57 protein-coding genes and 2 tRNA genes (1 of these 59 cut by a window edge) are annotated in these 55,246 nt (G+C 62.9%); 36 read left to right on the forward strand and 23 right to left on the reverse strand.

Annotation, left to right across the window (positions count from 1 at the left end):
• Window positions 1–41 precede the first annotated feature (41 nt).
• Both CQ050_RS13555 and CQ050_RS13560 read right to left on the reverse strand, forming a co-directional pair.
• Complete coding sequence (locus tag CQ050_RS13555; protein ID WP_105557362.1) at window positions 42–1,334, reverse strand: phospholipase A; 1,293 nt, start codon at window positions 1,332–1,334, stop codon at window positions 42–44.
• 203 nt (window positions 1,335–1,537) lie between these two features.
• On the reverse strand, window positions 1,538–3,040 hold the full coding sequence (locus CQ050_RS13560; RefSeq protein ID WP_105557363.1) for an aldehyde dehydrogenase family protein: 1,503 nt from the start codon (window positions 3,038–3,040) through the stop codon (window positions 1,538–1,540).
• 195 nt (window positions 3,041–3,235) lie between these two features.
• On the opposite strand from CQ050_RS13560, the gene CQ050_RS13565 reads away from it, so the two are divergent.
• From CQ050_RS13565 to CQ050_RS13595, 7 genes are all read left to right on the forward strand, one after another.
• Window positions 3,236–3,985, forward strand: coding sequence for an amino acid ABC transporter ATP-binding protein (locus tag CQ050_RS13565; protein WP_105557364.1), 750 nt, complete (start codon window positions 3,236–3,238; stop codon window positions 3,983–3,985).
• Window positions 3,986–4,091: 106 nt separating this feature from the next.
• Window positions 4,092–4,883, forward strand: a complete 792-nt coding sequence (locus CQ050_RS13570) for an ABC transporter substrate-binding protein (RefSeq protein ID WP_105557365.1) — start codon at window positions 4,092–4,094, stop codon at window positions 4,881–4,883.
• A gap of 34 nt (window positions 4,884–4,917) precedes the next feature.
• Window positions 4,918–5,610 carry an amino acid ABC transporter permease gene (locus CQ050_RS13575; RefSeq protein WP_105557366.1) on the forward strand — a complete coding sequence of 231 codons (693 nt, stop codon included), beginning with the start codon at window positions 4,918–4,920 and terminating at the stop codon, window positions 5,608–5,610.
• A 2-nt stretch (window positions 5,611–5,612) separates the two neighbouring features.
• On the forward strand, window positions 5,613–6,302 hold the full coding sequence (locus CQ050_RS13580; protein WP_105557367.1) for an amino acid ABC transporter permease: 690 nt from the start codon (window positions 5,613–5,615) through the stop codon (window positions 6,300–6,302).
• Window positions 6,303–6,319: 17 nt separating this feature from the next.
• A complete protein-coding gene (locus CQ050_RS13585) occupies window positions 6,320–7,612 on the forward strand; it encodes an FAD-binding oxidoreductase (RefSeq protein ID WP_105557368.1) in 1,293 nt (430 codons plus the stop codon).
• A 13-nt stretch (window positions 7,613–7,625) separates the two neighbouring features.
• Complete coding sequence (locus tag CQ050_RS13590; RefSeq protein ID WP_105557369.1) at window positions 7,626–8,210, forward strand: helix-turn-helix domain-containing protein; 585 nt, start codon at window positions 7,626–7,628, stop codon at window positions 8,208–8,210.
• A gap of 82 nt (window positions 8,211–8,292) precedes the next feature.
• A tRNA-Arg gene (locus tag CQ050_RS13595) sits at window positions 8,293–8,369 on the forward strand.
• A 289-nt stretch (window positions 8,370–8,658) separates the two neighbouring features.
• Here CQ050_RS13595 and CQ050_RS13600 read toward each other — a convergent pair.
• Complete coding sequence (locus CQ050_RS13600) at window positions 8,659–9,441, reverse strand: phosphoadenosine phosphosulfate reductase family protein (protein ID WP_105557370.1); 783 nt, start codon at window positions 9,439–9,441, stop codon at window positions 8,659–8,661.
• A 44-nt stretch (window positions 9,442–9,485) separates the two neighbouring features.
• On the opposite strand from CQ050_RS13600, the gene CQ050_RS13605 reads away from it, so the two are divergent.
• Both CQ050_RS13605 and CQ050_RS13610 read left to right on the forward strand, forming a co-directional pair.
• Window positions 9,486–9,869 (forward strand): hypothetical protein, encoded by a 384-nt coding sequence (locus CQ050_RS13605; protein WP_146121026.1) that lies wholly within the window; start codon window positions 9,486–9,488, stop codon window positions 9,867–9,869.
• Between the two features lie 190 nt (window positions 9,870–10,059).
• A complete protein-coding gene (locus CQ050_RS13610) occupies window positions 10,060–11,283 on the forward strand; it encodes a Hint domain-containing protein (protein WP_105557372.1) in 1,224 nt (407 codons plus the stop codon).
• 145 nt (window positions 11,284–11,428) lie between these two features.
• Here the strand turns inward: CQ050_RS13610 and CQ050_RS13615 are convergent, their stop codons facing one another.
• Window positions 11,429–11,869 (reverse strand): hypothetical protein, encoded by a 441-nt coding sequence (locus tag CQ050_RS13615; protein WP_105557373.1) that lies wholly within the window; start codon window positions 11,867–11,869, stop codon window positions 11,429–11,431.
• Between the two features lie 329 nt (window positions 11,870–12,198).
• Between CQ050_RS13615 and CQ050_RS13620 the strand changes: the two genes are divergently transcribed.
• From CQ050_RS13620 to CQ050_RS13640, 5 genes are all read left to right on the forward strand, one after another.
• The gene (locus tag CQ050_RS13620) at window positions 12,199–12,432 is read left to right on the forward strand and encodes a hypothetical protein (protein WP_105557374.1); all 234 of its coding nucleotides are present in this window, start codon (window positions 12,199–12,201) and stop codon (window positions 12,430–12,432) included.
• Between the two features lie 2 nt (window positions 12,433–12,434).
• Window positions 12,435–12,770, forward strand: coding sequence for an HNH endonuclease signature motif containing protein (locus tag CQ050_RS13625; protein WP_233214033.1), 336 nt, complete (start codon window positions 12,435–12,437; stop codon window positions 12,768–12,770).
• Between the two features lie 109 nt (window positions 12,771–12,879).
• Window positions 12,880–13,293, forward strand: a complete 414-nt coding sequence (locus CQ050_RS13630) for a hypothetical protein (RefSeq protein ID WP_233214055.1) — start codon at window positions 12,880–12,882, stop codon at window positions 13,291–13,293.
• A complete protein-coding gene (locus tag CQ050_RS30970) occupies window positions 13,290–13,808 on the forward strand; it encodes a lysis system i-spanin subunit Rz (protein ID WP_105557375.1) in 519 nt (172 codons plus the stop codon). The genes CQ050_RS13630 and CQ050_RS30970 overlap by 4 nt, the downstream gene beginning before the upstream one ends.
• A gap of 78 nt (window positions 13,809–13,886) precedes the next feature.
• Window positions 13,887–14,627, forward strand: coding sequence for a prolyl oligopeptidase family serine peptidase (locus CQ050_RS13640; protein WP_146121028.1), 741 nt, complete (start codon window positions 13,887–13,889; stop codon window positions 14,625–14,627).
• 5 nt (window positions 14,628–14,632) lie between these two features.
• On the opposite strand, the gene CQ050_RS30830 is transcribed toward CQ050_RS13640, so the two are convergent.
• From CQ050_RS30830 to CQ050_RS31095, 4 genes are all read right to left on the reverse strand, one after another.
• Complete coding sequence (locus CQ050_RS30830) at window positions 14,633–14,779, reverse strand: hypothetical protein (protein WP_158266049.1); 147 nt, start codon at window positions 14,777–14,779, stop codon at window positions 14,633–14,635.
• Between the two features lie 23 nt (window positions 14,780–14,802).
• Window positions 14,803–16,548, reverse strand: coding sequence for a hypothetical protein (locus tag CQ050_RS13645; protein WP_105557377.1), 1,746 nt, complete (start codon window positions 16,546–16,548; stop codon window positions 14,803–14,805).
• Window positions 16,549–16,814: 266 nt separating this feature from the next.
• Complete coding sequence (locus tag CQ050_RS13650) at window positions 16,815–17,108, reverse strand: hypothetical protein (RefSeq protein ID WP_105557378.1); 294 nt, start codon at window positions 17,106–17,108, stop codon at window positions 16,815–16,817.
• A gap of 49 nt (window positions 17,109–17,157) precedes the next feature.
• Window positions 17,158–17,919 (reverse strand): SOS response-associated peptidase family protein, encoded by a 762-nt coding sequence (locus CQ050_RS31095; protein ID WP_233214035.1) that lies wholly within the window; start codon window positions 17,917–17,919, stop codon window positions 17,158–17,160.
• Window positions 17,920–18,119: 200 nt separating this feature from the next.
• Here CQ050_RS31095 and CQ050_RS13660 point away from each other — a divergent pair.
• Window positions 18,120–18,188: transfer RNA gene (locus tag CQ050_RS13660), tRNA-Arg, on the forward strand.
• 148 nt (window positions 18,189–18,336) lie between these two features.
• On the opposite strand, the gene CQ050_RS13665 is transcribed toward CQ050_RS13660, so the two are convergent.
• From CQ050_RS13665 to CQ050_RS13675, 3 genes are all read right to left on the reverse strand, one after another.
• A complete protein-coding gene (locus CQ050_RS13665; protein WP_105557379.1) occupies window positions 18,337–19,083 on the reverse strand; it encodes a sulfite exporter TauE/SafE family protein in 747 nt (248 codons plus the stop codon).
• A gap of 154 nt (window positions 19,084–19,237) precedes the next feature.
• On the reverse strand, window positions 19,238–20,437 hold the full coding sequence (locus CQ050_RS13670; protein ID WP_199196812.1) for an MFS transporter: 1,200 nt from the start codon (window positions 20,435–20,437) through the stop codon (window positions 19,238–19,240).
• 191 nt (window positions 20,438–20,628) lie between these two features.
• On the reverse strand, window positions 20,629–21,663 hold the full coding sequence (locus tag CQ050_RS13675; RefSeq protein WP_369868329.1) for a LysR family transcriptional regulator: 1,035 nt from the start codon (window positions 21,661–21,663) through the stop codon (window positions 20,629–20,631).
• Window positions 21,664–21,878: 215 nt separating this feature from the next.
• Here CQ050_RS13675 and CQ050_RS13680 point away from each other — a divergent pair, with 215 nt between their 5' ends.
• From CQ050_RS13680 to CQ050_RS13710, 7 genes are all read left to right on the forward strand, one after another.
• A complete protein-coding gene (locus CQ050_RS13680; RefSeq protein ID WP_105557381.1) occupies window positions 21,879–22,829 on the forward strand; it encodes an N-carbamoyl-D-amino-acid hydrolase in 951 nt (316 codons plus the stop codon).
• Between the two features lie 13 nt (window positions 22,830–22,842).
• Window positions 22,843–24,177 (forward strand): amino acid deaminase, encoded by a 1,335-nt coding sequence (locus CQ050_RS13685; RefSeq protein WP_105557382.1) that lies wholly within the window; start codon window positions 22,843–22,845, stop codon window positions 24,175–24,177.
• A 36-nt stretch (window positions 24,178–24,213) separates the two neighbouring features.
• Complete coding sequence (locus tag CQ050_RS13690; RefSeq protein ID WP_105557383.1) at window positions 24,214–25,812, forward strand: ABC transporter substrate-binding protein; 1,599 nt, start codon at window positions 24,214–24,216, stop codon at window positions 25,810–25,812.
• A 7-nt stretch (window positions 25,813–25,819) separates the two neighbouring features.
• Window positions 25,820–26,761 (forward strand): ABC transporter permease, encoded by a 942-nt coding sequence (locus CQ050_RS13695; RefSeq protein WP_105557384.1) that lies wholly within the window; start codon window positions 25,820–25,822, stop codon window positions 26,759–26,761.
• 13 nt (window positions 26,762–26,774) lie between these two features.
• Window positions 26,775–27,677, forward strand: coding sequence for an ABC transporter permease (locus tag CQ050_RS13700; protein WP_369868295.1), 903 nt, complete (start codon window positions 26,775–26,777; stop codon window positions 27,675–27,677).
• 25 nt (window positions 27,678–27,702) lie between these two features.
• Window positions 27,703–29,364 (forward strand): ABC transporter ATP-binding protein, encoded by a 1,662-nt coding sequence (locus tag CQ050_RS13705; protein ID WP_105557386.1) that lies wholly within the window; start codon window positions 27,703–27,705, stop codon window positions 29,362–29,364.
• Window positions 29,365–29,471: 107 nt separating this feature from the next.
• Window positions 29,472–31,004 carry a M81 family metallopeptidase gene (locus tag CQ050_RS13710; RefSeq protein ID WP_105557387.1) on the forward strand — a complete coding sequence of 511 codons (1,533 nt, stop codon included), beginning with the start codon at window positions 29,472–29,474 and terminating at the stop codon, window positions 31,002–31,004.
• Here the strand turns inward: CQ050_RS13710 and CQ050_RS13715 are convergent.
• Entirely contained in the window at window positions 30,970–31,281 is a 312-nt protein-coding gene (locus tag CQ050_RS13715; protein ID WP_199196820.1) for a hypothetical protein, read from the reverse strand. The two genes, CQ050_RS13710 and CQ050_RS13715, sit on opposite strands and share 35 nt — an antisense overlap.
• Window positions 31,282–31,443: 162 nt before the next feature.
• Between CQ050_RS13715 and CQ050_RS13720 the strand changes: the two genes are divergently transcribed.
• Complete coding sequence (locus CQ050_RS13720; protein ID WP_105557388.1) at window positions 31,444–31,947, forward strand: CinA family protein; 504 nt, start codon at window positions 31,444–31,446, stop codon at window positions 31,945–31,947.
• 41 nt (window positions 31,948–31,988) lie between these two features.
• Here CQ050_RS13720 and CQ050_RS13725 read toward each other — a convergent pair whose 3' ends face one another.
• Entirely contained in the window at window positions 31,989–32,267 is a 279-nt protein-coding gene (locus CQ050_RS13725) for a hypothetical protein (protein WP_105557389.1), read from the reverse strand.
• 98 nt (window positions 32,268–32,365) lie between these two features.
• The gene (locus CQ050_RS13730) at window positions 32,366–32,602 is read right to left on the reverse strand and encodes a CrpP-related protein (RefSeq protein WP_105557390.1); all 237 of its coding nucleotides are present in this window, start codon (window positions 32,600–32,602) and stop codon (window positions 32,366–32,368) included.
• A gap of 164 nt (window positions 32,603–32,766) precedes the next feature.
• Between CQ050_RS13730 and CQ050_RS13735 the strand changes: the two genes are divergently transcribed.
• Together CQ050_RS13735 and CQ050_RS13740 are read left to right on the forward strand one after the other, a co-directional pair.
• Entirely contained in the window at window positions 32,767–33,264 is a 498-nt protein-coding gene (locus CQ050_RS13735) for a low affinity iron permease family protein (RefSeq protein ID WP_105557391.1), read from the forward strand.
• Window positions 33,265–33,377: 113 nt separating this feature from the next.
• On the forward strand, window positions 33,378–33,656 hold the full coding sequence (locus CQ050_RS13740; RefSeq protein WP_105557392.1) for a hypothetical protein: 279 nt from the start codon (window positions 33,378–33,380) through the stop codon (window positions 33,654–33,656).
• Between the two features lie 413 nt (window positions 33,657–34,069).
• Here the strand turns inward: CQ050_RS13740 and CQ050_RS13745 are convergent, their stop codons facing one another.
• Both CQ050_RS13745 and CQ050_RS13750 read right to left on the reverse strand, forming a co-directional pair.
• Entirely contained in the window at window positions 34,070–35,185 is a 1,116-nt protein-coding gene (locus CQ050_RS13745) for a glycosyltransferase family 4 protein (RefSeq protein WP_105557393.1), read from the reverse strand.
• On the reverse strand, window positions 35,160–36,116 hold the full coding sequence (locus tag CQ050_RS13750; RefSeq protein ID WP_105557394.1) for a glycosyltransferase family 9 protein: 957 nt from the start codon (window positions 36,114–36,116) through the stop codon (window positions 35,160–35,162). Before CQ050_RS13750 ends, CQ050_RS13745 begins: the two co-directional genes overlap by 26 nt.
• 277 nt (window positions 36,117–36,393) lie before the next feature.
• Here CQ050_RS13750 and paoA point away from each other — a divergent pair, with 277 nt between their 5' ends.
• The 3 genes from paoA to paoC are packed head-to-tail and all read left to right on the forward strand — an operon-like array spanning window position 36,394 to window position 40,224.
• Window positions 36,394–37,047, forward strand: a complete 654-nt coding sequence (gene paoA, locus CQ050_RS13755; RefSeq protein ID WP_105557590.1) for an aldehyde dehydrogenase iron-sulfur subunit PaoA — start codon at window positions 36,394–36,396, stop codon at window positions 37,045–37,047.
• Window positions 37,044–37,994, forward strand: a complete 951-nt coding sequence (locus CQ050_RS13760) for a xanthine dehydrogenase family protein subunit M (protein WP_105557395.1) — start codon at window positions 37,044–37,046, stop codon at window positions 37,992–37,994. The genes paoA and CQ050_RS13760 overlap by 4 nt, the downstream gene beginning before the upstream one ends.
• A 4-nt stretch (window positions 37,995–37,998) precedes the next feature.
• Entirely contained in the window at window positions 37,999–40,224 is a 2,226-nt protein-coding gene (gene paoC, locus CQ050_RS13765) for an aldehyde oxidoreductase molybdenum-binding subunit PaoC (protein WP_105557396.1), read from the forward strand.
• Between the two features lie 3 nt (window positions 40,225–40,227).
• Here the strand turns inward: paoC and CQ050_RS13770 are convergent, their stop codons facing one another.
• Window positions 40,228–41,124, reverse strand: coding sequence for a LysR substrate-binding domain-containing protein (locus tag CQ050_RS13770; protein ID WP_233214037.1), 897 nt, complete (start codon window positions 41,122–41,124; stop codon window positions 40,228–40,230).
• Window positions 41,125–41,376: 252 nt separating this feature from the next.
• On the opposite strand from CQ050_RS13770, the gene CQ050_RS13775 reads away from it, so the two are divergent.
• Both CQ050_RS13775 and CQ050_RS13780 read left to right on the forward strand, forming a co-directional pair.
• Window positions 41,377–42,162 (forward strand): SDR family oxidoreductase, encoded by a 786-nt coding sequence (locus CQ050_RS13775; protein ID WP_105557398.1) that lies wholly within the window; start codon window positions 41,377–41,379, stop codon window positions 42,160–42,162.
• 40 nt (window positions 42,163–42,202) lie between these two features.
• Window positions 42,203–43,138 (forward strand): dihydrodipicolinate synthase family protein, encoded by a 936-nt coding sequence (locus CQ050_RS13780; RefSeq protein WP_105557399.1) that lies wholly within the window; start codon window positions 42,203–42,205, stop codon window positions 43,136–43,138.
• On the opposite strand, the gene CQ050_RS13785 is transcribed toward CQ050_RS13780, so the two are convergent.
• From CQ050_RS13785 to CQ050_RS13800, 4 genes are all read right to left on the reverse strand, one after another.
• On the reverse strand, window positions 43,135–44,175 hold the full coding sequence (locus CQ050_RS13785; protein WP_105557591.1) for an Ldh family oxidoreductase: 1,041 nt from the start codon (window positions 44,173–44,175) through the stop codon (window positions 43,135–43,137). The two genes, CQ050_RS13780 and CQ050_RS13785, sit on opposite strands and share 4 nt — an antisense overlap.
• Before the next feature lie 137 nt (window positions 44,176–44,312).
• Window positions 44,313–44,711 carry an Hpt domain-containing protein gene (locus tag CQ050_RS13790; protein ID WP_105557400.1) on the reverse strand — a complete coding sequence of 133 codons (399 nt, stop codon included), beginning with the start codon at window positions 44,709–44,711 and terminating at the stop codon, window positions 44,313–44,315.
• A 273-nt stretch (window positions 44,712–44,984) separates the two neighbouring features.
• Entirely contained in the window at window positions 44,985–46,580 is a 1,596-nt protein-coding gene (gene ggt / locus CQ050_RS13795; protein ID WP_105557401.1) for a gamma-glutamyltransferase, read from the reverse strand.
• A gap of 24 nt (window positions 46,581–46,604) precedes the next feature.
• The gene (locus CQ050_RS13800; protein ID WP_105557402.1) at window positions 46,605–47,591 is read right to left on the reverse strand and encodes a tripartite tricarboxylate transporter substrate binding protein; all 987 of its coding nucleotides are present in this window, start codon (window positions 47,589–47,591) and stop codon (window positions 46,605–46,607) included.
• 215 nt (window positions 47,592–47,806) lie between these two features.
• On the opposite strand from CQ050_RS13800, the gene CQ050_RS13805 reads away from it, so the two are divergent.
• On the forward strand, window positions 47,807–48,463 hold the full coding sequence (locus CQ050_RS13805; RefSeq protein WP_105557403.1) for a GntR family transcriptional regulator: 657 nt from the start codon (window positions 47,807–47,809) through the stop codon (window positions 48,461–48,463).
• A 26-nt stretch (window positions 48,464–48,489) separates the two neighbouring features.
• On the opposite strand, the gene CQ050_RS13810 is transcribed toward CQ050_RS13805, so the two are convergent.
• Window positions 48,490–49,377 (reverse strand): DMT family transporter, encoded by an 888-nt coding sequence (locus tag CQ050_RS13810; RefSeq protein ID WP_105557404.1) that lies wholly within the window; start codon window positions 49,375–49,377, stop codon window positions 48,490–48,492.
• Window positions 49,378–49,420: 43 nt separating this feature from the next.
• Between CQ050_RS13810 and CQ050_RS13815 the strand changes: the two genes are divergently transcribed.
• Window positions 49,421–49,990 carry a helix-turn-helix domain-containing protein gene (locus CQ050_RS13815; protein ID WP_105557592.1) on the forward strand — a complete coding sequence of 190 codons (570 nt, stop codon included), beginning with the start codon at window positions 49,421–49,423 and terminating at the stop codon, window positions 49,988–49,990.
• A 232-nt stretch (window positions 49,991–50,222) separates the two neighbouring features.
• Entirely contained in the window at window positions 50,223–51,485 is a 1,263-nt protein-coding gene (locus tag CQ050_RS13820; protein WP_105557405.1) for an MFS transporter, read from the forward strand.
• A 1-nt stretch (window position 51,486) separates the two neighbouring features.
• On the opposite strand, the gene CQ050_RS13825 is transcribed toward CQ050_RS13820, so the two are convergent.
• Entirely contained in the window at window positions 51,487–52,359 is an 873-nt protein-coding gene (locus CQ050_RS13825; protein WP_105557406.1) for an NAD(P)-dependent oxidoreductase, read from the reverse strand.
• Window positions 52,360–52,541: 182 nt separating this feature from the next.
• Here CQ050_RS13825 and CQ050_RS13830 point away from each other — a divergent pair, with 182 nt between their 5' ends.
• The 3 genes from CQ050_RS13830 to CQ050_RS13840 form a co-directional block, all read left to right on the forward strand.
• Entirely contained in the window at window positions 52,542–52,970 is a 429-nt protein-coding gene (locus CQ050_RS13830) for a PaaI family thioesterase (protein WP_105557407.1), read from the forward strand.
• 202 nt (window positions 52,971–53,172) lie between these two features.
• A complete protein-coding gene (locus CQ050_RS13835) occupies window positions 53,173–54,354 on the forward strand; it encodes a CaiB/BaiF CoA-transferase family protein (RefSeq protein ID WP_105557408.1) in 1,182 nt (393 codons plus the stop codon).
• Window positions 54,355–54,374: 20 nt separating this feature from the next.
• Window positions 54,375–55,246, forward strand: the 5' portion of a protein-coding gene (locus CQ050_RS13840; protein ID WP_105557409.1) for a tripartite tricarboxylate transporter substrate binding protein. It continues 100 nt past the right edge of the window; 872 of the gene's 972 nt are visible here — the first part of the coding sequence; the start codon lies at window positions 54,375–54,377; the stop codon falls past the right edge of the window.

Here is a 55,246-nt window from a genome sequence, read left to right on the forward strand (position 1 = left end):
GCGGTGGGCATTCGGTGGGCGTAATTCTTCGGTTCGTTGTCTTAGGGGACGAGCGACAGGCCTATGCGGAATTGCGATTCGTTGCGCTGGTTGTAGCCCAGCAGCGTTTCGCCGTAGCCGTTGAAGTATTGCAGGTGCAGATAACCGTTCATGTTCAGCCACGTGCGCTGCAACGGCCAGGCGAAGTCCAGCTGGGTGGTGCGGCGCTTCTGGTCGCCCTGGCGGTACATCGCCGAGACGACGGCGCCGTTGTCTTGGGCCCAGCGCAGTTGCCAGTCGACGTGTCCTGCGTAGTCGGCGTAGTCGCGGTTTTCGTCCGCGACGCCAAAGTAGGCTTTGACCTTGGGGGCAAAGGTCAGCGTGCTGCCACCGTCGAAGCGGTAGTGGAAGCGCGGCTCGATGTAGCCGTCGTTGACCGAGCGGGAATCTTCGCCGTCCTTACCGTTGGAGCTGTGTTCAACGCCGGTGTTCATGCCGAAGCGCCAGTTCTGGTTGGCGGACTGCCACATGTTGTCCGACAGCCAGAAGGCGCTGGGGTTGAAGGTGGTGTCGATGAAGGGCATGGAGTCGCCCTGCAAGTCCCACAGCGAGGTCTGGGTGTAGGCCAGGTAGAAGTTTTCGCCCCAGGTCGCAGGACGGTCGCCGTGGGGGCTGAAGAGGCGATACTTGGCGCTGATCTGGAAGCGCGCGGTGGTTTGGCCGCGGGTGCCGATGTCGAAGTAGACCGGCTTGTATTCCGAGATCGAGCTGCGGAAACGGTCGAACGCCGTTTGCGGCTGCACGCTGGGCACGACGGCGGCGTCAGGAGCGGGGCCGCCTTCGGGCGATGCGCCCACGGCGGTGACGGCGGCGACCGGCACGGGCTGGCCGCTGCGGGCGTCCACCACCGGGCCTTGGGCGGGCGTGCTGGCAACGGTGCCGCTTTCACGGCCGGTGGTGTCCAGCGCCATCATCGACGGCTGTCCCTCGATGGAGACGGCTTGCAGGCCGCGTGCCGTGCTGGGCACGACGGCGGTCCACGCCATGCGCGCGAAGTTATTGACGGGCACGCTGTAGCTGGCGCGGTCGCCGGCAAGCTTGGCCAGGCTGCGCACGATCTGGCCGTCCTGGCCGCGCCACTGCAGCACAAGTTCGGGCGGTGCTTGCCAGTTGGCGCGCGCGCTGTCTTCGTTGAAGAACACGGCCTCGATGGTGACGGTTTCGCCGGGGGCGGCGGACGGCCGGTCCAGGCGGTACGACACGCCTGCGGCGGCGGAACCTGCCGCGCCCAAGGCGAGAGCGCCGGCAAGGGTGCGCAGGGCAAGGGAGAAGCGTGTGTGACGGCGTCGGGACATGGCGTGCGATGGTTTTTTTTTGTGACGAGGCAATGTAGCATCGCACGCCGAAACTGTTTGTAAGGCAGGCTTATCGGATGTAGGGCGTGTAATAAACAGGTGTTACTCAGGATGTCTGCGGGCAGACGGACACGTCCCACGAGACAAGGCCCCGCGCATTGTCGACAGTGCGCGGGGCCTTGCGTTTCAAGCTTTTTGCGGGCTTATTCGCCGAACTTGATGCCCTGAGCCAGCGGCAGGTTGCGCGAATAGTTGATGGTGTTGGTCGCGCGGCGCATGTAGTTGCGCCAGGCGTCCGAACCCGATTCGCGGCCGCCGCCGGTTTCCTTTTCGCCGCCGAAGGCGCCGCCGATTTCGGCGCCGGACGTGCCGATGTTGACGTTGGCGATGCCGCAGTCCGAACCCGCGGCGGACAGGAAGGTTTCGGCTTCGCGCAGGTCATTGGTGAAGATTGCGGACGACAGGCCTTGCGGCACCCCGTTCTGCAGCGCCAGCGCATCGCCGAATTCCTGGTAGCGCATCACGTACAGGATGGGCGCGAAGGTCTCGTGGCAAACCACGTCGGTCTGCCCGGGCATTTCGGCGATCGCCGGGCGCACGTACCAGGCGTTCGGGTATTCGTCGGCCAGCACGCGTTCGCCGCCGGTGACCTTGCCGCCTTGCTCGCGCGCGGCCTTCAGGGCGTCTTGCATGGCGTCGAACGACACACGGTCGATCAGCGGCCCGACCAGGTTGCCGCTGTCCAGCGGGTTGCCGATCGGCGCGCTGGCGTAAGCCTTGTGCAGGCGCTGCACCAGCGCGTCGGCCACGCTTTCGTGGACGATCAGCCGGCGCGTGGTGGTGCAGCGCTGGCCGGCGGTGCCGATGGCGCCGAATACGATGCCGCGCGCGGCCATGTCCAGGTCGGCCGTGGGACCGACGATGATGGCGTTGTTGCCGCCCAATTCCAGCAGCACGCGGCCGAAGCGTTGCGCCACGCGCGGGCCCACCTGGCGGCCCATGCGGGTCGAACCCGTGGCCGACACCAGCGCCACGGTGTGCGAATCCACCAGCGCTTCACCGACTTCGCGGCCACCGATCAGCACTTCGGACAGGCCGGCGGGCGCGTCACCGAAACGCTGCATGGCCTGCGCGAAAAGGGCTTGGCAGGCCAGGGCGGTCAACGGCGTTTTTTCGGACGGCTTCCAGACCACGGCGTTGCCGCACACGATTGCCAGCGCCGCGTTCCACGACCACACGGCCACCGGGAAGTTGAAGGCGCTGATGACGCCGATGACGCCCAGCGGGTGCCACGTTTCCATCATGCGGTGGCCGGGGCGCTCGGAGGCGATGGTCAGGCCGTACAACTGGCGCGACAGACCCACGGCGAAATCGCAGATGTCGATCATTTCCTGCACTTCGCCTTCGCCTTCGGCCACGATCTTGCCCGCTTCCAGGCTGACCAGACGGCCCAGCGCCGTCTTGTTTTCGCGCAGCGTTTCGCCCAGCAGACGGATGAGTTCCCCCCGGCGCGGCGCCGGCACGTCGCGCCAGGCCAGGCTGGCCTGGCGGGCGCGGGTGATGGCCGAATGGGCCTGTGCCACCGTATGTTCATGCACCTGGGCCAGTTCGGCGCCGTCGATCGGGCTGCGGGCGGTCAGCGTGCCGCCGGTAAGCGCGGCCGGATTCAGGCCGAGCGCGCGCAGGATGTCTTGGGGGGTGTCCATGCCGGTTCCTTGGATTGCCAGCGAAGCCCATGTCTTCGCTTAAGGGTTATGCCTAAGTGGCGATTCTGGAAAAAAATTTACTATACGAAACTCCAGCGTGAATTGCGAAACTTTTTTTCTTAACCGGCTTAAGCGCCGCTTCCCCCGGGGAGGCCGCTCCGGGGCCGGTTGGGAAACCTCTTTCGGGGTGCATCAGTGGCAGACGCTTTACTTGATGTCCAAGCCGTCACCAAGACCTTCCAGCGGGAGGGCCAGCCGCCGCATCTGGCATTGGACGGGGTCGATTGCCAACTGAACCGCGGCGAGGTCATGGTGGTGGTCGGGCCGTCTGGCTCGGGAAAGAGCACCTTGCTGCGCACCCTGAATGGTCTGGAAAGCATCGACAGCGGCACGATCCGCGTGGACGGCGTGTCATTGACGGACCCCGACACCGACGTCAACCGCTGGCGCACTGAAGTCGGCATGGTGTTCCAGCACTTCAACCTGTTCCAACACCGTACTGCGCTGGACAACGTCGCGCTACCCCAACGGGTCGTCCGCGGCCGCAGCCGCGCCGACGCCGAACGCTATGCCCGCGACCTGCTGGGCCGCGTGGGGATGGGCGATTTCGGCCAACGCTACCCCAGCCAGTTGTCCGGCGGCCAGCAGCAGCGCGTGGCGATCGCCCGCGCGCTGGCCATGGACCCCAAGTTGATGCTGTTCGACGAAGCCACGTCCGCGCTGGACCCGGAAACCGTCGGCGGCATCCTGGAATTGATGCGCGGTCTGGCTCGCGACGGCATGACCATGGCGGTCGTCACTCATGAAATGGGGTTTGCGCGCGACGTCGGCGACCGGGCCTTGTTCATGGATGCGGGCCGCATTGTGGAAACGGGCACGCCCGACGAGGTGTTCTGCCACCCGAAGGAGGCGCGTACCCGCGCCTTCCTGGAAAAGATTTTGTAGTCCAAGCGAGGCCGCTCCGGCTGATCCGGGCGCTGCCGGCCTTGCGGCAACACAACGTGCTTTGCCCGGAATGACAAGGTTTCATCCACCTCTAGGGGACATTCAAATGCTGAAAATCAAACAATGGCTGGGCGTGGCCGGTGTCGCGCTGGCGGCCGCCACCGTGGCGTTGCCCGCGCAGGCCGACGAACTGGGCGACATCATCAAGCGCGGCGAATTGCGCGTGGCGGTCCAGACATCCGGGCCCCTGATGAGCTTCATGGACAAGACGGGCAAGCGCACGGGCCTGGCGGTGGAAGTCGCCAAGCGCATGGCCGACGACCTGGGCGTGAAATTGGTGCTGCAAGACTATGAATGGAAGGGCCTGTTGCCGGCGTTGCTGTCGGGCAAAGCCGATATGGTCGCCGCCGACATGACGCCCACGCCGCAGCGCGCAGCCCAGGTGCTGTTCTCGGCCCCGATGTTCTACGCCGAAACCGTGGCCGTGGTGCCCAAGGATTCCCCGTACAAGTCGTACGAGGAACTGGACAAGGCCGGTGTCAACGTCGGCGTGCTGGGTGCCAGCACCTACGCCGAAGTGGGCAAGAAGATGCTGCCCAAGGCCACCATGAAAGAGTTCTCGGGGGGCAGCGCGCCGGTTGGGCAGGCCTTGTCCAGCGGCCGCCTGGACGCCGGCATCATGTCCATGTCCACCGCCAACCAGTTTCTGGTCGACTTCGGCAACCTGCGCGTGCTGGACGGCGTGATGGTGCGTGAGCCCCTGGCCTTTGCCGTCGGTCCCAACGCCTTCCGCCTGAAGTTCTGGCTGGACAACTGGCAAACCCTGAAGACCGCCGACAACACGCTGCCCGAGCAGGTGAAGTACTGGTACTCCACCGACTGGAAGAAAGACCATTAATCGCTAGAACCGCTACGGGGAGACCGGACCGCCCATGGACTGGCTGATCGATTACTACAACTGGCGCATCGTCAGCCAGTACGCGGACCAATTCGCGACAGGCCTGGCCAACACTCTGATCGCCGCGGGCGCAAGCCTTGTGCTGTCGGTGTTGGCGGGCGTGCCCCTGGCGCTTTTGCACATGTCGTCCAGAGCCGCCGTTTGGCGCCCCGTGGCCGCGTACGTGCAGTTCATCCGCTCCACGCCCCTGCTGGTGCAGATCTACCTGGTCTATTACGCCGTGCCCATGCTGGTGCCGGGCGCCAAGGGCTGGAGCGAGATGGTGCTGGGCATCCTGGCGATGACCTTGCACCACGCCGCCTACATGAGCGAGATCATCCGCGTGGGCATCGAGTCCGTGCCGCGCGGCCAGGTGGAAGGCGCCAAGGCGTGCGGCATGAATTATCAGCAGCGGCTGCGCTACGTGGTGCTGCCGCAGGCGTTCGTCAACACGCTGCCGCCCCTGTTGGGCCAGACCGCCGTGTTGATCAAGGACACCTCGCTGCTGTCGTTGATCACGGTGTTTGAACTGGTCGCGGCCGGCGTGCAGATGAATAGCGACCGCATCGTGCCCAATGAAAGCTTCCTGACCATCGCCGCTGGCTATCTGCTGATCTACGGCGTCATGCTGTTGTTGTCCCGGGGCGTCAGCCTCTGGCTGGCGGGTCCGGCCTGGAACGCGAGGTAAGCATGCTGGATTCCTATCTTTCCACCGCTGGCGTCGTGCTGCCCTTCCTGCTGAAGGGCTTTTGGGAAACGCTGAAGATCTCGTTCGTGGCCATCATCGCGGGCTCGTTGCTGGGGTTTGTGATCGGCGTGATCCGCAGCTACCGCATCCGCGGCATCCACCAACTGTTGGGCCTGTATATCCATGTCCTGCGCGGCACGCCGTTCCTGGTGCAGCTCTACATCTTCTATTTCGTGTTGCCCAGCTCGGGGATCGAACTGCTGCATTGGGACTCGGCCACCGCGGCGTTTGTGTCGCTGTCCGTCTATACGTCCTGCTATGTCGCCGAAATCGTCATGGGCGCCATCCAGTCGGTGCCGCGCGGCCAGACCGAAGGCGCGATGACTCTCGGCCTGCGTCCCCTGCAAATCCTGCGGCTGGTCGTCCTGCCGCAAGCCATGCGGCTGATCGTGCAGCCAATGAGCGGCGTCTACGTCATGCTGATTAAAAGCACCGCCATCCTGTCGGTGGTCGGCATTACCGAACTGACCCGGCAAGGCGAGGTGTTCATCATCACCTTTCCCGCCAAGTCGCTGTTTATCTACGGCATGATCGCCGCCATCTATTTCATCTACTGCTACCCGTTGCTGCGCCTGGCCAACTGGCTGGAAAAGCGCCTGACGGGCGGATTGCAGGGCGCAAGCCTGCACTGACACGGACTCCCACCGGCATGGCCTCCGAGTACATCGACACCTATTACAAGCGCACGCTCTCCGACAGCGCCACCTACTACCCGCCGCTGGCGGGCGCATGCAGCACCGACGTCTGCGTGGTGGGCGGCGGTCTCGCCGGCCTGTCCACCGCACTGGAACTTGCCCGCCGCGGCCGTAGCGTCACCCTGCTGGAAGGCCGGCGCATCGCCTGGGGCGCGTCGGGACGCAACGGCGGATCGGTGTCGCCCGCCTTCTCGGCCGGCGCCGACGCCATCAAACGGCACGTCGACGAAGACCACTACCGGCAGCTCTATCGCTTGTCGATGGAGGGCGTGGAAATCATCCGCGACAATATCCGCAACCTGGCCATCGCCGACGCGCACAAGGTTGACGGACGCTTGCGCGTGGTGCGCTACGAAGCGACCGATGTACTGAACCAGTGGTGCGACGCCCAGCGCCGCGACTTCGGCCGCGACGTGCGCTTCCTGACACGCAGCCAGGTGCGCGAACGCCTGGTGTCGGATGTCTATCACCAGGGCGTCGAAGACCCCGCTTCGTTTCACTTCCACCCGTTGAACTATGCCCGGGCGCTGGCTCGCGAATGCGCCCGGCTGGGCGTGCGCGTCCATGAAGATTCCGCCGTGACCGCCGCCACGCTGAACGGCGCGGTCAAGCACTTGCAGACCGCCCTGGGGCAGGTCGACGCCCGCGCCGTGGTGCTGGCCACCGGCGGCTACACGGGCGACGTCGTGCCGGCGCTGCGCCGGGCCATGCTGCCCATCGCCACCTACATCATGCTGACCGAACCCTTGGGCGACCGGGTGCACGAAGCCATCCGCAGCACGGCGGCCATCGGCGACGACCGGCGCGCCGGCAACTATTACCGGGTACTGGATGGCGGCCGCATCGGCTGGGGCAGTAGAATCACCACCCGTGTCGACGACCCGCCGGATCTGGCCGAGTCCCTGCGCCGAGAATTGCTGTCCGTCTACCCTCAATTGCAGGGGGTGCGCGTCGAGACCGCATGGTCGGGGCGCATGGCCTACGCCCGCCACCTGATGCCGCAGATCGGCCTGCTGGCGCAGGACGTGTGGTATTGCACGGCGTTCGGCGGCCACGGCATGAATACCACCTCGATCGGCGGGCGCGTCGTCGCCGAAGGGATCACGGGCGACACCCAGCGCTACAAGCTGTTCCAACCTTTCGGGCTGGCATGGAACGGCGGCGGGCTGGGCACGGCGGCGGTTCAACTGACCTATTGGTCTTACCAGGCGCGCGACTGGTGGCGGGAGCGCACAACGCGGGCATGAGAAGGTACACAGGATGCAAGGCAACAAACAGAGCGCACTGGCACAACGGCTGCGAGCCCTGCGCCAGGCGCGCGATTGGACTCTGAAGCAGGCGGCGGCCGCCACCGGCGTCGCCGCGTCCACGCTGTCCAAGATCGAAAACAGCCTGCTGTCGCCCACCTATGACAACCTGATCAAGATCGCCGCCGGCCTGGACCTGGACGTGGCCGAACTCTTCACCGCCTCCGACGCCCACATGGGTACCGGCCGCCGCAGCCTCAGCCGCCAGGGCGAAGGGCGCCAGTACGAAACACCGTATTACGACCACCGGCTGCTGTGCACCGCCCTGTCGCACAAGCGCATGATGCCGTTCCACACCCGCGTCAAGGCACGCGCTTTCGACGATTTCCAGGACTGGAGCCGCCATGGCGGCGAAGAATTCGTCTACGTGCTGGAAGGCGAGGTGCAGCTGTACACCGAGTTCTATGAACCGGCCCGGCTGAAGGCCGGCGAAAGCTTCTATATCGACAGCCGCATGGGGCACCGGGTGATCAGCCTGAGCGAAAACGACGCCATCGTGCTGTGGGTGTCCACCCACGCGGATATCGAAGAAGAATAGGGCGGTACTGCGCCCGCCCACCTTTTTCCGCAACAAGGTAAAATGCGGCGCCCGGACATCTTCCGGGACGTCAACAAACTGCGCGGCAGTAGCTCAGCTGGATAGAGCACGGGCCTTCTAAGCCCGGGGTCGGGGGTTCGAGCCCCTCCTGCCGCGCCAGAACATCTAGTAAATACAAGGCTTTACGTGGGTTTTGAATTCGCTAGCAGGTTAATCATTAGAATAAAAATGCCTGCGTTAGAATTTTACTCAGTTGCCGTAGCCCGTTTCACCAGCCGCCTATCGTAGTGTTTGTGGGTTGTGGACGGGTCAGCATGAGCAGCGAAATCGTAGGCGTCATGGTCCCGATTCGCGATCTTCTTGGTAATGGCTGCCGGACGAATATCTTGTAGGTTGAAGTACTGGGGATGGGCTGTAAGGGTCTTCTCTTTCACTTCCTCATCAAGCGTCAGTATCCAGGCCAATTGGGCATCCTTCCAACTGGAGGCCCATCCGTGCCGTGTGTATGCCTCTGACCTTTTTGTGGGCGCGAATAGATACGGACTGGCGTTTTCTCGGTCCAGAGCGCGAGCGACGACAACACGAAGCCGCGTCGACCATTCGGTTGGATGGCCTTAGCGCGGTGGGCCTCAAAAACGGCTTGCCACGGCCACCGAAGGATTGGGCGGTAGTGGTGTATACCGCCGCCCATCTCTTCGTAGCTGCGGACGCAAGCGCCACATCCTTGGAGCTTGTTTCGGCGCGCTGCGCTTTCCTCGACGCGAACGCCTTGCCATGACCAGATTTGGCGGCCGGTCGTGTCGCGAAGCTCCAGCAGGTGTTCGGTGATCGGAAGGATCTTCAGTTCATGGGTGCAGAACTGCGCCATACGGCTGGGAAAGCGGGCCTTGATGATGCACAGGTCAAGGAATGGAATTCCGGTAGGACCTCGGTTGAATACGCGCAATGCGCGTTGCACGACCTCTAGGGCGACGCCTTTTGTGGGCCACACATCACGAACATAGTCGCGGCGAGGCCACCAGAGGTCCGTGAAATCTCTGCGCACCCACTTGATCGGTAGATCTACGGCTGCTTCCAGATACCGCACATATTCGTAGGTTAGCTCATGCTCGTTGCCGGTGTCGGCAAAGACGGCCCGCACGTTGTCGTGTCCGTGTAGTTCCAGCGCAAGCAACAGGGTGGCAGTGCTGTCCTTGCCGCCCGAGATCGAAACGACGTGCAACGGTTCCATCACGCCTCCTTCCGCTGGGACTGCTCGGCGGTTTCGATCAGCGCGTGGACTTCAGCGACAGAATCGCGCACCGAATGGGTGGTGCCGTCCTCGGTGCGGATGTTGGCCTTGTTGCCGCCGTAGCTGGATCGAGCCGTTGCGACGGAGACGATGAACTCGGGGTTGAGGACAAGCGGATATCTAACGGGCGGCTGCGCTCCGCGCTGATCCAGCGGCTGCTGGGCGCGAAGGCTACGCTGGCTGAGCTAGCGGAAAGATACGACGTCGACGAAAAAACGGCGGGCGCACACAGTGCCAAACTGAAGCGCTGGTTGTTCGGAGGGCCGGCTATGCAAATGGGATTGCATCCTGAGGCAATCCGGGAAATTGCCGACCGCTTCAAGACCTGCGGGTGGATAGCCCGGGAGCCAGGTGCGCATCTAGGCTAGCCCTTACCCCGAATAAAAATGTAACGTGTGGAAGAACTTTGTCAATAATAAGTGTTCGATCTTCCTGTCATTTGCATTAATCTTAATTACTGTTTCAATTGGTTATGAGGTAGCAGGTGCTCCTTGTGCCTGTGCCCGCGCGTGGGCGCCTCCTTCACCGCCCTGATAAGACACGGCCTAAGGAACATCAATGGCGAATATTTCTGTCGATTTGAGAGATACAAACGTAACAATCGATGCGACCAGTGCGGATGGTGTGGAAAACAGCGCGCTTGTGATCCTGGGGCCTAATACGTTGACTGTGGATGGCGTCAACCTCTCCGCTTCAGTTCCGCTCTTTACGTTTCCGTCAACAGGTGCGACTGTGATCGTCACTAATGGCGCCAATCTTCAAGCGTCAGATCTACTGTTCGCGGTCGCCGATGCTTCCTCAATACCAGGCAAGCTCCTGATTGACGGCAACTCTTCGGCTACCGTCAATCAGTTTGGCACTGTGCCTTCGGGCGGTGTCGTAAATCTGAACGTGGAGTTCAGCGGCGACGGAGATGGCAGCTTCACATATGTCAACTCCGTCGTTTCGGGCCCTGTGACGATAAGCGGGATGAGTGCAGGAGATTCCGTCCATGTGCCTGGTGGGATTTTGACGGCGTTTAACTACGATGCGGCATCCGGAACTGGCTCCGCCCTCTTCGCGAGCGGTGCCATGCCGGTAGTGATGTCGATTACGAACATGGCTCCGGAGATAGGAGCAATCATTGCTGCGGATCCGCAAAGTTATTTCAGCAACGGTACCTTTGTGATGCCAGTCTGTTTCCTAAAAGGTACGCTTGTGCGCACCCCAGATGGTGAGGTCCCCATTGAGTCCTTACAGCCTGGCGATCAGGTCCTCGGGCTTTCGGGAACGCGCCACGTGAAATGGGTAGGCTGGCGCAAGTATCGTGTCGCGCTGTTGCGTTCTGACAGCGAGCGTGCGGCGACGTGGCCAATTAGGATTCGGCAGCACGCCTTTGGTCACAATCTGCCAGAATCCGATTTGTGGGTTTCACCCTGGCATCATCTCTTGTTGGATGGCGTGTTGGTGCGCGCGAAGTGTCTTGTCAATGGGAGCACTATCGTTCAAGAAGCGCGTGTGGGGTGGATCGAGTACTACCACGTAGAATTGGATCAGTTCGACGTTGTCTTGACCCACGGGGTGTATTCCGAATCGTGGGCCGACGGAGGCAATCGCGATTTTTTCCAGAATGCGCCTGTCGCCGAACTTCGCCCGCAGGACCGTAAACGTCGCTTGGCCGAACGGCCCGGTTTTACAGTACTGCGCGACCCCGGCAGAGAAGCGGCATTGCGGGAGAAATACGCCGCTCGGGCCGTGAATATTTCATCCCTTGAACCGCACAAAGCCGCGGTCAACGGCTAGATGGGCTGGTAGTTGGATAACAAATTTCTGTTGACCATGGGAATTTTTTCCCCCAGAATACGTTCCTAACAGATAAGGTGAATTACTGCGCCCAAACAAAACCCGCCAGCGAAAGCAGCGGGTTTTTCGTTTATGGTCGAGATGCTTATTTTTCTCGACGTTTCCAGGACTTGGCGGCTTCAGCAAGAAAATCGCGAGCTGAGAGAAGCACGGGGTCTCCAGGTTTAAAAGTAATGTCGATCATATAGTCGTTGTAGTCGTTGTCATGTTCCCGGTGACGAGCGTCGTCATACCCTAGCAGCACATGGTTTTCGGACGATTCCCAGATTTTTTCCGCCGAAGTGCCCCAGGCGCTTCTTGTGTATAGGTACTGCGCCGAAATGCTGACCATTGAGTCTTGGTCATACGTATGTGTTGGCAACACAAACGACGACTGATTCCAAAAGTTCTCGCTCCTATGATGCAAAAGCAGACGTGGGGGATTCTCCGCGCTCCAGATTTCGAAAACGGCGGCTTGCGTGTAGTTTGCTTGCGCATTGGTGGAGATCTGCATGTGCATCTTTTTCGGCAGAATAAAATTCGCCATTTTGATTCTCCTTGATAAAGAACGCGGGCCTTCTCGGGATGTGTCGCAATGTCCGAGGCTGTTCTGGGCTTAGTGAGCGTAGTCGACGGGACTCTCCTGTTATATGCGTAAATACCCACCGAAGCGGATCTACTAGTAGGCTTGGCCCGCTCATGAAGAAAGTGCCCCGATACGGATGCTCCGGTCGGGGCTTTTGCTTTGCAGCGGCAGAACTCCACCCTTCGCTATCAAGGGCCGCGCGCTGGGCATGGCATGCGGGGTTGGATCGCCGCCGCCGGGCGGCGTGCTGTTGGTGGCACCCGGCACCAATTCAAAGACGGGTGAAAACCATGAAGATCTACACCAACAAGCAACACCGCGACGTGCACACCGCAAAGGTCGAGCAGGACGTGGCGCTCCGCATCATTGCTGAGCGCGTTGCGGAAAAGCTAGGTGTCAGCCTGGACTCGCCCGCCGTGTCGTATAGGGCGTACATCACCAGCCGCTCAACCAGCACGGGATACACGTATGAGGTCGAGGTCGAGATCATCGACGATCATGCGGCCAGAGTGACGGCGGCTTAGGCATGGCGAAGCTCAAGACACTCAAACCTCGCATTGCGATGGCTGGTTCCAGGCTGACAGCAGCGCCCACGCCCAGCGCTAAGCGCATGACAGGCCGCAAGCTGCAAGACCGTCGGTTGCGCGTCTGGTCCGCTGATCCGCACTGCGCGCAATGCGGAGCGTTGACCCTATACCCGCACGGCTTCGAGCTCGACCACAAGGTAAGCCTGTTCGATGGCGGCGAAGACGCCGACGCAAACACGCAGGTGCTGTGCGTATCCCGCGATGCCCACGGGCGCAAGACCGGATGCCATGACGCCAAGACCCGGCAGGACATGGGATACAGGGGCCGCACGTAATGGCACTGCACACAGTCACGATCTCGGTTCGCGTCGCGTGGTGGGTGCGCTGGTATCCGAGATCATCAAGACGGGTATCGACCCGGCGCTGGCGCTGCTGCCCGCCAAGATGGACACGCCTGCCGCGCGCGTGATGTTGCTGGCCATTGGCTTGCAGGGAAGCCGGTTCATCCATCGGCGCCAGATTGGCGGCCCGGCGCGCGGGTTCTGGCAATTCGAGAAGGGCGGCGGGGTGCGCGGCGTCCTGACGCATGCCAACACGCGGGAGCAGGCGCAGGCGGTATGCAAGGCGCGCGGCATTCCGGCTACTGCCGACGCGGTGTATGACGCGCTGGACGAGGACGACGTGCTGGCGGCGGCGTTCGCCCGGCTGCTTCTGTGGTCGGACCCCAAGGCGCTGCCGGCGCCGGGTGATGCTGAATCCGCCTGGGCGCTATACCTGCGCACCTGGCGGCCGGGCAAGCCGCATCCTCAAACCTGGCCGGCCCTCTACCGCCAGGCCGTCGCCGAGGTGGTGCCATGAACCCGCTGGCCAAGCTGACGGGCGCGCTGGTGGGCTGGAAAGGCTACGCCGCTGCCCTGGTGGTGGGCGCCATCGTGGCGGGCGGCGCGGCCTGGAAGGTTCAGGGGTGGCGGTACGGGGCAGAGATTGCTGAAACCAAGGCCGATGAGTCGGACCGAGTCGCCGAGTCGCACCGCCAGGCGCGCGAAATCCTGGCAAGCCGCGTGGCCGAGGTTGGCCAGATCAACGAGCGTAATGCCAAGGCCGAATGGGCCGCTTATGGAGGGATGCGCAATGCGCAGGTACAGGACGACGGCCTACGGGCTGATGTTGATGCTGGGCGCCAGCGGCTGCACGTCGCTGCCACCTGCTCCGCCTCCAGCAGTGGAGTGCCCAAAGCCGGAGCTGGCGCCCGCGTGGGTGATGGAGCCCGCGCCGAACTTGATCCCGCTGCTCGATCGGATTATTTCGCCCTCCGGGCTGGGATCCAAAGAATGAATGCGCAGCTCGCAGCGTGCCAAGCACGAATTCGTTAAGGCCCTTTTGCCCGAATCTAGGCTAGTGAGGCGGATTTGGTAACATCGCGGGCATTAAAACGTTATGTAAGTGGATCCATGCAAGCCGCCGAAAGCCCTGTTGGAACGTCTCTAACGCCTGATCCTTCCCTGGAAGCCATTAGCTTAGAAGTGCGCGGCCGTACCTTCCGGTACTACCTATCGAAGGCAGTGAATCCGGCTACGGCGCCGATGCTCGTAATCTTCCACGGACATGGATTTGGCGGGGTTCCGACCGCGTTCCAGAGTGAAAACTGGAACGTGGTTCGACCTATGGACCAGTTCGGCGCTGACGCCTGGGGTTCTTGGTATCTGGGGGAGGGTGGTGATTACTTCTGGCTGGAGGCGTTCCCCGCCATCCTTCAGAGTGCGCGGGACTTGTGCGGTGGCGGCGGGGCGCTCTACTGCTGGGGATCCAGCATGGGCGGCTATGCGTCCATCCTGCACGGCACCTTAAACCGGGCCAGAGCGATATACGCCAACGTCCCTCAGACGCGATTGCTGGGTTCAACGTATTCCGAGACGTCAATGAAACGGTTCTTTGAGCCGATCTTTGGCGAGAGTGAAGACCGTCGATATAACGATCTTCGTTCCCTTTTTAAGGCACCACGGAAGACGACGTACTTTCTCTGCTTCAATCAGCTAGAGTCTGGCGACTATTTTGCTGAGCAGGGGTTGCGGTTCATCAACCACCTGCAAGCCACTGGCAACAAGTTCTACCTAGAGGTTCGGCCTACGGATGCCCACGGTAAGAACCACGGGATCACGGAGACGATCCGGTTGTTCAACAAGTATCGCTGACCGTTCTACGTGAGATCGGCATCGCCGCCGATAATGCGGATAGCTTCTTCGTCTGTGAGTTCAGCTTTGGCAGCGTCCCGTTCTTTTTCTAACGTTTCGATGCGGGCCTTCAGTTCGTTCACTTGTGTTTGCAGGTCTTCAAGGGTAAGCATAGTTCTATTCCGGAATTGATCTATCAGGCGGTATACCAGCGCAGCGAGTCATGCATGGTGAAGACTGTGCGGATGTGGTTGCGGTTGGACAGGTTCGGATTGAGGAATCGGTTCACGATGGTCCAGTCCATCACCTTGGAAATTGAGGCGCGGTTCGCTGCCAACAACTTCTTCAGCTCGGCTTGGACGTCCTGTAAGTGGACGATCTGCAACAGCGAGCCCTTAATCTCTTGGGCTCGCTGGATCTGCTCTTTCGTCGCTGGTTTTGAGGGGCTAACAGTGATTCGGTCATCCTGGATGAAGCGTGGTTGGCGGCCGTTAAAGGCAGTCCTCGTGACGGGGCCATGCAGGCTTTCGTAGGTCGGAGTGATGCGGTCCGAGTCGAATGGCAAACCGACCAATTCAGGCTGTAGCGATGCCATCATTTTTAAGCCCTGCACGTTCCCTGCGCGTTCTGCCTGAGGGGTGAATAGCCCGAGTTTCACTGCGGCTACCGAGTAGATTGGATCCACGCGGGGCGTCATGTTGGAATGGTATTCCGACGTCAGGCCTACGTAGTAACGGTTCCGCTTCGCCGCATACATGTAGTCCAACACTGCATCTCGGGGCAGACCGTCCGATACAGCACCGGCTGAGAAGTCCTTGAACCGGTCTACATAGGTCGCATAGAAATCTGGCCCAAGCATCCGGCTTTCTGCGGCGAATGTGCGCCCATGGATGGCTTGAAGTGTTGCTTCTGGGGCTGTCATGACAGCGTTTCGCGCGCCGTAGAATGACCGCAAACACTCGCCGTAGCCGCCGGACATCAAGACATGGTCAGGAAGGGCAGATTCTGGAAGGTCGGATCGCAGCATCCCAAATGTGCCAAACATGGCGTTACCAGGCGCATAGGCTCTCTTGATGGTGCCGTCGCTATTGGTCAAAGGGATGCCAACGTGACCACAGAGTTCGCCGGCTATTCTCCGGTCAGGCATCTGGGTGTTCCCACTACACATGAACTTGAATTCATCGTGCAGGTGTTCGTGCATCATGGCGGAGAGGATCAGCCTCGAGTCGAATCCGCCAGTCAGATGGGAAATTCGGTGACCGAAGCCAGAAGCTGCTACCGCACGGACGTTTTGGATCAGGTCGCTACGGGCCTCTTCAAATAGGTCCGCAATGTTAGATGGGCGTGCGAAGAAGGCATCCGAGCAATGGTAGCTACCCTGATACGAATTCATGTCATCAATGGACACGTACGCAAAAGGGGGCAACGTTGCCACATCCTCGTAGCTAGCCGGAAAGAAGCCACCGTTCCCGGTTGCTATAACCTCGACCAGATATTCGAGACTCTTCTTGGGTTCTTCCCCCAAATGCGTAACGGCCTCGATTAAGGCCTCTAGATCGCTGGAGTGGGCCCAGACGCGCGGGCTGCGGTACTCGTAGAGCATCGCGGCGCCGAGAGGATCAGGGAAAGCGTGGAACGTATCGTGTGTGTGCAGGTAGAGACAAAGACTGCCCCGTAAGTTGGCACCGATTGAATCCGCTAATTCGCCAGTGGCGACTGCGGGCAGCGCCTCAAGGAGATCAGCGGCGCGGGTGATCAACTTGTCGCCCAGCCATCCGGCGCCATGGAATGTCGCTATGTAGGTTTCTTCACGGATGCGGACGGTAACCTCATCACCTTTCTGTAGATAGACGGGGCCTCCCCATTGGCCATCGGCGAAGGTTCGAAGGATGACGGGGGCTTTGCGCAGCTTCAGCGCTGAGAGGGTACTGAATGTTTCCATTTATGTGTTAATTTCATGAGCAAGCGTAACTGTAGCCCATTTACGCCGGGTTGCTTCCCAGCTATCGCCGCGCCTCCCCTTACGCAGTTTGTCGACCACAAGAAAAGCGCCCCAGGTGGGGCGCAGATCGTCTTCAGTTGGCTATCGCGCCGTGGCGCTGGGAATGGGGCGGGCATTACTGCCGCGTGGTGATTGCCGCGACTGGCTCTGCCGGCCAACCCGCTTCCCACGCTTCAACCTTGCCGGGCCAGAACCAGTGGCTGTGCTCACCCTGGCGCCATCCCCTTCCGCAGCTTGTCCGGCGTTTCCATCATTTCCTGCACGTCCTGGTCGCGCTCGATGACACAGGGCTCTTCCCGCAGCGCCTGCATGAAGTCGTCGTAGAGGCTGCCGGTGATGCCGGCAGGGCGCTTGAAGTCGCCCGACAGCTGGTAGGCGCGCAGAACGACCGAGCGCAGGCGCTTGACCTCCCATAGTAGGGTGATCACATCGGCGTTCCATGACTGGCGCTCACGGATGGCGCGTAGGTCGGCGTGGAGGAGGGGCGGTTTGAACGGCATGGCGGAAAATACTGTTTATGCGTCCAGTATATTCCGTCGTAAATCGGGGTCAGCTTTCGGGGTTTCCCGGTCGCATTGGGGTGGCGACTAGCCGGTCAGCGGGGTAAGGGACGAGGAAGTCCCGGGCGTCCGAGGCCGGCGCGGTAAGCCAGTCGCCGTAGGCGCCCTCTGGCAGCATTACGACCATCCGTTTTTCCTTGCCCGACTGGTGGTAGTGCTTGAACAGAGGGTGATCGTCCGCGTTTATGGTCAGCATGGTGTAGCTGTCTTGCCATTGGCCGGCGGCGTCGCGGTACCGATCCCAAAGGCCAGCGATGCCCATAGGTTGGCCGTCCGTGATTGCACATTCGATCCTACCGTCCTGAAATCGTGACTTAATCACAATTTGGCCGCCGTGAGTGTAGTCATTGAGGTAGTCCCAGCTTTTATCGTGCAATTCCTCCAGCCCCGTCAAACTAGGCAGCGCGTCCGTCAGCGCCCTAATCTGCACTTTGATCTTGGGGATTCGATCAGTTTCAAGGAACTCTTCCGCCTGCGGGTCAGTGGCGGCGAACGAAAACCATGCACCTCTAACGGCAGTTTCGTACTGGGGCCGCATGAGGGTCAGAGCGGATGTGAACTGGCGGTCATTGATCAATGTGGTGATTGCCATTAGATGGTCCAAACTCACATGAAGAAAACCGGCACCCACCCGCTTTGCTACGCTGGAATGCTGGAACTCAACCCCCTGCAGCTTGCTGCTCAGAAGATCCCAAAAAGCACTTGTCTTCTGAAGCTCTGTTGGTATGTAAAACCGTCTTTCTGCGTTCATGGCTGGATATCCAATTCTGACTTATCTATCACCGTTCTTCGGAAGACAGAGGGTACATGTCCAGCACCGGCAAAGCTCAGGAGGCATGGGCCTAAAGTAGGACATTGCGTTAGAACAGATAGCTGGAGAGCCGCATGAACTCGCAGCGTAGATCACACAATAGTTCTAACGATAAAAATGAAAAAGCCCGTGATATCAATGCGTTAGTAGCATTTCACACGGGCCTTCTAAGCCCGGGGTCGGGGGTTCGAGCCCCTCCTGCCGCGCCAGAATCGTCAAAAAATACAACGACTTACGGGGCATGCGCCACAGCCTGGCGACCAAGCCCGCGCGCGCATTCCGGAAGGCCGTGACAACCTGACGTATTGAACGATTACGTCAGCCCCGGCTTCAGAAGGCTACCCGCCGCGTGGCGGATCAGGCTTTTGCGAACGCCCACAGGCCTGACGTCAACATCATCAATCCCGACGCTGTCAGCAAGCCAAGGACGATCTGCCGGAACCGCAGGTCGGATATTCCTTTGTACATCCGTGTGCCGAGAAACGTGGGAATCAGCATGGCAGGGGCAACGATCGCGAACAATGGCAGCGTGGCCTTGGTGACGAGGCCGGTCGCGATGTAGGTGCCCATGATGACGATGAGCATCGCCAGGTTGAAGTTCTGGATGATCGCACGCTGCTCTTCTCTCGGGAATCCGCGTAACACGCACCACAACGTGGGAATTACGCCGGTGAAACCGCCGAACCCGCCTAATACGCCTCCCGCCAGGCCGGCCACCGCATCGGCCAGCCTGCCGCCCGCGTCGATCTTCGGAATGCGCTGTGCAAAGAGCATGGCCGGGCACCAAATCAGCAGGATGACGCCAAGGCCGATTTTGAACGTGTTGGCGTCCACCAGCGGCAAGAGCCAGACGCCCACCGGGATGCCGGCGATGCCTCCCAGGACAAACGGCAGCAACTGGTTCCATTTGAAGCCACGCCTGACGGAAAACGCGGCGATCAGCTGCCCTAAAAGGCCGCCAAATACCGTCAGTGTGGCTGCGACTTTTGGGTCAACCGCCCACACCCAGAACGACATGGCAACAAGGCCGAAGGCAAAGCCGGAGAGTCCCTGAACAAAGCCTGCTACAACGGCGCCGGCCGCCACCACGAGATAGAGCGTCATTGTTAGACAACCGAGAATGAGAAATACAAGGCGTACATCGCTACCTGCAAGATCCCTTTTCTCGGGTGCTCAAAGACAGGTGCTCCATCGTAATCGATGCTTGGGTGCCATTCCGAGATTCCCGCGGTTCTCGTGACTGGCCGGCGCTATACGCCTACCCAGGTGCCCTGAATTTCAGAAGGACGGGCATGAAACAAGCCAGGCCCAATAATGGACCCGGCAGCAGATACCATGCGACGCCGACGCCTAAGGTCGGAAAACTCTGAGTCACTAACGTGATTGAAAATACGGTAATCAGGAATCCAATGCTGTTTTGGATCGCCAGTGCGCCACCGACGAGTTCTGGCGGGCATGCGCGTGCGGAAATCGCAGAAAATTGTGCGGAATCGGAGATGACTGTCAGGCCCCAGAGCAGCAGCATGGGAATACAAAGCAACATGCCAAATGGCCTGGCAAAAGGGTAAGCCAGGCACATCAGTCCGGATGTTCCTAAAGATGCCGCAGCCACTATCGGGCTGCCCACACGTTGACTTAATCTGCCCGCAATTACGCTACCCAATGCGCCTATTCCGATAATGGAAAATGACAGGGCGGGCGCAAGCGCGCTACCTGAGTCCGACGCGAAATCGGAAGTGCTGATTAAGTCATTTATGAAAAATGGAACCAAGGTCCAGAACGCATAGAGTTCCCACATGTGCCCGAAATAGGCGAGCGCCGAGGCGCGGAAATCCGTGCCCTTGAACGCCTTGAGCGCCTTTCCCCATCCGGCCTGCGCGGCTTTCGCGCGGGGTAGATACGGCCCATCTCCCAGCGCTTGGACCAGCGCGCCGCCAGCGATTGCCAGCAGGCTGGAAGCCAGAACCACGCCGTGCCAGGAAAGGCTTCCCCCGCCGGCGCGTACCGCGTGGGGCAGGGCCGTGCCCAGCGTAAGCATGCCGACCAATAGCCCCAATGTTGAACCCGCGGCCGTTTGGGTCCAGCCGATGACCATTTTCATGCCAAGAGGGTATATCCCTGCCAGGCAGATCCCGACCGCAAACCGCAGAACCAGTCCTTGGTGGAAGTCCGACGCAAGCAACGCAAAGCATGCGTTGAACACCGCGCCCAAAAAGCAAGCGCTGGCAAATAACTTGCTGGCCGGGAAACGGTCCGCGACGCCACTGGCGGCCAGGGTCAGTGAGCCCAGGATAAAGCCGATCTGCGTGGCTCCCGTCAATTGGCCGAATTGTGCAGTCGTAAGCGCCCATTCGGCAGATAGACTGTCTGCAGCGCTATTCGGGCTGAACCATAACGAGGTGCCGCAAAGCTGAGCCAGGACGATCAGGGCCAGAGGGTGGCGAAGCAACATGTTCATTGAAGCTCCAGTTGGGCTTCCATGGTGCATTCAGCCGACGCTTCGTCCGCGGCGTCGCGGTCATTGGTCGAATGCGGGTAGGCGGATCGTTCAACCGAATTCCGGTCAGGGTCAGAATTAGAATCTACTACCTTCTAGCCGCAAGGATAAACAAAAACTCCGCCGTCGCCAGTGACGAGCAACCTACTGCCTCAGCCTCGGTTGTTCAGCATGTGCAATTGCAGGGACGGGGTCTGGCGGGTAAACGCGGCATGCTGCGCGAAATGCTGATCGCGTTGATGGCGGAATTCGTCGGCTTCGGCAAGCATCCAACCCTGCAGGGCGGCGATCTGTTCGGACGGCTGGTGCGCCGTCGCGAAGACGTACGAGGCGGGCGAGGGGGCGAAGATGCCAAATACATCGATCAATCGGCCTGCCTGTACATCTTCGAAAACGATCGCCGCGCGTCCCATCGCGATGCCTTGCCCGGTCATGGCCGAGCCCACCGCCAATTGCGACAGGTTGAAGCGTTGGCCCAGGTGCAAGTCCGGCAGATCCACGCCGGCATGTTCCAGCCACGTGCGCCATTCGATCAGGGCGGGGGCGCCCGACCATGCGGAGTCGTCATGCAGCAGGAAATTCAGCCGCAGGTCGTGAGGGGTCAGGATTTCGGGGTGCGCTGCCAGGAATTCCGGACTGGCAACGGGAAAGATCCATTCATCCAGCATTGCCACGCCCTGGTTGGGGGCCGTCTGTGCGGGCGTGAAGCAAATCATGGCGTCGATGTGTTTGCCAGGAGGGTGCTTGTCGTCAAGGGGCTGCACTTCGGCCTGCACGCGTAGAGGGATATCAGGATGGCATCGAAAAAAGTCTCCCATGCGAGGCATCAGCCAGCGCATGGCAAACGAGGGCGCGCAAATCATTTCCATGGGCGCCGAAATGCGTTCCTGGCGGATTTCACCGATGACCGTATCCATGCAGCGAAATGCATCGCTGACCACGCAACGCAATCGTTCGCCTTCCGCGGTAAGCAACACTTCCCGGGGTAGTCGCTGCAGCACGGGGACTTCAAGCCAACCTTCAAGCTGCTTGATCTGTTGGCTTACCGCGCCCTGGGTAATGTGAAGTTCTTGCGCTGCACGCGTAAAGCTCCCGCAGCGCGCAACGGCCTCGAAGCAGCGCAACCAAGTCAATAGAGAGGGTGAGAAACGCGTCTTCATCATCTGCTTCGTTAGTAGGCTGGCCATTCCCCGGCGTGGTGCAGGATTGGCATGAGACGGTGCGAAAAAAGCGTCATCGCGGTGCAGCAAATTGCGCGTTGCCCGATCCCGGCGATTGGCTGGCCTGAGATTAGTACTGCTAATGGGCTGGGCCAGTATAAGTCGTTTGTATCGTCTTCTGATCAAGGTGACTATGCAGCCATCAGCGACCACACGCAGGTCGACCTCACGGAGAGACAACGATGGCACGGCATATCACGATCGGCGCGGCGCAGCTTGGCCCGATTGCCAAGACAGAGGGCAGGGAAGCGGTGGTCAAGCGGCTGATCGCATTGCTTCGGCAAGCCAGTGCGCGCGGCTGCGAACTCGTGGTTTTTCCTGAGTTGGCCCTGACCACGTTCTTTCCGCGCTGGCTGATTCAAAGCGGCCCCCAGCTGGACGCCTGGTACGAGACGGAAATGCCGAATCCGCAGACGCAGCCCTTGTTCGATGAGGCGCGCGCCTTAGGCATCGGCTTCTATATCGGGTATGCGGAGCTGGCCGTCGAAGACGGCAAGACGCACCACTACAACACGTCCATCCTGGTCGGCGCAGACGGGAAAATCATTGGCAAGTACCGCAAGATCCATTTGCCCGGGCATGTGGAGCCGCAGCCCGGCCGCGACTCCCAGCATCTGGAGAAGCGTTATTTTGAACCGGGTAATTTGGGTTTTCCCGTATGGGACGCCTTTGGCGGCGTCGTGGGCATGTGCTTGTGCAATGACCGGCGCTGGCCCGAAACCTATCGGGTGATGGCCCTGCAAGGGGCCGAACTTATCGTGCTGGGCTACAACACGCCCAATGACCATACCGGCGACGGCGCGGTGGATGGCTTGTCCAATTTCCATAACCACCTGGCCATGCAGGCGGGGGCGTATCAGAACAGCACCTGGGTCGTGGGCACGGCCAAGTGCGGCCGCGAAGAAGGGTCCCTGATGATCGGGCAGAGCGCCATCATCGCGCCTTCCGGCGAAATCGTGGCGATGGCGACCACACTGGAAGACGAACTCGTGACCGCGCGCTGCGATCTGGACATGAGCAAGGTGTATCGCGAGACATTTTTTGATTTCGCGCGCCATCGCGAACCGCAGCACTACGGCTTGATTGTCGAGCGCAAGGGTGTGGGTCCGGCCTTGAACAAGCAAGCGGCTTGAGGCGGATACGACGATGAACCATTTTGCCTCTGAACCTATCGTGGCCACGCGCGCACATGCGCCCCTGGATGCCTGCGTGAAAGGGATGCCGGGCGTGATCGGGTCGGTACCCATCGACGACGTCGCGAAGCAGGGATGGAACGTATTGCGCGAGGATTTGCCGCTGCCGCTGGCAGTGATCAGGCAAGACGCTTTGCATCACAACAGTGACTGGATGCGCCGGTTTCTGGAAGAGCGCGGCTCGATTTTCGCGCCTCACGGCAAGACCACGATGAGCCCCCAGCTGTTTGATCTGCAACGCCGCGATGGCGCCTGGGGCATCACGCTGGCGACCTGTCATCAGGTTCAGGTCGCTCGCCAGTTCGGCGCGAAGCGGATTGTGCTGGCGAACCAGCTGGTCGGCAAGCAGGCTGTCGCGTACATATTGCAGGCATTGCGCGACGATCCCGGCTTCGATTTCTATTGCCTGGTGGACGACGCGGCGCACGTGAACGCACTGGCTCAGGCCGCCAGAGAAGCCGATATCGGCAGGCCCTTGCAGGTGCTGCTTGAAGTGGGATACGCCGGCGGCCGTACCGGGTGCCGAGACGATGCGTGCGTGCAAGCGGTGATTGCCGCGCTGAAGCAAGCGTCTCCTTATCTGGCCCTGCGGGGGGTGGAAGGATTCGAGGGCTTGATCAAGCCCTTGCCCGACCAGGATGTGGAAACGCAGATCGCGGCCTTTCTCGCCCGCATGATTGCGACCGTGCAGGCGTGTGAAGCCCAGCAGGCCTTTGCCGCCGGCCCGATTCTGCTGAGTGCCGGCGGGTCGTCTTTCTACGACCTGGTGACACGACACTTTTCCTCGCTGCGCTTGTCGCGCGAGCACATGGTGTTGACCCGCAGCGGTTGCTACCTGACGCACGATTCCCATCTTTATAAAGAGGCGTTCGCGCGGTTGCAGGATCGCAGTCCGGATGTTGCCAGCTTGGGCCATGGCTTGCGGCCGGCGCTGGAAGTCTGGGGCTATGTGCAGTCCCGGCCCGAGGCGGGAAAGGTCGTTGTCAATCTTGGAAAGCGCGATATTTCGCCCGACCACATGCCCCCCGTGATGGGGTGGTTCCGGCCGGCCACGAATGCCGTGCCCAGCGTCGCCGCGGCGCCTTCGCCCTTGTCGCAAGGTCACGTGGCGACGGGCCTGGATGATCAGCACTGCCACATGAGTGTTCCCGTCGATTCGCCCTTGCGCGTGGGCGACATGGTGTGTTTTGGCATTTCGCACCCGTGTCTGACGTTCGACAAATGGGAGGCCATTCTGATGGTGGACGAGCGGTACGACGTGGTAGGAGCCATTCGCACTTACTTCTAAGCAGCTTTCATTCTTTTAGACCAAGGGGAAAAAAACATGGCACGAAAGCAATCGATGGCATTGCAGGCAGTACGGCTGGCACTGACCGCCAGCGCGTTGTTTGGAACGGCCGCATTCGCGCCCGTTCAGGCGCAGACCGTCACGGCGGTGATGCATGCCGCTTTGCGTTCATTGGACCCGGTGATTACCACCGGCTATATCGTCCGGAACCATGGCTACATGGTGTACGACACGCTGTTCGCCCTGGATGGGGACAACAAGATTCAGCCTCAGATGCTGGAATCCTGGAAAGCCTCCGATGACGGCAAGACCTATACCTTCATCTTGCGAGAAGGACTGAAGTGGCATGACGGCAAGCCGGTGACGTCGGCCGACTGCATCGCGTCGATCAAGCGTTGGGCATCGCAGGACAAAATGGGCCAGATGATGGCCTCGATGATGTCCGGCATGGAAGCGGTTGATGACAGGACGTTTGTCATGCGCTTTTCCGAGGCCACGGATCTGGCGGTGCGTGCCTTGGCCAAGCCCAGTGCCATCCCCGCCTTCATGATGCCCGAACGCGTCGCCAATACGCCGCCGTCGCAAGCGATCAAAGAGACCATCGGCTCGGGCCCGTTCCGCTTCGTGACCGAGGAATACAAGCCGGGCGTGCAGGTGGTCTACGCGAAGAACACGGACTATGTGCCGCGCAAGGAGCCTGCCAGCGGCCTGGCGGGGGGCAAGGTCGTCAAGGTGGACAAGGTCAAATGGGTGACCATGCCGGATCAGATGACGGCGGTGAACGCGTTGATCAACAAGGAAATCGATTTTCTCGAAAAAGCGCCCTTCGACCTGTTGCCGATGCTGGAAGGCAATAAAGACATCAATCTGCATGTCCTGACCTCGCAAGGCGGGCAATCCGAGATCCGCTTCAATTTCGAGCAGCCGCCGTTCAACAACAAGCTGATTCGACAAGCGGCGGTACTGGCGGTTGATCAGAAAGAGGTGCTGCAGGCGCAGATCGGCAATCCCAAGTACTTCCAGACCTGCGCTGCCGTATTTGGCTGCGGCGGCCCCTACGAAAGCAGCATCGGCGCCGAAAAACTGGTGAAGGGCGACCCGGTCAAGGCCGCGGCTTTACTGAAAGAAGCCAATTACGACGGCACGCCGGTCGTGATACTGATGCCGTCGGACAACCCGGGCTCGGCGCCCATCCTGCAGGTGGTTGCGCAATCGCTGCGCAAGGCCGGCTTCAAGGTGGATCTGCAATCCATGGACTGGCAGACGGTGCTTAATCGCCGCGCTTCTCACGAACCGGCGGCCAAGGGCGGATGGAATATTTTCGGCACCTATACGGTGATTGCGGATATCCGGGACCCGCTTGCCTTCATGGGCGTGGCCGCGAACGGCAAGGATGCGTGGTTCGGCTGGCCGGATGTGCCCGAGATCGAAAAGCGCCGGGCTCAGTTTGCGCGCACGAATGATCCGGCCGTGCTCAAGCGCCTGGCTGACGAGATCCAGGAACTGGTGATCGATGAAGGCGTCATCGTGCCCTTGGGCCAGTTTTCAAACCTGTCCGCCACGGGCAAGCAACTAACGGGCGTGGTGGTTGCTCCGGTTCCCGTGTTCTGGGACCTCCAAAAAACCGGTAAGTGAGTCGGCCATGCCTGGATTTCTTTTGAAGCGCCTGTTTTCGGTCATTCCGGTATTGGTGGTGGTCGCCGTCATTGTTTTTGCCATGTTGCGTCTGACCCCCGGGGATCCCGCCGCCATCATTGCTGGCGACGGGGCCACCTCGGCTCAGATAGACGAAATACGCAAGAACATGGGGCTGGATAAGTCCATCCCGGATCAGTTTTCGATTTGGGTGGGCCAATTGGCGCAGGGAGATCTGGGCACCTCGTTGATTTCCGATGCACCGGTGTCCAGTCTCATCGCCGACCGCATCGGGCCGTCCGTCGCGCTGTCCCTGTCGACCATCGTCTTTACGGTGTTGGTGGCGATTCCCCTCGGCATCGTGGCGGCGTGGCGACAGGGGAAATTGCTGGATCGCGCCATCATGGCAGGTTCGGTGGTCGGCTTTTCCGTGCCGGTCTTCATCATTGGCTACGTCTTGATCCTGGTTTTTTCGATGCAGCTTGGCTGGTTCCCCGTGCAGGGCTATCAGCCGATGTCCGAGGGCGGGTGGCAGTTCGCGCAGCGATTGGTCCTGCCCACCCTGGCCTTGAGCACGGTGTATGTCGCCCTGATCGCCCGCATCGTGCGCAGCAGCGTGATTGAAGTCATGCAGGAAGACTTCATCCGCACGGCGCGCGCCAAGGGGCTGCGCGAAAGCGGCGTGTTGCTGCGCCATGCGCTGGGCAATGCCGCCGTTCCCATCGTCACGATCATCGGGGTCAGTATTGCGATGCTTATCGGCGGCGTGGTGGTGACGGAATCGGTGTTCAACATTCCGGGCCTGGGGCGCTTGGTCGTGGACGCCGTGCTGGCGCGGGATTATCCCGTCATTCAAGCCATGATCCTGCTCTTCTCATTGGTCTATGTCGGAATCAATTTGGTGATCGATCTTTCGTACACCGTTCTTGATCCGCGCATTCGTTATTAAAGGTGCGCACGCCATGTCTGCTACGACTTCATCTTTGCCGGCGCCTGGCGCGCCTGCTGTCGAGGCCGCCGCCACGTCTTCGATCCTGGGGCAACTCAAAACCACCATGGCGGCCTGGCCGGCCATGCTGGCTATCGCCTTATTGAGCCTGTTGCTGGTCGGTACGATTTTTGCCCCGTGGCTGGGAACCGTGGATCCCACGCTGATGGATCCGGCCATACGCCTGAAGCCGATGTCCGCCGAGCACTGGCTGGGTACCGATGCGTATGGCCGCGATGTTTACTCGCGCACGCTGTTTGGGGCCCGGGTGTCCTTGGTGGTGGGTTTGGGCGCGGTCGTCGCCAGCTTGCTGGCCGGCTTGGTCCTGGGGATCCTGGCCGGATACTTCAAGTCCGCCGACACCATCATCATGCGCTTCCTGGATGGGGTGATGGCCATTCCCGGCATATTGCTGGCGATTGCGCTGGTGTCCTTGTCCGGGGCCAGTCTGTTCACGGTGCTGGTGGCGATTTCCATCCCGGAGATTCCTCGGGTGGCGCGGATGGTGCGCAGCGTAATCCTGTCCGTTCGCAACGAACCCTATGTTGAAGCAGCGGTTTCGCTGGGTACCCGGGTGCCGGTTCTGGTGCTGCGGCACATGCTGCCCAATACCTATGCGCCGCTCATCGTGCAAGGCACCTATATCTTCGCCGCGGCGATTCTGACGGAGTCGGTACTGAGCTTTCTTGGGGCGGGGATTCCGCCGGAAACGCCGTCCTGGGGCAACGTAATGGCCGAGGGGCGCGTGTACTTCCAGATGCTGCCAGGCCTGATCCTGTATCCGGGACTCCTGTTGTCGTTGACGGTACTGAGCGTGAACATTCTTGGCGACGCGCTGCGCGACGCGCTCGATCCGCGATTCTCGCGCCGCTTCTGATGGCTTACCCAGGATTCACGACTTTATGAAAACGACATCCGCTAATCGCGAGACAGGCCAGGCGCCTGCGCTGCAGATCTCGGCACTTACCGTGCAAGCCGGCCATGGCGCCGCCCGTCGTCCGGTGATCGAGAATATATCGTTCGAGGTCTATCCCGGTGAAACCCTGTGCGTGGTGGGCGAGTCCGGGTCGGGAAAATCCGTGACGTCGTTGGCGGCCATGGGACTGCTGCCCAGGGGCGTGCTGACCGCGACGGCCGGCACCATCCTGCTCGGCAACGATGATGTGCTGCGGGCGACGCCTGACCGCCTGCGCGCGCTGCGCGCTTCCCGGATCGCCATGGTTTTTCAAGAGCCCATGACGGCGTTGAATCCGGTGCAAAAGGTGGGCAGGCAAATAGATGAGGTGTTGCGCTTGCACAGCCGCCTGGGCGCATCCGAGCGACGCAAACAGGTATTGGCAATGCTGGAATCGGTGCATTTGCCCGACATCGAGCGGGTCTACAACGCCTACCCGCATCAATTGTCCGGCGGGCAGCGCCAGCGCATCGTGATTGCGATGGCCTTGATCCTGAAGCCGCAAGTGCTGATCGCGGATGAGCCGACCACCGCGTTGGACGTGACCACGCAAAAGCAGATCCTGACCCTGATCCGAGAGCTTCAGGAGCGCCAGCGCACCGCCGTGGTGTTCATCACCCACGATTTCGGCGTAGTGGCCGAGATTGCCGATCGCATTGTGGTCATGAACCGAGGCAGCGTCGTGGAGACAGGTACGCGTGATCAGGTGCTTTCCCGGCCGTCGCAAGCGTATACGCGCATGCTGGTGTCTTCGGTGCCCAGCCTGGTGCCGCAGCAGCGGGCCTTGCCAAGCGGGGAAAAGGTGCTGGAAGTCATAGGGCTGGACAAAACCTACAAGGAGAAGCCCTTTTTTGGCGCGGCGCGCGTGGTCGCGGCAGCCAAAGATGTGGCCTTGACTGTGCGGCGCGGTGAAATCGCCGGGGTGGTGGGTGAATCGGGTTCAGGCAAGTCGACGGTCGCACGCTGCGTCGTCAGGTTGATTGAGCCAAGCGCGGGCGCCATTTTCCTCAAGGACGAGGACATCGTGCAGGTATCGACCGCCCAGATGCGGCTGCGGCGGACCCGTGTACAGATGATCTTCCAGGATCCCTATCGTTCGTTGAATCCGCGGCGTCAGGTGGGCGATTCGCTGATCGAGGGCTTGGTCAACTTTGGCGTTGCAACCGCCGAAGCCCGCGAGAAGGCCGCGCAGGCGCTGGAACTGGTGGGCCTTGGGCGCGATGTGATGCAACGCTATCCCCACCAGTTCTCGGGTGGCCAGCGTCAACGCCTGTGTATTGCGCGCGCCGTCGTGATGGAGCCGGATCTGCTGGTGGCCGATGAGGCGGTTTCCGCCCTGGACGTATCGGTGCAGGATCAGGTTCTCAAGCTGCTGGAAGAGATCCGGGCTCGTACGGGCGTGGCGATCTTGTTCATCACGCACGATTTGCGCGTGGCGGCCCAGATCTGCGACAGCATTGTGGTCATGCAGAAGGGACGTGTCATTGAGTCCGGTCCTGCCGCCCGCGTGTTGACGGCTCCGCAGCAGGCCTACACCCGCGAATTGATTGAGGCGGCACCCGGGCGGGGTTGGGATTTCCGCAATTTCCGCGCTTTGCGCGCGGCGTGAAGCGCTGGCCGAGCATTCGATGGACAGGGCCCTCTGGATCCCGGCCTGGTCCATCGTCCGGGGATGTTGGTGGTCTAACCGTTTTTTCCATTGCACAGGAGCGCAAGATGCGCATTATTGTTGGCGGCTTTCAGCACGAAACGAATACGTTTGCACCCAGCAAGGCAGATTGGGACGCCTTCAAGCTGGGCGGAGGCTGGCCTGGGATGGCTCGCGGCGAGGAAGTCTTTCCGGCCATCCACGGCGCCAATATTCCCGCGGCGGGCTTCGTGGCTGCGGCGCGTGGGCACAAGCACACCTTGATCCCCACGTTGTGGTGTGCCGCCAGCCCTTCGGCGCACGTAACGCGCGATGCGTTCGAACGCATTACGGCGATCTTGCTTGCGGACATCGCCGCGGCGCTGCCCGCGGATGGCGTCTATCTTGATCTTCATGGAGCAATGGTCGCCGAGCATTACGACGATGGCGAAGGCGAAGTGCTGCGCCGCGTGCGCGAACTGATCGGTCCTGATGTGCCGCTCGTCGCCAGCCTGGACCTGCACGCCAACGTGACCGAGCGCATGCTGAAAGAGGCGGACGCACTGATCGCCTACCGCACGTATCCCCACGTTGATATGGCTGACACGGGCGCTCGCGCCTTTGCCTTCATGCAACAGCGGCTTGACGGCATGCCGCGTCCAGGCGTGGCTGCCCGCCGTATTTCGTATCTGTTGCCCACCTGCTGGCAAAGCACGATGGCCATGCCGGCCAAAGGACTTTACGAGCGTCTTGAAACGCTGGAGGCCGCGCCGGGAATTTCCAGCATGTCCTTCTGCATGGGCTTTCCCGCCGCAGACTTTCCGGACTGTGGCGCGCTCGTGTGGGCCTATGCCGATACGCAATCGGCGGCGGATGCCGCGGCCGATGCGCTGGCAGCGGATGTCGAGGCGGCCGAAGCCGCGTTTGCGGGCAAGCTGTACTCACCGGAAGAAGCGGTGGTGCATGCGGCGGAGCTGGCTGCCAGCGCCTCTAAACCGGTTGTCATTGCCGACGCGCAGGATAATCCCGGCGCAGGCGGAGACTCCGACACCACGGCAATTCTGCGCGCGCTTGTGCATTACAACGTGCCGGGCAGCGCGTTGGGACTGATGGTGGATCCGCAGGCGGCTCTGCTGGCCCACAAGGCGGGCGAGGGCGCAACGGTGCGCATCGCGCTTGGCGGCCATTCTCGGATTCCAGGTGACGCGCCTTTCGAAGCGGATTTCGTGGTGGAGCGGCTGTCCGACGGGAAGTTCGTTGCAACCGGTCCCTTCTACTCCGGTTTTCGCATGGAGCTGGGGCCAAGCGCCTGCTTGCGTATTGGCGAAGTGCGTGTCGTCGTGGCGTCCCATAAAGCGCAAATGGCGGATCAGGCCATGTTCCGCTACGTGGGAATCGAACCCACCCAGCAGAACATACTGGTGCTCAAGAGCACAACGCATTTCCGGGCAGATTTCACGCCCATCGCCGCCGACATCCTGATCTGCGCGGCCCCCGGGCCGATGCCCATGAATCCTCTGGATTTGCCCTGGACCCAGTTGCGCGACAGCTTGCGCATGCATCCCGGCGGGCCCACCTTCGCGCAGTTCAAAGCAGGGACGCGCGAGCTGGAATCGGCTTGAGGTTCTGGAAACGCAGGTCGGCAGTGCTGGCGCAATGGGTGGTCGGGGCAGTGGCCTGCGGACCTAGCCTGTCAATGCCCGGCGTCTGCTGAGGGTCCACGCCCGGCATCGGATTCGGGATGCTGTCGGGCGGCCAGGGAGCCTCCTTTCCGCCATCTCGTTCCGGGCGGTCGTCCCGTTTGGGTTTGGAAGGAGGTATCTCCGCCGGATGTTGCGCGGGCGGTCCATTGTCTTTGCCGGGTTGGGGCGTCGCACCGCTCGTATAGAACCAGTTCATTTTTTTCTCCTTGGGCGGCCAGTCAGCCGTTTCGGGTACAGGATGGCGAGTTCCAGCAAACGCCGTGCCGTGGCGCGGGCGATGTGTCTTGCGGAACCGGCGCTGGCCCTGGCACGCTGCTTGCTGAACCCGTCGGTGAGCAAGGCGAGGAAGGAAAATCGGATGAACACCGTAGATCGGGTCGCGACTGCCATGCGAGAGTCTTCACTGGTGCTGGTGACGGCGGAGTCGTGCACGGCGGGCTTAATTGCCGCCACCTTGGCCGACGTGCCCGGGGCGGGCGACCTGCTGGACTGCGCGTTCGTGACGTACTCTCCGGAAGCTAAGATGAAATGCCTGGGTGTCTCGGCGAAAACGCTTCGGCTCCACAACCTGACGAGCGAAGCCGTGGCCCGGGAAATGGCGTTGGGGGCAGCGCGCAACAGCAGGGCGAATGTCGCCATATCGAATACCGGCGTCACGGATGGCACCGATGACCGGATACCGGCCGGGACGCAGTGTTTTGCCTGGGTATTCAAGTCCGGCGCAGCCGACGCATCGCCTTCGGTGTATTCCGAGACGGTGCAATTCAGCGGCGGGCGAAACGCCATCCGGCGTGCCAGCGCCGAGTACGCGCTAGAGCGGCTGATCGCGTATCACGAAACCTGGCAGGCCGGTCTTCGCTAGGCGGTTGCCCGCGTGGCCAAGACCGGCCGCAAAGCGCTTCGTCACCTGACCTGCTTCAGTACTCGGGCCAGGCGTGCAATGCCTCCGGTGCCGCTGGCCGCCCGGCCGATCAGGGCGCTGCCTGCCGCGGTAAGGGCTGCGCGGGCAAGAATGCTTCTGCCTCGCGTGCCTGCCACGAGTAGCCAGGCGCCCAGGCCGAACACGATCAGATGTTCGCCAGGGAAGTCCGGGCGTCGCGCATCAATGTCTTTCAGTTGCCGCGCCAAGGATCGAGGGTCGCGGTCAGGGCTTTCGATTTCGGTCATCGCATCGGCTTTCATGGGGCTCCCTCGCATTGGGTGAGCCCCCGGCTCACCAAGGGCCATGCCGGGGCCGCGTCACCCGCCGAAGACGCGCTTCAGTGCCATTCGGGCGTCATTCAATGGCGGCGTCTTTCGGTAGCACGCGGCACATATCTGACGACCTCGTTGGGAGGTTTCCAGGATTTCGTCTCGGCCATCCATCCTGCTTCCCAGGCCTCGACCTTTTCACGCCATTCGGCGATTGATTCACCGGTGTGCCCTGGCATGACGGCCGCCTGATAGTAGGGACAATCCCACAAGGTCAATCCATCACGAGCGGCTTGGGCGCCCAGCTTTCGGATGTCATCGTGCATTGCCGCACCTCCAAAAGTAGATGATTGGGCGATAAATATTACGCAGCAGCTGACGTTCCCGCAATAGTGTTGCGGTGCTATACGGGCTAGTACGGCCAGCGGGGGGCAAGGGCACGGGACTTGCTCTGGGCCCGTGGTACCTGGATCCCTTGTGGGTGGCTACCATGCCTGAAAAAAACCGGAGCCGGCGGACGAACGTCATCTCAAGGTTCTTCGACCACTTTGCCGCGCACGTTACGAAGTGGGCGGGCTCGCCCACCGCTTTCGGCTGCGCGGTTGCCGCCGTGTTGGTGTGGGCGGCTTGCGGCCCCGCTTTCGGGTATTCCGAGACGTGGCAACTGGTGATCAACACCGGCACGACCATCATCACGTTCCTGATGGTCTTTTTGATTCAACAAAGCCAGAACAAGGACGGCCAAGCGCTGCATTTGAAACTGGACGAGCTGCTGATTGCCCTGAAGGGGGCGGACGAGCGGCTCGTGGACGCCGAGCGGCTGGACGAAGACAAGCTGTTGGCGCTGGCAGCGGCAGCCACGGCGCGGGCCAGGCTTCAGGCGAGATCCGAACGGCGCAAGGGCGGCGGCAAACGGCCCGTCCGGGGCACGCGCGGGGCGGGGCGTGGCGGCTATCCGGCGCGCCACAAAATGCGGCGTGCCGGATAGCCGGGGCCTCCTTGGCGGCATCCCCGGTGGTCCGCTTCTTCCGTACCTTTTGGAACCCCTTTCCGGGCCGGAGATTGCTATAAATATGCCTGCAACCGCTATCAGGCAAGAAGATGTCCATTCAATCGTTGAGTCGCTACGCCGCCGCGCTCGTGCTCGCCACCCTCGCTTCCGGGTGTTCTTCAATACTTCCCGGTTCGTCGGGCTCCGGCTCGGGCGAGGCGTCAAGCGCCGCCTCGGAAAGGGTGGTCAGCGACAACTGTAAGTTCATTCGCAGCCGGTGCATCTACGAAGGGTCGTACGACGCCGGCGAACGCAATTATGCCGAGCAGGAAGCCAAACGCCTGAACAAGGCCGAGCTGGACCGGCTTCGCCGCGCGTTCGCCAATTAAATGGCCAGAATATATTGGCGCGCGATGCGCGAATAAACTATATTGCGGAATAAATCGAAATATAGTTAATGCGTTAGATACTTTCTGTCCAGTTTATTTGCGTTTACTAGCGATTTACTCCCGCGTCTCTCTCTACACTTCGCGCTACGTGTAGAAATGCGAATCCGGGATGCTGAACAGGGCGTTAGTGGTGTCTGTGGCTTCTTTCCTTGCGGTCTGGCCATCGCAGAAAATAATGGAAGAGATAATCTGCGTGACGCCGCAAGTCCGGGCAAAAGTAATGGTTCTAATGCGAAAAGACGTTTTTCTGCAGTGGAACCAGCCACAGGAATCCGGTTGCAGGAACTCCCACGAAAAAGACGATAGCCCTATCCGAATCGTGACCGGCATTCGCGGCTGATTAGTTTGTTGAATCAACCGCCTGCTGCCTGCCGATACGCCTCCAACGTACTGAACATTTTCCCGCCCAAGCGGAAATTCGCTTCCGCAAACGCTCTGGCGTGGTCGACGATGATCCGGGTTTGCCGCGGCTGGTCGCGAATCTGCTGGATGCAATGGGCATAGCCCGCGACGTCGCCCGGGGCGGCTAGCCAACCGGTCTGGCCGGGCGTGACGATTTCCGGCAGACCCCCCACCTGGCTGGCGACGACCGGCCGGCCGACGGCGAACGCTTCGGGAACGATGCGCGACCAGGCTTCGGTGGCCGACGGCACCAGCACCACGTCGGCTGCCCGGATCATGTCCGCGACATCGGTTCGGTGGCCCGCAAAGACCACATGGTCCGCAATCCCAAGATCCACCGCCAGGCGGTACAGCTCGTAGGCATAGGGCTTGGTGCCGGAAGTGGGCATGCCCACGACCAGCCCCACGGCGGGCACGCCCTGCCTGCGCAGCCATTGCACCACGCGCAGCAGGTCAGCCTGGCCTTTTTCCGGGCGCAGCATGCCGACGGTGGTAATGACGTAGGCATTTTCGGGGGCGGCTATCTCCAGGCTGCGGCGAATGCGCAGCGACGTGCCGGGTGCGCTGGCTGGCCGGAAGAAATCGTCGCCGGCCCACTCGCCTACGACGCTGATCCGGCCTTCCGGAACCAGGCGCGCCGCCAGCAGTTCCTGCTTGCCGACTTCGCTGGTCGCGATGACGTGATCGCAGCCGATCTTCCATTCCAGCCGGCGGCGCGGCGACGTCCGCATGGATTTGGCGAAATGGCGCGTCCTGACGACGGCGCACAAGTCGCGGCACAGTGCGGCGGTCTTGCCATCGGCGCGGCTATGGCTGTCGATGACCTGGATGCGCAAGGCCTTGATGGCGCGCCGCAGCGCCAGCACGGTCGACGGCGAATAGGCCGGCTTGAAGTCGATGTGCACCGTAGTCAGGTTGCGCTCGCGGGCTTCGTGGCCGACGGCGCTACCCGCAGGGCACGCGATCGTCACCTCGTAGCCATGGCTCTGCAGCCAGCTGGCCTGCTCCAGGGTGCGGAATTCCAGCCCACCCAGACTGTATTCAGCCAGCGTATGCAGGATGCGCATGATGTTCCAGTACCTGTCGGCAGGCGCCCACGACAGCGTCGGGCGTGATGGCATCGATGCCGTCGCGCGGATGGCGCGGAACGACGGCAGCCGATCCGTGGCGGCGCCAGAACCATTCGGGGTTGGGTTCGTTGAATATGCCCACGTAGGGTACGCAGGCGCCTTGCGCAATATGCGAGGGACCGCAATCATTGGCCACCACCAGGCGCGCGCGCAGCATGATGGCGCTTAGCTCGGGAAGCGGCCGGCAGTACGCGATGGAAATGTCGGGGCGCCGCATGGCCTCCAGGGCGCTCCGTTCCGCTGCCTCTTGCTGCCCCAGCACGAACAGGAAACGCGCATCGCCACCCAGCAAGCGCTTCAGGCGGTCCACCAGCCGCAAGTAGTTCGTCAGGCTCCATCGCTTGAACGCGCCCGCGCCGCCACCGGGAATCATCACGACGTCGGCCGTTTGAACGGTACGCGCGTGCGTCCGTGCCAGCGCCCGGAAGCACTCTCGCGTGGCGCCCTCCAGGTCGAACGGACGGTACGCGGCCAGCAGGCGCAGATTCGCCTGCCCGATGTACTCGGACGTGTCCTTGCGATGGCAGTGCGTCCAGACCAGGTCGCTGACCCGCGCATTGCGGAATCCAAGGCGGATTGCCGGCAGGCGCAGCAAGTTGATCAGGCCGAAACGTTCGCTGCTGTGATGCAGGCTGATCGATACCCGAGTCTCTTTCTTCAGGCTGCGCAGGTAATCGCTGAAGGTGGATGCGCGAACGAATTCATCGACCCAGGGCAACGCCTGGTAGAACCCCCCCACATCGTCGCGGGCAACCACCTTGATGCGTCGGGAAGACCACCATTTTTTCAACTGGTACAGCGTCGGCAGCGCGACGATCTGGTCGCCCAGTTGCGGTTGGCTTCTGACGTAGACAACGATTTCCGACATGTGCGGCCTCCCCTTGCTTGCGATGCGGCCGGGTGACCGCTGGCGGGCAATGTATCGGGAGACGCGCCAGGATTTTCTCGAAACCCTTTAACGAGTGTGAAGAAGAGGGCGGGCGTGCTTTAAACAATTACACAAGTCTTTCCTCCGCGCTCTTGCGGTGGGGCCCGCCGGCCGCAAGCGCCGGTGCCCGCAATGACCGGGAATGGAGCTTGCTGGCCCACGCCCCGGAAGATCGCGGCATGGTCCGCACCCAGTTTTGACCAAAAAAGGGGTTGCCTTGGAAAACTCGCTATCAATCAAGATCACCCGGCGCAACCTGCTGAAGGCGGGCGCCGTATCGGCGACTGCGGTGGCCGCCCCGTCGGTCACCTGTGCGCAGCAGGCCGCGCAGGGCGCCATGCAGCCGATGGCGGCCACCGTGACGTTGCGCGTCAACGGCGCCGCGCGCGAATTGTCGCTGGATATGCGCACGACGCTGCTTGACGCCTTGCGGGAAAATCTACAATTGACGGGAACCAAAAAGGGCTGCGACCACGGTCAGTGCGGCGCCTGCACGGTGCTGCTGGATGGCCGGCGCGTCAATTCCTGTTTGACGCTGGCCGTGATGCACGATGGGGCCGAGATAACGACCATCGAAGGTCTGGGCACGCCGACGGCGCTGCATCCCTTGCAGGCCGCCTTTATCAAGCATGACGGCTACCAATGCGGCTACTGCACACCCGGGCAGATCTGCTCCGCCGCGGCGATGCTGGAAGAGATCGAGCAGGGCGTCCCCAGCCATGTCAGCGCCAGCCTGACCGACCGCCCGCAGCTGGGCGCGGACGAGATCCGTGAACGCATGAGCGGCAATATCTGCCGATGCGGTGCGTATTCGAACATTCTCGACGCCATCATGGACGTCGCGGCGGGCAAGGCGGGAGGCAAGGCATGAAGCCCTTCACCTACGAACGTGCCCGCACGCCCGCCGAGGCCGCGGCTAGCGCCGCCCAGGTGCGCGGCGCCCGCTTCATCGCCGGCGGGACGAATCTGCTTGACCTAATGAAGCTGGAAGTCGAAACGCCTACGCATCTGATCGATGTGAACGGTCTGGATTTGGATCAGATCACCGAAACTCCGGAAGGCGGCGTGCGAATAGGCAGTCTGGTGCGCAACACCGATCTTGCCGCGGATGCCCGCATCCGGCGTGATTACGCCGTGCTGTCGCGCGCGATACTGGCGGGTGCTTCGGGACAGATCCGCAACCGCGCGACCACCGCCGGCAATCTTCTGCAGCGCACGCGCTGCCCGTACTTCTACGACACGAACATGCCGTGCAACAAGCGCGCGCCGGGAAGCGGCTGTTCGGCCATCGGCGGCGTTACCCGGCAATTGGCCGTGATCGGCGCCAGCGATGCCTGCATCGCCACGCATCCCAGCGACATGGCGGTGGCCATGCGGTTGCTGGACGCCCAGATTGAAACCGTGCGTCCGGACAGCACCCGACGCGTGATCCCGATTGCGGATTTCTACCGGCAGCCCGGCAACACGCCAGAGATCGACCATACGCTGGAGGCAGGCGAACTCATTACTTCCGTCACGCTGCCACCGCCGATCGGCGGCGTACACCGCTATCGGAAGGTGCGGGATCGCGCGTCCTTCGCCTTTGCCCTGGTGGCCGTGGGGGCGGTGGTGCAGCGTGACGGCAGCGGCCGGATCGCGCTGGGCGGCGTGGCGCCGCATCCCTGGCGGGTCGAAGCGGCCGAGGCTGAACTGCCCCGCGGCTTCGCGCCAGCCGCCGAACGGCTGTTGGCGGGCGCGAAGCCCACCGCCGACAACGCCTTCAAGCTGACGCTGGCCGCGCGGACGCTCAGCGCGGTCTTGACGGAATCGAGGGCCTGACGCAATGAAATTCGATACTCCCGCCACACAGAATCCCATCGATCAGTTGAAAATCGTCGGCCATGGCGTAGACCGCATCGACGGTCCATTGAAGAGCACGGGCAAGGCCGTTTATGCATACGAACACCACGACACGGTGCCCGATGCGGCCGTCGGCTATGTGCTTGGCGCGGCGATTGCCAAAGGACGGATCCGCGCCATGGATATCGAAGCGGCGCGGCGCGCGCCCGGTGTGCTGGCCGTGGTCACCGCGCAAAATGCCGGCAAACTGGGCAAGGGAAAAATGAACACCGCCACGCTGTTGGGCGGGCCCGAGATCCAGCATTACCACCAGGCCATCGCGCTGGTCGTGGCCGAAACCCTGGAACAGGCGCGGGCGGCAAGCCGGCTGATCCGGGTGCAATACGAGCGCGCGCCCGGCGCGTTCGACCTGGCGGCCGAGAAAGCCGCCGGCGACTCCGCCGCTAAGAAACCCGGCAAGAAAGCGGGCGGCCAACCCAAGCCGGACGTGGTGGGCGACTTTGAAGGGGCCTATGCGGCGGCCGCCGTGAAAATCGACCACACCTACCGCACGCCCGATCAATCCCACGCGATGATGGAGCCGCATGCGTCCACCGCCGTGTGGGAGGGCGACGCGCTGACGTTGTGGACATCGAACCAGATGGTCGACTGGGGGCGCAGCGACGTGGCCAAGACCCTGGGTTTGCCCAAGGACAAAGTGCGATTGATTTCCCCCTACGTGGGCGGCGGTTTCGGTGGCAAGCTATTCGTGCGGGCGGACGCCCTTTTGGCGGCGCTGGGGGCACGCGCCGCCCGGCGGCCGGTCAAGGTCGCGCTGGCGCGTCCGCTGGTCGCCAACAATACGACGCATCGGCCCGCCACAATCCAGCGCATCCGCATCGGGGCCGGGCAGGATGGCAAGATCACCGCGATCGCGCATGAAAGCTGGTCGGGCGACCTGCCGGGCGGAAATCCCGAAGAAGCCGTGCAGCAGACGCGCCTGCTCTACGCCGGCGCCAACCGGCTGACCGCGCTACATCTGATGGAACTGGATTTGCCCGAGGGCAACGCGATGCGAGCCCCTGGCGAGGCGCCGGGGATGATGGCCCTGGAAATCGCCATGGACGAGATGGCCGAAGCACTGGGCATGGATCCCGTGGAATTCCGAGTGCGCAACGACACGCAGGTAGACCCGGCAGCTCCTGCGCGCCCGTTCTCCCAGCGGCGCTTCATCGAATGCCTGCGTATCGGCGCAGCGCGTTTCGGGTGGGCGGAACGCCGCGCGCGCCCCGGCGCAAGCCGAGATGGCCGGTGGCTCGTGGGCATGGGCATGGCGGCGGCGTTCCGCAACAATCTGGTGACCGATTCGGCCGCGCGTGTGCGTCTGGATGCCGCGGGCCAGGTCATCGTGGAAACCGACATGACCGATATCGGCACCGGCAGCTACACCATCATCGCGCAGACCGCGGCCGAGATGCTGGGCGTGCCGCTGGCGAAAGTCATCGTGCGCCTGGGCGATTCGGCTTTCCCGGTGTCGGCCGGTTCCGGCGGGCAATGGGGGGCCAACAGTTCAACGGCCGGGGTGTATGCGGCATGCCAGAAATTGCGTGCCGCAGTTCTGGAACGCCTGGGCTTCCCTGCTGAGGGGGCGGTGTTCGCGGATGGTTCCGTGACGGAGGCGGGCGGCCGCACGGCGCTGCTGCGACAGGCGGCCACGGACGGCGACCTGGTCGCCGAGGACGTGCTGGAATTCGGCGACCTGGACAAGCAATTCCAGCAGTCCACGTTCGGCGCCCACTTCGTCGAAGTCGCGGTGGACGCCTACACGGGCGAGACCAGAATCCGCCGGATGCTGGCAGTGTGTGCGGCGGGGCGCATCCTCAACCCGAAGACCGCCCGCAGCCAGGTGATCGGCGCGATGACGATGGGTATCGGCGCGGCGCTGATGGAGGAACTGGCGATTGACCAGCGGGCCGGTTCCTTCGTCAATCATGACCTGGCAAGCTACGAGGTGCCGGTGCACGCCGATATCCCCGTGCAAGAGGTGATCTTCCTGGACGAAACCGACCCCGTGTCGTCGCCCATGAAAGCCAAGGGCGTGGGCGAGTTGGGTCTGTGCGGGGTCGGGGCGGCGATTGCCAATGCGATCACCCACGCCACCGGGGTGCGCGTGCGGGAGTATCCCGTCACGCTGGACAAACTGCTGGCAGGGTTGCCGGACCCGGCCTGACTGTCAAGGCGCGTGGGCTCCCGCCATCGTGCCGGCCTGGCCGCTTTCCTCCAGTAGCCAATCCCTGAAGGCGGCGACGGGCGGGGTGGCAAGCTTGTCCGGCGGGGCCAGGAAAAAGTAGCCTGCTCCAGTGCTGAAGGCTTCGTCGATGGCGGGCGCCAGAACGCCTTGGCGCAATTCGTCCTCCACCAGGAAAGTCGGCAGCAGCCCGATGCCGATGCCCGACGCGACGGCCTGGATCAAATGCGTCGTCAGCTCGAACTGGGCACCCCAGCGCATGGTCCGCACGGGCAGTTCATGCGCTTCGAACCAGCGCTGCCACACCGCCGGTCGGGCCGCCACTTGCAGCAAGCTGTGCTGAGCCAGATCGGCCGGTTTGCGGATAGGGTGGCGGGCCGCCAGCTCAGGGCTGATCACGGGGATGACGTGTTCATCCATCAGGCGGTAAGACGCCAGCCCCGGCCAATCGCCATCGCCCACGGCAATCACGGCGTCGATGCCGGCCAGATCCAGGTCAAAGCGCGTGACCCGCGAGTGCAGATGGACCAGGATGCCGGGGTGCTTTTCATAGAACCGGTTCAGCCGGGGCATCAGCCATTTCGCGGTAAACGTGGGCAGCGCGGCCAGATGAAAGGCGCCGCGCCCGGTCCGGTGCGAGATGGCTTGCAGCGACGCACTGCGGATGCGTTGCAGCGCCGCTTCCAGTTCCTTCTGATACCGCATGCCGGCTTCGGTCAGCAAGATGCGCCGCTTCTCGCGCCGGAAAAGGGCCACTTCCAGCAGATCTTCCAGCGCCTGCACTTGGCGGCTGACCGCACTTTGCGTCAACGCGAGTTCGGTCGCTGCACGCGTGAAACTGAGATGGCGCGCGCTGGCTTCAAAAGCCAGCAAGAGTGACATGGACGGGGTCAGGCGGCGCGGGTTCATTCTGTAAATACATGACGGGTAGGGGTTCACTATACCGTGCGGCCCGCCTTTTTCTCGCTTTGGATAGGGTCTATGACTAGCCGTCATCCCTGAATGGGTCATTCATAAAACGAATGATCTACCTGACTATTTTCCGTTTTCAAACCGCCGTTCAATGGCCGAAAATCAAATCAAGCGACGGGCAGATTGCTGCCGGTCCGGATAGGTTCCACGACGGAGGTAAGGATGGATTTGGGTATCACGGGCAAGACCGCGCTGGTGCTGGGCGGCGGCGGCGGGCTGGGTGGCGCCATCGCCGCATCGCTGGCGCAGGAAGGCGCGCGGGTGGTGGTGGCGGATCTGAACCTGGAGGCGGCCACCGCCACGGCGGACCGGATCCGGGCGGACGGGCTGACCGCCTTTCCGATGCAATGGGATCTGCGGGCGCTGGATGCGATCGATAGCCAGGTCGCATGGATCGAGTCCCACGTGGGCGCCGTTGATATCCTGGTCAACAACACGGGCGGGCCGCCGCCCACGCCCTCGTCGGGCCAGGCGGCCGATCTATGGCGCGAGCACTTCGAAGGCATGGTGCTATCCGTCATCAAGCTGACCGACCGCGTGTTGCCCGGCATGCGCGAACGGCAGTGGGGCCGGATCATCACCAGCACCTCGTCCGGCGTGATCGCGCCGATTCCGAACCTGGGCATTTCCAATGCGCTGCGCATGTCGCTGGTGGGGTGGTCCAAGACCTTGGCGCGCGAAGTGGGCAAGGACGGCATTACGTCGAACATCGTGTTGCCCGGCCGCATCGCCACCGCGCGTATCTCGTTCCTGGACGAGGCGCGCGCCAAGCGCGAAGGACGCAGTGTGGAGGAAGTCAGCCGCGAAAGCACGGGCAGCATCCCCGTGGGCCGCTATGGCGATCCGAAGGAGTACGGCGACGCAGTGGCGTTTTTGGCCAGCACGCGCGCCAGCTACATCACTGGATCGACGATCCGCGTGGACGGCGGCCTGATCGCCAGTATCTGAACGTAGTCAAAGACACTCGAGCTATTCAAGGATGTTAAAGATGAAACTGACCGCTGACGCCAAGGGCGTATTCCCCATCGCGCCCACGCCGTTTTTCGATGATGGCGCGGTGGACCGCGCATCGATCGACCGGATGATGGATTTCTACCAGTCTTGCGGCGCGACCGGCTTGACGGTGTTGGGCCAACTGGGCGAAGCCCCGAAGCTGGATTTCACGGAATCGCTGGAGATCGCCTCGCAGGTGATCGGCAAGGCGGGCGGCATGCCCATCGTGGTGGGCGTGTCGGCGCCGGGCTTCGCGTCCATGCGCTCGCTGACCCGCGCCGTGATGGACCTGGGCGCGGCCGGCGTGATGATCGCACCCCCCAACACGTTGCGCACCGACGACCAGATCGTCACCTACTACCACCAGGCGGTCGACGCCATCGGCGACGACGTGCCGTTCGTGCTGCAGGACTATCCGCTGACCTTCTCCGTGCAGATGGCGCCATCGGTCATCCGGCGCATCGTGACGGACCTGGCCTCGTGCGTGATGCTCAAACACGAAGACTGGCCCGGCCTGGAAAAGATCTCGGCGCTGCGCCGCTTCGAGGCCGAGGGCGCGATGCGCCATATCTCGATCCTGTGCGGCAACAACGGCCTGTTCCTGGACTACGAAATGGCGCGCGGCGCCGATGGCGCCAACACCGGCTATTGCTTTCCCGACATGCTTTGCGACTTCGTGAAATGGATGGGCGAGGGCAAGACGGAAGCCGCGCACGACCTGTTCGATGCGCACCTGCCGCTGTTGCGCTACGAACAGCAACCGGGCGTGGGTCTGGCGGTGCGCAAGTACGTGATGATGCGCCGCGGCATCCTGTCCAGCGCGGCTCAGCGCCGCCCGGGCGGCGCGCTGACGCCCGCGGCAAAGGCCGAGGTGGACCATCTGCTGACCCGGCTGGGCAAGCACGATCCACGCGCGAAGAACCTGGTTTAAGCCCCCAGCGCCCGGACTTCGTCGTACAGCGCCCGGCTGACCCAGACGCCTTCCTGCTCGCTCTTGGCGCGGGCTTTGAAGCGGCGCTCGGAGGGCAGGCGGGCGCCCTGGCCCGCAATGGCGTCCAGCATGGCTTCGGCACCGGCGTCGTTCAGGGTGCGCTGCCCCCGGCCAAGAATGCCGGGGTCCAGCGCGATCAGCAGTTCTCCGTGCAGCGGCGTGCCCTTCGCGCCGGCGTCGAACGCCTGCGATTGCAGGCTGGTCCAGTCACCGATCAGGGGGCCGGCCAACAGTTCGATCATGGTGGATAGCGCCGAACCCTTGTACGAACCGAAGGTCAGCATCGCGCCGGCAAGGCCGGCAGCGGCGTCGGTGGTCGGCTGCCCGTTTGCGTCGATCGCCCAGCCTTCGGGGATCGGCTTGCCGGTGCGGCGGTGCAGTTCGATCTCGCCGCGCGCCACCATGCTGGTGGCGAAGTCGAACACGTACGGGTTGCCCGCCGGGCGCGGCCAGGCGAATGCCAGCGGATTCGTGCCGAACACGGGCCGGGTGCCGCCGGCGGGCGCCACCCAGCTGTGGCTGGGCGTCATGGCGATGCCCGCCAGGCCGTGTTCGGCGATGGCCTCGACTTCAGGCCACAGCGCCGAGAAATGGAAGCAGTTGTTGATTGCCAGCACGGCCACGCCATTGCGTTTTGCCTTGTCCGCCAGATGCGGCAGGCCTTCCTGGAATGCCAGCAACGAGTAGGCACGTTGCGCGTCCACTTGCACGACGGCTGGCGCGGGATGCGTGATCAGCGGCAACGCGTCCGGGTCCACCAGCCCTGATTGCAGCGTTCGTACGCAGATGATCAGGCGATACAGGCCGTGCGATTGGCAATCGTCGCGTTGCCCGGCGGTGATCGTCTGGGCGATGGCCGCCGTATGGGGCGCCGAAAAACCGTTGCGGCTAAGCACATCAACCGATAAATCGTAGACCTGGTCTATCGAGAGATTGATCATGTCCGTGTTCACGTTGCCTCCGGTACTGCGTTGCATGGCCGGCTCCAGCAGAGGATGCCAGTCGAAAGAAATGCGGGGCGCGGGATAGGCTGCGCGCATCCAGTGTAGCGGCGGTGCAAGGGGGCGCCACGACAAGTAGGACGTTTACGGCACGCTGCGCTGCGCTGCGCGTGCTAGGCGCCCTGCGCAATCTGGCGGAAGGAATCGCCAAATTCCTCCAAGGCACTTTCCAGGCGCCAGACACAGGCGTCAAGCGCATGCGCATCTTGCGTGGGGTCTGAGCAGATTCGCTCCAGCTCGGCGCAGAGCGTGCCCAGCTGCGCGTCGCCCGTCATCTGTGCCGCGCCCTTGATGCGGTGGGCAAGCAGGCTCAACCCGGTCCGCTGTTGGTCTGCGTGGAGCGTGCGCAGTTGCAGCAGGTCCTGGTCGTTGGCGCGAGTGAAGGCGTTAGCCAGCGTGCGGATGCGGCAGGGGTCGGCAGACGTCAAATCGGTCAGCATGCGCAGCCGTTGTTCGTGGCGCGCTGATCGTGTCGGGAGAGGCTCGTCGCCAGGGAGAGTGGTCTGACTCATGCTCGACCATTGTGCCGCAGACTGTCTTTCGTATTCTTCCTATTTTTTTAGTTCGGAAGACCGCAGCAATATGTCCCATACGCCGAAATGGGTCTTGAGCCCGGCGAACCGCCTATGCGAATCATCCGTCCTATGCCATCACGATACATTCGCGTCATTGTCGCCGACGATCATCCCGCAGTGGCCTTGGGCGTCAGCCCGAGAAAGAAGGGTTCCAGGCGCTGTCCCGGCCAGATACCGCCGCCTGGACCCGCGCCTGAAATCCTGCAGGGCTTAGAAGCCCACGGCCTGTCCGTCGCGGCGCGAGTCGGACGCCGCCACATAACCCCCTTGCGGCAGGCGGCAGATCAACTGGGCAGAGCCAAATTCCAGGCTGTCCACCGGCGCCACTGCCACGTTATGTCCACGCGCGCGCAACGCGTCCACCACATCCGCCGGCAGGTGCGCTTCCACATTCACGACGGGGCCTTTCTCCACGCGGAAGCGCGGCGCGTCGCTCATGGCCTGCGGGTTCTGGCCGAACGCGGCCAGGCGCGTGACCATCTGCAGGTGACCCTGCGCCTGCATCGATCCGCCCATCACGCCGAACGACATCAACGGCTGACCGCCACGCGTGACGAATGCGGGAATGATCGTGTGCATCGGCTTCTTGCGCGGCGCGACCTGATTGGCGTGGCCGGGCGTCAGCACGAAATTCAGCCCACGGTTGTGCAGACTGATGCCGGTGCCGGGCACGACCACGCCCGAACCGAAGCCGTGATAGTTGGACTGGATGAACGACACCATCGTGCCGTCCGCGTCGGCCGTGGTCAGGTAGACCGTGCCGCCGGTGGCGGGCGTGCCTGCGGTGGGCACGCTGGCGCGGTCCATCGAGATCAGGCGCGCGCGTTCGGCCAGGTAGGCGCGATCGAGCAGGGCGGTGGCGTCGGTGCGCATGTGGCGCGGATCGGCGACATGGTGGTGCAGGTCGGCGAACGCCAGCTTCATCGCTTCGATGCTGACATGGTAGTAATCGGCGCTGTCGCGGCCCATGCCTTCCAGGTCGAACTGTTCAAGCATGCCCAGCGCCATCAGCGCCGAGATGCCTTGGCCGTTTGGCGGGATTTCGTGCAGTTCCACATCGCGGAACGACTGCGAAATGGGGGCGACCCATTCGGGGCGGTGTTCCGCCAGGTCGGTGGCGCATAGCGCTCCGCCGGTCTGGCTGGCAAAGTCCGTGATCTTGCGGGCGAGTTCGCCGCGGTAGAAGCTGTCGCCGCCGGTTTCGGCGATGTCGCGCAGCGTCTTGGCCTGGGCGGGGAAGCGCCACCATTCACCGGCCTGCGGAGCACGCCCTTGCGGCAGGAAGGCCTCGGCGAAGCCCGGCTCGTGGGCGAGCTTCGGCGCTTGGGTAGCCCATTGGCGCGCGATGGTGGGCGAGACGGGGAAGCCCTCTTCGGCGTAGCCAATGGCGGGTTCGAACAGTTTGGCGAACGGCAGTTTGCCGAAACGCTCGGAAAGGGCCTTCCAGCCAGCGACCTGGCCGGGCACGGTAACCGTGCCCCAACCCGTGCCGGGCATGGCGTCGCGGCCATTGAAGTATTCAGGCGTCCATGCGGCCGGTGCGCAGCCGCTGGAGTTCAAGCCATGCAGGCGGCCGTCGTGCCAGACCAGCGCGAACATGTCGCCGCCGATCCCGTTCATGACGGGCTCGACGACGGTCAGGGCGATCGCGGTGGCAATGGCGCTGTCAACGGCATTGCCACCGGCCAGCAGCATGCGTAGTCCCGCCTGCGCAGCCAGCGGCTGGCTGGTCGCTACCGCATTCGCGGCCAGGACCGGCAATTTTCGGGAAGCGTACGGGAAAGACCAATCGAAGGGGGAGGACATGGATGCTGGAACTCGTAGAAAGGGTTACTGCGGGGTGATGCCGGCTTGGTCGATCAGTTGCTTGGTGCGCGGGATTTCGGCCTTGATGAAGGCGGCGAATTCCTCGCGGCTGCCACCGCGCGGTTCAGCGCCAGCTTCGGCGAGCTTACCGCGCAATGCCGGATCGGCCAGCACCTTGTTCACCGCCCGGTTCAGTTTGTCGAGGATGGGCGCGGGCGTGCCTTCGGGGGCGACCAGGCCGTACCACGGGGCGATGTCGTAGCCGGCGTAGCCTTGTTCGGCGATGGTGGGAATGTTCGGGGCCAGCGCCGAGCGCTGCGAATTGGACATGCCCAGCGCCAGCAGCGAACCGCTCTTGACCTGCGGCAGGCCGGTCATGATGGTGTCGAAGTACATCGACACCTGGCCGGAGAGCAGCGCCGGAATGGCTTCGCCCGCGCCTTTGTACGGCACGTGGAGGATATCGATGCCGGCGATGGACTTGAGCATTTCGCCCGCCATGTGCGAGGTCGTGCCGGTGCCGAACGAGGCGTAAGTCAACTTGCCCGGATTGGCGCGCGCGTAGGCGACCATTTCGGGCAGGGTCTTGAACGGCTGCTGGGGATTGGCCAGCAGAATGTTGGGTGTGTAGGCCACCATGGACACCAGCGCGAAGGCGTCGGGGTTGTAGGCCAGGCGCTTCTGCAGGAACCGGTTGGTGACGACGGCGGCCGGGCCGCCCATCAGCAGCGTGTAGCCATCCGGCGCGGAGCGGGCCACCGAGGCGCTACCGATCGCAGCCGCGGCGCCCGGACGGGCTTCCACGACGAAGGGCTGGCCCAGTTCCGTGGCCAGCGCTGCGCCCAATTGGCGAGAGATCAGGTCGGTGGCGGAACCTGCCTGGAAGGGTACGACGATGCGCACGGGATGCTGCGGCCAGTCGGTGGCGGGGGCGCTTGCTTGCGCGCCGGCTTGGGCCGCGAACGCGACGGCGGCGACGCCGGCCAGCGTCCGGATGAGACGAAATTTCATGGATTCCCCTTGATCGCGTGATGGAAAACAAATGCTGCCGGGCGGGTCTGCCGCCCGTTCCGGCGTGTCGGACGCATGGAAGCGCCCTCCGGAGACGATTAGACGGGAAGGCTGCTGGCCAGACTATTGGTGTTTGCATCCATGGATCACTGGATCCAGTTTGTGTTATTTTTGCGTTTATCTATCATGGCGGCTTTCCAAGCCCGGGGACCACGATGCTGCAATTTCAAAAGACAGCGATCAGCGCCGAAGACGAGGCGTACCTGCATTTGCAGCGCGAGATCCGCCTGGGCCGCTATGCGCCCGGGCAGCGCCTGGTGCCCGACGTCGTCGCCAGCGAGATCGGCACCAGCCGCATGCCGGTGCGGGGCGCCTTGCGCCGCTTGGCGTCCGAAGGCCTGGTGGAAATCCGCGCCAACCGCGGCGCCGTGGTGCGCGGACTGAACCAGCAGGAAATGCTGGAAGTCTTTGAAATGCGGTCCGTGCTGGAAGGCTTGGCCATGCGCAACGCCGTGCTGCATATGAATGCCGAGCACATCCGCCGCCTGTCCAATTTGCTAGACCAGTTGGAGCAGGGCTCGGGCGATTACCTGGACTGGACCACCGCGCACCGCGAATTCCATGAATACCTGTGCGGCTTCTGCCAGCAGCCACGCCTGCTGCGCCAGCTCTCGGAGCTGCATTCCGTGGTGGAGCCTTACATGCGCTTATGGGCGGCGCAGCCCGGCCGTGTGTTGCGCGTGCGCGAATCGCATCAGGAATTGATCGACGCGCTGCAGACCCGCGACCCCGACCGCTGCGAGGCCGCCATGCGCCAGCACGTCCTGAATACGGTTCCCGCTTTGCAGGCGTTCCTGGAACAGGCGGCCTGACAGCGGGGCCTGACCGCGCGGCCTGCTCAGGCCTCGTTCAACCGAACATCCACGGGCTTTTTGCGGCGGAACTTCATTTCGCTGGCCAGCACCCCGGCCACGATCAGCGCGGCGCCCACAAGCGCCAATGCGGGTAGCCGGTCGCCCGCCAGGCGGCCGACGATGCCGCCCCAGACTGGCTCGCCTGCGTAGATGACCGTGGCGCGCGTGGGCGACACGGATTTCTGGGCCCAGTTCATCGTCAACTGAATCACGGCGCTGGCCAGGCCCAGGCCGATGGCGGCGCCGGCCCACAGCCACGAGAATGCGGGAATCGACTCCCCCAGCACTGGCATCAGTGCAAAAGACACCAGCCCGGCCGTCAACAGCTGCACCGCGGTGACGCGGCGGCTATCCACGCGTTTGGCGAACAGCCCGATCAGAATGATCTCGGCGGCAATCGCCACGGCACCCGCCAAGGTAGCGACTTCGCCCGGGCTGAAGCTCAGCGAGCCTGCTTCGGGGCCGGCCAGCAGGACCAGGCCGGTGAACGCCAGCGCCACGCCGATCCAGCTCATCAGGCCGGGAGGGCGCCTCAGCACGGCCCACTGCAGCAGCGGCACGATCGGCACGTACAAGGCGGTGATGAACGCGGATTGGCTGCTGGTAATGGTGCGCAGGCCATGCGTTTGAAGGTAGTAGCCCAGGAACAAGGCGCAACCGATGGCGATGCCGGCGCCGACTTCAAACCGGGTGATCGCCATCATGTGCTTGCGGAACAGCAGCATCGTCACCAGCCCGGCAATGGTGAATCGCACGCCTACGAAGAACAGCGGTCCGCTATGCTGCATGGCGATGTGAATGATGAGGAATGTGCTGCCCCACAGCATGGTGACCAGCACCAGGGCGATTTCCTGGCGCGTCAGGGCGAACATCGATGTCTTGGGCGGCACGATTGACTTCAATAGCTACGAAATTATGAGCAATATACTGCACATTACGCCTACGGGCAGCGATGTTCTGACGCATGTGGGCGCCAACTTGCGGCGGATCCGCAAGCAGGCCGGGCTGAGCCAGACGAATCTGGCCGATGCGTCGGGCATCAGCCGGCGCATGATCGCGGGGGTGGAGGCCGGAACGGCCAACATCAGTCTGTCCAGCCTGGATAAATTGGCCGGCGCGCTAGGCGTGGGCTTCGTGGACCTGGTCAGCGACCCCCACCGCGAACGCCGCCGCATCGAGGCCATGGCCTGGCGCGGCAAACAGGCCGGCAGCCAGGCGGTACTGCTGGGCGCCGCCCCGGCAAGTTGCGAGGCGCAGTTGTGGATCTGGACGCTGGCGCCCGGTGAACACTATCTGGCCGAGCCCGACCCGGACGGGTGGCACGAAATGGTCTATGTGATTGAGGGCGCGCTGCGGCTGGAATTGTCCGGCGTGCCGCAATCCGTCGCCGCCGATGATTTCGCCATCTACAGCAGCGCGCAGCCTTACGCGTATTTCAACGATGGCGACGCGCGTGTGCGCTTCATGCGCAACGTGCTTCGATAACACGTCCGGTGACCGAACCGGAATAGGGGTGCAACCGCCATGACGCGCATCGCCGGCATATTGCCAGGAGTAATATGTCGCGTCCGGCGGCGTATGTCACCGGCCAAGAACAAGCCGTTTGGCGCCTGGCCCTTTCCACCCGTGTCGATAGCGGATTCCTTCCGCGCTTCCCCTGCGGTGTCTGCAAGCCTTGGCGCATGAGCGGCCATAAGAAGACATCGAGGAGAAGCACTTGGACAAGCAAGAGTCGGGCGGCTGGTATTTCGGCTGGAACATCGTCGGCGCCGCCGCGGTACTCACCCTGTTGACCGTCGGCCTGCGCATGGGCATCGGGCCGTTCTTCCTGCCGATGGCGGACGGGCTGGGATTCTCGCGCAGCCTGCTGTCGGGCATCGTCGCCGTCGGCATGCTGTGTTACGGGCTTGCCATGCCGCTGGCCGGTTATCTCGTCAGCACGCGCGGCACCCGGTTCGTGCTGCTGACCGGCACCGCCATCGTCGTGGCGTCGTCCTTGTGGACGGTGTTCGCGCGGGGGCCCATCGAATTCCTGCTGTCGTTCGGCGTGGCGCTGTCCGTCGGGCTGGCCTTCACCAGCCCCGTGGCGCTGACGCCCGTGATCAGCCGCTGGTTCACCCGCCAACGCGGCATGGCGCTGTTCTTCCTGTCCACCGGATCGATGGCGGGCATTGCCCTGATGACGCCCACCCTGACGTTCGCGATCGCCGCCGTGGGCTGGAAGGAAACGCTGCTGGCCTTTTCCGTGCTGTTCGCCTTGCTGACCGTGCCGGTCGCGCTTTTCATCATGCGCGACTCGGCGCCAGAGCATACGGACCTGCTGCCGCACCAGATCATGGACGCCAAGCCGTCCGCCAAGCCTGCGGCCCGCGGCCCGGCGCCGAACGTGCGCGACGCGTTGCGCACGCTGCCGTTCTGGCAAGTGGCGTTGGGGCTGTTCGCCTGTGGCTACAGCATGAACCTGCTGGGCACGCATGGCATGCCGATGCTGATGGACCATGGCTTTGACGCCACCACCAGCTCTTTGGGCATCGGCCTGATCGGCCTGGTCGCCATCTTCAGCACGCTGGTACTGGGGCGCATGTCCGATCAGGTCGAGCGGCGCAACATCCTGGCCGCCATCTATCTGGTTCGCGGGCTGGGTTTCTTCGCGCTGGTCATGGTGGGGGCGCACTGGGAGTTGTACGCCGCGGCCACCATCGGCGGCATCGTCTGGGCGGGCAGCATCGCCTTGTCGTCGGCGATCCTGGCCGACGTCTACGGCATCCGCCTGGTGGGGGTGCTGTATGGCCTGACGTATCTGGGCCACCAGGTGGGTGGCATGATCAGTTCGTGGCTGGGCGGGTGGGCGTTCGATACCTTCCACACCCATTGGGTCGCCTTCGGGTCGGCAGGCGTGTTGTTGCTGCTGGCCGCGGCGATTTCCCTGCGGCTGCCGGGGAGCGGCCTTGCGCGCGCGCCGGCAGCCGTGGGGCGCTGACTTAGCGGTCTTTCAGCAGCGAGACCAGTTCGGGCACGTAGCGCTCGCCACCGCCTTGCGTGACGGCCTGGTCGAACGTGTGCTGCACGGCGGCGCCGATTTCGCGCACGGCGCCGGCTTCCGCCGCCATCGTGTTGTAGTAGGACAAGTCCTTCTGCGCGTTCGACATGAAGAAGCGCAGCGACGACGGGTCCTGTTCCAGCAGGTACGGCTTGATGCGCTCCAGCGCCACGCCGCCGCCGCCGCCCTTGGCCAGCACGTCGGCGAACACGGCCGGGTCGATGTCGGAACGCAGCGCGCAGGCGGCCGCTTCCGACAGCAAGGCCACCACGCCCAGCGACACGTAGTTGTGCAACAGCTTCATGCGGTGGCCTGCGCCCACCGGGCCGGCGTGCGTGATGTTCTCGGCAAAGCAGGCCAGGATCGGCTTGCACTCTTCGAACAAGGCGGCGTCACCGCCCACCAGCAGGTTCAACCGGCCTTCAGCGGCTTCCTTCGGGGTGCGCGTCATCGGCGCGTCCAGGAAGCGGCCGCCGGATTCGGTCACGGCCTGCGCCACCTTCACGGTGGACGAGGGGATGGCGGTCGAGCAATCGATGATCACGGTGCCAGGGCGCAGGCCTTCCAGCACGCCGCCGGCGGACAGCAGTACGGCTTCCACCTGCGGGCTGCCGGTCACGCACAGGATGATCACGTCCGACGCTGCGGCCAGGGCGGCGCCGCTGGCCACGCTGGTCGCGCCTGCGGCCTTCAGGGCGTCCAGGGGCTGGTTGCCCGGGTGCTCAAGGACGGTGAGGGTGTGACCATGCTTGACCAGATTGCTTGCAATGCCGTGGCCCATGAGGCCGATACCAACCATGCCGACTTTCGCCATCTTCCACTGCTCCTGCCATGTATAGGGATGTGTTGTGGCGTAAATCTTACTCCGTCTTCCGGGGGCGGCGGCAGGCCGCGACGCAGGCCTCGCCGGCCGCGGGCTTCTTTGCGATACTGCGGCGTACTCCCTACTATTCCGACCCCTTCAGGATCCGAACCCGATCCATTTCGCGAGCGTCCATGGCAGATACCATTCCTTCGGGCTACGAGCCCTGGCAGCCCAGTAGCCCCTTCATGACCCATCTGGCCGAACTTGGCGCGTTATACCGGCACAGCGCAGATTCGGTCCTGGCCATGCGCGTGGGGCAGGCCCACACCAACATGCACGCCATCGCGCACGGCGGGCTGCTGGCCACGTTGGCCGACAGCGCCCTGGGCTTCACGATCGCGCAGCAAGCGCAGGTGTCGGTGGTGACGGTGCAGATGTCAGTGGAATTCCTGAACCCGGTCAAGCCCGGTGACTGGCTTGAAGCGCACGTGCGCATCGACAAGCAGGGCAAGCGGCTGATCTATGCGACGTGCCTGCTGCAGGTGGCCGGGCGCGTCATGCTGAAGGCCAACGCGGTGTTCGCCGTGCGCGCGTCGTCGACACCCGCTTCCGACGGCTAGGCAATCTGGCCGTGCGGTCTGCACGGCGTCTTCCCTTGAATGTTTCGAACGCTGCGTTCGCGCTTTTTGAACGCGCGGCGTGTCCCCCTGGGCACGCGCACCGTTTTGAAATTCCGCGAACGCAGCGTTCGAAACATTCAACTCCTCGTGATGCAGGGCCGCTGACATAATTTTTAAAAAAGCGGCTGATCACGGAGACACTATGCTTCACAACGCCTTGCGCGGCGTCAAAGTCGTGGACTTGTCGCGCATCCTTGCGGGCCCTTGGTGCACGCAGAACCTGTCGGACCTCGGCGCCGAAGTCATCAAGATCGAACATCCGGAACGCGGAGACGACACGCGCGGCTGGGGGCCTCCCGACTTGCGGTCGGGCGACGGCGGCGCGTCCATGTCGGCTTATTTCATGGCCTGCAACCGCGGCAAACATTCCGTCGCAATCGACTTCGCATCGGAAGCGGGCGCGGCCCGCGTGCGAGAACTGGTCGCCGACGCGGACATCCTGGTCGAAAACTACAAGGCAGGCGGACTGCGCAAGTACGGGCTGGACTACGCCTCGCTTGCCCGCATCAATCCGCGCCTGATCTACCTGTCCATCACCGGGTACGGCCAGTCCGGTCCCATGGCCGGAAAGCCGGGATACGACTACGTGTTTCAGGGCATGGGTGGATTGATGAGCTACACCGGGCAACCGGATGGCACGCCCGGCGCCGGCCCGCTGCGCACGGGGGTTGCCGTCGTGGACCTGATGACGGGGATGTACGCCACGTCCGCCGTGCTGGCAGCCTTGCGCCAGCGCGATCAGACGGGGCAAGGCATGCCGCTGGATATCTGCCTGCTTGATGTCGCGGTGGCCCTGAATGCCAACCAGGGCGCCAATTACCTCGTCTCCGGCGTGGCGCCCAAGCGCAGCGGCAACGCGCATCCGAACTGCGCGCCTTACGAAGTGTTCGCGTGCGCCGACGGCCACTTGATTCTGGCGATCGGCAACGACGGCCAGTTCGCGCGCTTCTGTGGCGTGGTCGGGCATCCCGAATGGGCCGCCGATGCGCGCTATGTCACCAACAGCGCGCGCCTGATGAACATGGACAGCCTGCGTCCGCAGGTCGCCGCCACGTTGGCCACCGCGCCGCGCCAGCGCTGGACCGATGCGTTCGACGACGCCGGCGTGCCATGGGGGCCGATCCACACGCTGGACGAAGTCTTCGCGCATCCACAGGTGCTGCATCGGGAACTGCTTCAGACCACCACGCATCCCGTGCTGGGCGAGATGCGGCTGGTGCGCAATCCGCTATTGGCCGGCACGCCGGCCAGCGCATTGGGCGCGGCGCCGCCTTTGCTGGGCGAACACACGGACGCGGTGCTGACGCGGCCGTCCACGATTTGAACTACCCCGAGGAGACAACAATGACACCGATTAAATTCCCGCTGGCCGCGTTGCTGGCTTGCCTGGCCATGCCGGGCGTGGCGGCCGCCGACTATCCCGACAAGCCGATTCGCCTGGTCGTGCCGTATGCGGTCGGCGGCACCACCGACATCATCGCGCGCGTCGTCGGCAACAAGCTCGGCATGCAGCTGGGCCAAGCCGTCATCATCGAGAACAAGCCGGGCGCGGGCGGCAGCATCGGCTCGGCCTACGCTGCCAAGCAGCCCGCTGACGGCTATACGCTGGTGATGGCGGTCGAAAGCTCGCATGCCGTGAACCCCAACGTCTACGCCAAAAGCGCTTACGACCCCGTCCGCGACTTCGCGCCGATCAGCAACCTGGCCGACGTGCCCAATGTGCTGGTGGTCAACCCGGCGCTGCCCGCGCAAGACATGGCCGCGTTCCTGAAACTGCTGAAGGCGGATTCCAACAAGTACGCCTTCGGCTCATCCGGCAACGGCGGGCTGAGCCACATGAACGGCGAGTTGTTCATGAAGACCACCGGCACGCGCATGCTGCATGTGCCATACAAGGGTCTGGGGCCCGCTTTGAATGATCTGGTCGCCGGACAGGTTCAGGTGGTGTTCGACAACATTCCGTCGTCCTACCCGCTGATCCAGGGCCAGCGAATTCGCCCGTTGGCTGTGGCCGCCCGGCAGCGGCTGAAGGTCTTGCCTGACGTGCCGACGTATGCCGAGGCGGGTTTGCCCGCCATGAACAATCCGTCGTGGTTTGGACTGGCCGCGCCCGCCGGCACGCCCGTGCCGGTGCTGGATAAACTAAATGCCGCCGTGCGCCAGGCGTTGGCCGATCCGGCAACCATCGAAGCCATCGAAAAGCAGGGCGCCGTGTC

Origin of the sequence: Achromobacter sp. MYb9 (genome assembly GCF_002975275.1) — a bacterium.
GTDB lineage: Bacteria > Pseudomonadota > Gammaproteobacteria > Burkholderiales > Burkholderiaceae_B > Achromobacter.

Coding starts and splice junctions, on each gene's coding strand:
- CQ050_RS13800 (WP_105557402.1), bottom strand. CDS start 47,591: ATGAAATTTCGTCTCATCCGGACGCTGGCCGGCGTCGCCGCCGTCGCG.
- CQ050_RS13610 (WP_105557372.1), top strand. CDS start 10,060: ATGGCGAATATTTCTGTCGATTTGAGAGATACAAACGTAACAATCGAT.
- CQ050_RS13700 (WP_369868295.1), top strand. CDS start 26,775: ATGTCTGCTACGACTTCATCTTTGCCGGCGCCTGGCGCGCCTGCTGTC.
- CQ050_RS13645 (WP_105557377.1), bottom strand. CDS start 16,548: ATGGAAACATTCAGTACCCTCTCAGCGCTGAAGCTGCGCAAAGCCCCC.
- CQ050_RS13735 (WP_105557391.1), top strand. CDS start 32,767: ATGCCTGAAAAAAACCGGAGCCGGCGGACGAACGTCATCTCAAGGTTC.
- CQ050_RS13560 (WP_105557363.1), bottom strand. CDS start 3,040: ATGGACACCCCCCAAGACATCCTGCGCGCGCTCGGCCTGAATCCGGCC.
- CQ050_RS13830 (WP_105557407.1), top strand. CDS start 52,542: ATGGCAGATACCATTCCTTCGGGCTACGAGCCCTGGCAGCCCAGTAGC.
- CQ050_RS13805 (WP_105557403.1), top strand. CDS start 47,807: ATGCTGCAATTTCAAAAGACAGCGATCAGCGCCGAAGACGAGGCGTAC.
- CQ050_RS13670 (WP_199196812.1), bottom strand. CDS start 20,437: ATGAACATGTTGCTTCGCCACCCTCTGGCCCTGATCGTCCTGGCTCAG.
- CQ050_RS13690 (WP_105557383.1), top strand. CDS start 24,214: ATGGCACGAAAGCAATCGATGGCATTGCAGGCAGTACGGCTGGCACTG.
- CQ050_RS13725 (WP_105557389.1), bottom strand. CDS start 32,267: ATGAAAGCCGATGCGATGACCGAAATCGAAAGCCCTGACCGCGACCCT.
- CQ050_RS13745 (WP_105557393.1), bottom strand. CDS start 35,185: ATGCGCATCCTGCATACGCTGGCTGAATACAGTCTGGGTGGGCTGGAA.
- CQ050_RS31095 (WP_233214035.1), bottom strand. CDS start 17,919: ATGAACGCAGAAAGACGGTTTTACATACCAACAGAGCTTCAGAAGACA.
- CQ050_RS13825 (WP_105557406.1), bottom strand. CDS start 52,359: ATGGCGAAAGTCGGCATGGTTGGTATCGGCCTCATGGGCCACGGCATT.
- CQ050_RS13785 (WP_105557591.1), bottom strand. CDS start 44,175: ATGCAACGCAGTACCGGAGGCAACGTGAACACGGACATGATCAATCTC.
- CQ050_RS13615 (WP_105557373.1), bottom strand. CDS start 11,869: ATGGCGAATTTTATTCTGCCGAAAAAGATGCACATGCAGATCTCCACC.
- CQ050_RS13740 (WP_105557392.1), top strand. CDS start 33,378: ATGTCCATTCAATCGTTGAGTCGCTACGCCGCCGCGCTCGTGCTCGCC.
- CQ050_RS13760 (WP_105557395.1), top strand. CDS start 37,044: ATGAAGCCCTTCACCTACGAACGTGCCCGCACGCCCGCCGAGGCCGCG.
- CQ050_RS13810 (WP_105557404.1), bottom strand. CDS start 49,377: ATGTTCGCCCTGACGCGCCAGGAAATCGCCCTGGTGCTGGTCACCATG.
- CQ050_RS13710 (WP_105557387.1), top strand. CDS start 29,472: ATGCGCATTATTGTTGGCGGCTTTCAGCACGAAACGAATACGTTTGCA.
- CQ050_RS13790 (WP_105557400.1), bottom strand. CDS start 44,711: ATGAGTCAGACCACTCTCCCTGGCGACGAGCCTCTCCCGACACGATCA.
- CQ050_RS13720 (WP_105557388.1), top strand. CDS start 31,444: ATGAACACCGTAGATCGGGTCGCGACTGCCATGCGAGAGTCTTCACTG.
- CQ050_RS13730 (WP_105557390.1), bottom strand. CDS start 32,602: ATGCACGATGACATCCGAAAGCTGGGCGCCCAAGCCGCTCGTGATGGA.
- CQ050_RS13570 (WP_105557365.1), top strand. CDS start 4,092: ATGCTGAAAATCAAACAATGGCTGGGCGTGGCCGGTGTCGCGCTGGCG.
- CQ050_RS13775 (WP_105557398.1), top strand. CDS start 41,377: ATGGATTTGGGTATCACGGGCAAGACCGCGCTGGTGCTGGGCGGCGGC.
- CQ050_RS13580 (WP_105557367.1), top strand. CDS start 5,613: ATGCTGGATTCCTATCTTTCCACCGCTGGCGTCGTGCTGCCCTTCCTG.
- CQ050_RS13780 (WP_105557399.1), top strand. CDS start 42,203: ATGAAACTGACCGCTGACGCCAAGGGCGTATTCCCCATCGCGCCCACG.
- CQ050_RS13715 (WP_199196820.1), bottom strand. CDS start 31,281: ATGAACTGGTTCTATACGAGCGGTGCGACGCCCCAACCCGGCAAAGAC.
- CQ050_RS13555 (WP_105557362.1), bottom strand. CDS start 1,334: ATGTCCCGACGCCGTCACACACGCTTCTCCCTTGCCCTGCGCACCCTT.
- CQ050_RS13675 (WP_369868329.1), bottom strand. CDS start 21,663: ATGGCCAGCCTACTAACGAAGCAGATGATGAAGACGCGTTTCTCACCC.
- CQ050_RS30830 (WP_158266049.1), bottom strand. CDS start 14,779: ATGCTTACCCTTGAAGACCTGCAAACACAAGTGAACGAACTGAAGGCC.
- CQ050_RS13835 (WP_105557408.1), top strand. CDS start 53,173: ATGCTTCACAACGCCTTGCGCGGCGTCAAAGTCGTGGACTTGTCGCGC.
- CQ050_RS13680 (WP_105557381.1), top strand. CDS start 21,879: ATGGCACGGCATATCACGATCGGCGCGGCGCAGCTTGGCCCGATTGCC.
- CQ050_RS13665 (WP_105557379.1), bottom strand. CDS start 19,083: ATGACGCTCTATCTCGTGGTGGCGGCCGGCGCCGTTGTAGCAGGCTTT.
- CQ050_RS13630 (WP_233214055.1), top strand. CDS start 12,880: ATGGACACGCCTGCCGCGCGCGTGATGTTGCTGGCCATTGGCTTGCAG.
- paoC (WP_105557396.1), top strand. CDS start 37,999: ATGAAATTCGATACTCCCGCCACACAGAATCCCATCGATCAGTTGAAA.
- CQ050_RS13815 (WP_105557592.1), top strand. CDS start 49,421: ATGAGCAATATACTGCACATTACGCCTACGGGCAGCGATGTTCTGACG.
- CQ050_RS13625 (WP_233214033.1), top strand. CDS start 12,435: ATGGCGAAGCTCAAGACACTCAAACCTCGCATTGCGATGGCTGGTTCC.
- CQ050_RS13685 (WP_105557382.1), top strand. CDS start 22,843: ATGAACCATTTTGCCTCTGAACCTATCGTGGCCACGCGCGCACATGCG.
- CQ050_RS13590 (WP_105557369.1), top strand. CDS start 7,626: ATGCAAGGCAACAAACAGAGCGCACTGGCACAACGGCTGCGAGCCCTG.
- CQ050_RS13585 (WP_105557368.1), top strand. CDS start 6,320: ATGGCCTCCGAGTACATCGACACCTATTACAAGCGCACGCTCTCCGAC.
- CQ050_RS13600 (WP_105557370.1), bottom strand. CDS start 9,441: ATGGAACCGTTGCACGTCGTTTCGATCTCGGGCGGCAAGGACAGCACT.
- CQ050_RS13620 (WP_105557374.1), top strand. CDS start 12,199: ATGAAGATCTACACCAACAAGCAACACCGCGACGTGCACACCGCAAAG.
- CQ050_RS13650 (WP_105557378.1), bottom strand. CDS start 17,108: ATGCCGTTCAAACCGCCCCTCCTCCACGCCGACCTACGCGCCATCCGT.
- CQ050_RS13770 (WP_233214037.1), bottom strand. CDS start 41,124: ATGTCACTCTTGCTGGCTTTTGAAGCCAGCGCGCGCCATCTCAGTTTC.
- CQ050_RS13705 (WP_105557386.1), top strand. CDS start 27,703: ATGAAAACGACATCCGCTAATCGCGAGACAGGCCAGGCGCCTGCGCTG.
- CQ050_RS13640 (WP_146121028.1), top strand. CDS start 13,887: ATGCAAGCCGCCGAAAGCCCTGTTGGAACGTCTCTAACGCCTGATCCT.
- ggt (WP_105557401.1), bottom strand. CDS start 46,580: ATGTCCTCCCCCTTCGATTGGTCTTTCCCGTACGCTTCCCGAAAATTG.
- CQ050_RS13575 (WP_105557366.1), top strand. CDS start 4,918: ATGGACTGGCTGATCGATTACTACAACTGGCGCATCGTCAGCCAGTAC.
- CQ050_RS13695 (WP_105557384.1), top strand. CDS start 25,820: ATGCCTGGATTTCTTTTGAAGCGCCTGTTTTCGGTCATTCCGGTATTG.
- CQ050_RS30970 (WP_105557375.1), top strand. CDS start 13,290: ATGAACCCGCTGGCCAAGCTGACGGGCGCGCTGGTGGGCTGGAAAGGC.
- CQ050_RS13750 (WP_105557394.1), bottom strand. CDS start 36,116: ATGTCGGAAATCGTTGTCTACGTCAGAAGCCAACCGCAACTGGGCGAC.